The sequence below is a fragment of the Shewanella sp. SM68 genome (assembly GCF_025653925.1).
GTDB classification, from domain to species: Bacteria; Pseudomonadota; Gammaproteobacteria; order Enterobacterales; family Shewanellaceae; genus Shewanella; species Shewanella oncorhynchi.
The window spans coordinates 57,672-115,342 of sequence record NZ_JAKKRU010000010.1; the positions used below are offsets into that span (position 1 = coordinate 57,672).

Annotated in this window: 48 protein-coding genes, 8 tRNA genes and 1 pseudogene (2 of these 57 cut by a window edge); 37 read left to right on the forward strand and 20 right to left on the reverse strand. The window is 46.0% G+C overall.

What is annotated here, in order from left to right:
* The 5 genes from ribBA to L5M40_RS16105 form a co-directional block, all read left to right on the forward strand.
* On the forward strand, nucleotides 1–430 hold the 3' end of the coding sequence (gene ribBA / locus L5M40_RS16085; RefSeq protein ID WP_263177371.1) for a bifunctional 3,4-dihydroxy-2-butanone-4-phosphate synthase/GTP cyclohydrolase II. 674 nt of this gene lie to the left of the window's left edge; the window shows 430 of its 1,104 coding nt (coding positions 675–1,104); its start codon lies beyond the left edge, outside the window; it ends in the stop codon at nucleotides 428–430.
* Nucleotides 431–560: 130 nt separating this feature from the next.
* Nucleotides 561–1,040, forward strand: a complete 480-nt coding sequence (ribE, locus tag L5M40_RS16090; RefSeq protein ID WP_006082639.1) for a 6,7-dimethyl-8-ribityllumazine synthase — start codon at nucleotides 561–563, stop codon at nucleotides 1,038–1,040.
* Between the two features lie 11 nt (nucleotides 1,041–1,051).
* Entirely contained in the window at nucleotides 1,052–1,456 is a 405-nt protein-coding gene (nusB, locus tag L5M40_RS16095) for a transcription antitermination factor NusB (protein WP_006082638.1), read from the forward strand.
* 78 nt (nucleotides 1,457–1,534) lie between these two features.
* Entirely contained in the window at nucleotides 1,535–2,491 is a 957-nt protein-coding gene (thiL, locus tag L5M40_RS16100; RefSeq protein ID WP_037392620.1) for a thiamine-phosphate kinase, read from the forward strand.
* A 15-nt stretch (nucleotides 2,492–2,506) separates the two neighbouring features.
* Nucleotides 2,507–3,001: a phosphatidylglycerophosphatase A gene (locus L5M40_RS16105; protein ID WP_028761385.1), complete on the forward strand. Its 495-nt coding sequence runs from the start codon at nucleotides 2,507–2,509 to the stop codon at nucleotides 2,999–3,001.
* A 152-nt stretch (nucleotides 3,002–3,153) separates the two neighbouring features.
* Here L5M40_RS16105 and recN read toward each other — a convergent pair whose 3' ends face one another.
* Together recN and L5M40_RS16115 are read right to left on the reverse strand one after the other, a co-directional pair.
* On the reverse strand, nucleotides 3,154–4,812 hold the full coding sequence (gene recN / locus L5M40_RS16110) for a DNA repair protein RecN (protein WP_263177370.1): 1,659 nt from the start codon (nucleotides 4,810–4,812) through the stop codon (nucleotides 3,154–3,156).
* A gap of 128 nt (nucleotides 4,813–4,940) precedes the next feature.
* Nucleotides 4,941–5,903, reverse strand: a complete 963-nt coding sequence (locus L5M40_RS16115; RefSeq protein ID WP_263177369.1) for an AEC family transporter — start codon at nucleotides 5,901–5,903, stop codon at nucleotides 4,941–4,943.
* A gap of 290 nt (nucleotides 5,904–6,193) precedes the next feature.
* Between L5M40_RS16115 and lldR the strand changes: the two genes are divergently transcribed.
* Nucleotides 6,194–7,093, forward strand: a complete 900-nt coding sequence (gene lldR / locus L5M40_RS16120) for a LysR family transcriptional regulator LldR (RefSeq protein WP_105251752.1) — start codon at nucleotides 6,194–6,196, stop codon at nucleotides 7,091–7,093.
* A 21-nt stretch (nucleotides 7,094–7,114) separates the two neighbouring features.
* Here the strand turns inward: lldR and L5M40_RS16125 are convergent, their stop codons facing one another.
* The 3 genes from L5M40_RS16125 to barA form a co-directional block, all read right to left on the reverse strand.
* A complete protein-coding gene (locus L5M40_RS16125; RefSeq protein ID WP_006082632.1) occupies nucleotides 7,115–7,348 on the reverse strand; it encodes a DUF3319 domain-containing protein in 234 nt (77 codons plus the stop codon).
* A gap of 156 nt (nucleotides 7,349–7,504) precedes the next feature.
* The gene (locus L5M40_RS16130; RefSeq protein ID WP_263177368.1) at nucleotides 7,505–8,104 is read right to left on the reverse strand and encodes a YjaG family protein; all 600 of its coding nucleotides are present in this window, start codon (nucleotides 8,102–8,104) and stop codon (nucleotides 7,505–7,507) included.
* Complete coding sequence (gene barA / locus L5M40_RS16135) at nucleotides 8,079–10,880, reverse strand: two-component sensor histidine kinase BarA (RefSeq protein WP_263177367.1); 2,802 nt, start codon at nucleotides 10,878–10,880, stop codon at nucleotides 8,079–8,081. The genes L5M40_RS16130 and barA overlap by 26 nt, the downstream gene beginning before the upstream one ends.
* Nucleotides 10,881–10,980: 100 nt before the next feature.
* Here barA and rlmD point away from each other — a divergent pair, with 100 nt between their 5' ends.
* Nucleotides 10,981–12,333, forward strand: a complete 1,353-nt coding sequence (gene rlmD / locus L5M40_RS16140; RefSeq protein ID WP_263177366.1) for a 23S rRNA (uracil(1939)-C(5))-methyltransferase RlmD — start codon at nucleotides 10,981–10,983, stop codon at nucleotides 12,331–12,333.
* Between the two features lie 152 nt (nucleotides 12,334–12,485).
* Nucleotides 12,486–14,693, forward strand: coding sequence for a GTP diphosphokinase (relA, locus tag L5M40_RS16145; RefSeq protein WP_028761378.1), 2,208 nt, complete (start codon nucleotides 12,486–12,488; stop codon nucleotides 14,691–14,693).
* A 379-nt stretch (nucleotides 14,694–15,072) separates the two neighbouring features.
* Here the strand turns inward: relA and L5M40_RS16150 are convergent, their stop codons facing one another.
* Entirely contained in the window at nucleotides 15,073–15,612 is a 540-nt protein-coding gene (locus L5M40_RS16150) for a hypothetical protein (protein WP_173244881.1), read from the reverse strand.
* 124 nt (nucleotides 15,613–15,736) lie between these two features.
* Here L5M40_RS16150 and L5M40_RS16155 point away from each other — a divergent pair.
* Nucleotides 15,737–16,904: pseudogene (locus L5M40_RS16155) on the forward strand (IS110 family transposase).
* A 416-nt stretch (nucleotides 16,905–17,320) separates the two neighbouring features.
* Here L5M40_RS16155 and L5M40_RS16160 read toward each other — a convergent pair.
* From L5M40_RS16160 to L5M40_RS16170, 3 genes are all read right to left on the reverse strand, one after another.
* On the reverse strand, nucleotides 17,321–17,923 hold the full coding sequence (locus L5M40_RS16160; RefSeq protein ID WP_263256931.1) for a hypothetical protein: 603 nt from the start codon (nucleotides 17,921–17,923) through the stop codon (nucleotides 17,321–17,323).
* A gap of 147 nt (nucleotides 17,924–18,070) precedes the next feature.
* On the reverse strand, nucleotides 18,071–18,466 hold the full coding sequence (locus L5M40_RS16165; RefSeq protein WP_263256932.1) for a hypothetical protein: 396 nt from the start codon (nucleotides 18,464–18,466) through the stop codon (nucleotides 18,071–18,073).
* Between the two features lie 102 nt (nucleotides 18,467–18,568).
* Nucleotides 18,569–19,333 (reverse strand): hypothetical protein, encoded by a 765-nt coding sequence (locus L5M40_RS16170; protein ID WP_263177292.1) that lies wholly within the window; start codon nucleotides 19,331–19,333, stop codon nucleotides 18,569–18,571.
* 861 nt (nucleotides 19,334–20,194) lie between these two features.
* Between L5M40_RS16170 and L5M40_RS16175 the strand changes: the two genes are divergently transcribed.
* Nucleotides 20,195–21,169 (forward strand): DUF1852 domain-containing protein, encoded by a 975-nt coding sequence (locus L5M40_RS16175; RefSeq protein ID WP_263177293.1) that lies wholly within the window; start codon nucleotides 20,195–20,197, stop codon nucleotides 21,167–21,169.
* A 55-nt stretch (nucleotides 21,170–21,224) separates the two neighbouring features.
* Nucleotides 21,225–22,289 carry a methionine synthase gene (locus tag L5M40_RS16180; RefSeq protein ID WP_263256933.1) on the forward strand — a complete coding sequence of 355 codons (1,065 nt, stop codon included), beginning with the start codon at nucleotides 21,225–21,227 and terminating at the stop codon, nucleotides 22,287–22,289.
* Between the two features lie 179 nt (nucleotides 22,290–22,468).
* Here the strand turns inward: L5M40_RS16180 and L5M40_RS16185 are convergent, their stop codons facing one another.
* A complete protein-coding gene (locus tag L5M40_RS16185) occupies nucleotides 22,469–24,175 on the reverse strand; it encodes an amidase (protein WP_263177306.1) in 1,707 nt (568 codons plus the stop codon).
* A gap of 73 nt (nucleotides 24,176–24,248) precedes the next feature.
* Nucleotides 24,249–25,361: an agmatine deiminase gene (gene aguA / locus L5M40_RS16190; RefSeq protein ID WP_263177295.1), complete on the reverse strand. Its 1,113-nt coding sequence runs from the start codon at nucleotides 25,359–25,361 to the stop codon at nucleotides 24,249–24,251.
* Nucleotides 25,362–25,869: 508 nt separating this feature from the next.
* Between aguA and mazG the strand changes: the two genes are divergently transcribed.
* The 11 genes from mazG to rpoS all read left to right on the forward strand — a co-directional run bounded on the left by mazG (nucleotide 25,870) and on the right by rpoS (nucleotide 36,389).
* Nucleotides 25,870–26,811 carry a nucleoside triphosphate pyrophosphohydrolase gene (gene mazG, locus L5M40_RS16195; RefSeq protein WP_263177296.1) on the forward strand — a complete coding sequence of 314 codons (942 nt, stop codon included), beginning with the start codon at nucleotides 25,870–25,872 and terminating at the stop codon, nucleotides 26,809–26,811.
* Nucleotides 26,812–26,927: 116 nt separating this feature from the next.
* Complete coding sequence (locus L5M40_RS16200) at nucleotides 26,928–28,565, forward strand: CTP synthase (RefSeq protein ID WP_012587102.1); 1,638 nt, start codon at nucleotides 26,928–26,930, stop codon at nucleotides 28,563–28,565.
* 230 nt (nucleotides 28,566–28,795) lie between these two features.
* On the forward strand, nucleotides 28,796–30,091 hold the full coding sequence (eno, locus tag L5M40_RS16205) for a phosphopyruvate hydratase (RefSeq protein ID WP_105251763.1): 1,296 nt from the start codon (nucleotides 28,796–28,798) through the stop codon (nucleotides 30,089–30,091).
* Nucleotides 30,092–30,190: 99 nt separating this feature from the next.
* The gene (gene ftsB, locus L5M40_RS16210; protein WP_105253074.1) at nucleotides 30,191–30,490 is read left to right on the forward strand and encodes a cell division protein FtsB; all 300 of its coding nucleotides are present in this window, start codon (nucleotides 30,191–30,193) and stop codon (nucleotides 30,488–30,490) included.
* Between the two features lie 12 nt (nucleotides 30,491–30,502).
* Entirely contained in the window at nucleotides 30,503–31,294 is a 792-nt protein-coding gene (gene ispD / locus L5M40_RS16215) for a 2-C-methyl-D-erythritol 4-phosphate cytidylyltransferase (RefSeq protein ID WP_028761367.1), read from the forward strand.
* Nucleotides 31,295–31,331: 37 nt separating this feature from the next.
* On the forward strand, nucleotides 31,332–31,817 hold the full coding sequence (ispF, locus tag L5M40_RS16220) for a 2-C-methyl-D-erythritol 2,4-cyclodiphosphate synthase (protein ID WP_168822943.1): 486 nt from the start codon (nucleotides 31,332–31,334) through the stop codon (nucleotides 31,815–31,817).
* A gap of 20 nt (nucleotides 31,818–31,837) precedes the next feature.
* Nucleotides 31,838–32,953, forward strand: coding sequence for a tRNA pseudouridine(13) synthase TruD (truD, locus tag L5M40_RS16225; protein WP_219254092.1), 1,116 nt, complete (start codon nucleotides 31,838–31,840; stop codon nucleotides 32,951–32,953).
* Nucleotides 32,950–33,699 (forward strand): 5'/3'-nucleotidase SurE, encoded by a 750-nt coding sequence (gene surE / locus L5M40_RS16230; RefSeq protein WP_105251808.1) that lies wholly within the window; start codon nucleotides 32,950–32,952, stop codon nucleotides 33,697–33,699. The genes truD and surE overlap by 4 nt, the downstream gene beginning before the upstream one ends.
* Nucleotides 33,696–34,331, forward strand: a complete 636-nt coding sequence (locus L5M40_RS16235) for a protein-L-isoaspartate(D-aspartate) O-methyltransferase (protein WP_028761363.1) — start codon at nucleotides 33,696–33,698, stop codon at nucleotides 34,329–34,331. Before surE ends, L5M40_RS16235 begins: the two co-directional genes overlap by 4 nt.
* A gap of 100 nt (nucleotides 34,332–34,431) precedes the next feature.
* A complete protein-coding gene (locus L5M40_RS16240) occupies nucleotides 34,432–35,328 on the forward strand; it encodes a peptidoglycan DD-metalloendopeptidase family protein (protein WP_263177298.1) in 897 nt (298 codons plus the stop codon).
* Nucleotides 35,329–35,408: 80 nt separating this feature from the next.
* Nucleotides 35,409–36,389, forward strand: coding sequence for an RNA polymerase sigma factor RpoS (gene rpoS / locus L5M40_RS16245; protein ID WP_028761361.1), 981 nt, complete (start codon nucleotides 35,409–35,411; stop codon nucleotides 36,387–36,389).
* A gap of 132 nt (nucleotides 36,390–36,521) precedes the next feature.
* Here rpoS and mutS read toward each other — a convergent pair whose 3' ends face one another.
* Complete coding sequence (mutS, locus tag L5M40_RS16250; RefSeq protein ID WP_263256934.1) at nucleotides 36,522–39,092, reverse strand: DNA mismatch repair protein MutS; 2,571 nt, start codon at nucleotides 39,090–39,092, stop codon at nucleotides 36,522–36,524.
* 402 nt (nucleotides 39,093–39,494) lie between these two features.
* On the opposite strand from mutS, the gene recA reads away from it, so the two are divergent.
* The 13 genes from recA (at nucleotide 39,495) to L5M40_RS16315 (ending at nucleotide 46,825) form a co-directional block, all read left to right on the forward strand.
* Entirely contained in the window at nucleotides 39,495–40,562 is a 1,068-nt protein-coding gene (recA, locus tag L5M40_RS16255; protein WP_105251812.1) for a recombinase RecA, read from the forward strand.
* A gap of 17 nt (nucleotides 40,563–40,579) precedes the next feature.
* Entirely contained in the window at nucleotides 40,580–41,050 is a 471-nt protein-coding gene (locus L5M40_RS16260) for a regulatory protein RecX (RefSeq protein WP_394474718.1), read from the forward strand.
* Between the two features lie 319 nt (nucleotides 41,051–41,369).
* Nucleotides 41,370–43,994 (forward strand): alanine--tRNA ligase, encoded by a 2,625-nt coding sequence (alaS, locus tag L5M40_RS16265; RefSeq protein ID WP_263177302.1) that lies wholly within the window; start codon nucleotides 41,370–41,372, stop codon nucleotides 43,992–43,994.
* A gap of 9 nt (nucleotides 43,995–44,003) precedes the next feature.
* Entirely contained in the window at nucleotides 44,004–45,260 is a 1,257-nt protein-coding gene (locus L5M40_RS16270) for an aspartate kinase (RefSeq protein ID WP_006082603.1), read from the forward strand.
* A 118-nt stretch (nucleotides 45,261–45,378) separates the two neighbouring features.
* Nucleotides 45,379–45,576: a carbon storage regulator CsrA gene (csrA, locus tag L5M40_RS16275; RefSeq protein ID WP_006082602.1), complete on the forward strand. Its 198-nt coding sequence runs from the start codon at nucleotides 45,379–45,381 to the stop codon at nucleotides 45,574–45,576.
* 205 nt (nucleotides 45,577–45,781) lie between these two features.
* Nucleotides 45,782–45,873 (forward strand) — tRNA-Ser (locus L5M40_RS16280).
* 22 nt (nucleotides 45,874–45,895) lie between these two features.
* Nucleotides 45,896–45,972: transfer RNA gene (locus tag L5M40_RS16285), tRNA-Arg, on the forward strand.
* A gap of 44 nt (nucleotides 45,973–46,016) precedes the next feature.
* A tRNA-Arg gene (locus L5M40_RS16290) sits at nucleotides 46,017–46,093 on the forward strand.
* A gap of 86 nt (nucleotides 46,094–46,179) precedes the next feature.
* A tRNA-Arg gene (locus tag L5M40_RS16295) sits at nucleotides 46,180–46,256 on the forward strand.
* A gap of 49 nt (nucleotides 46,257–46,305) precedes the next feature.
* A tRNA-Arg gene (locus tag L5M40_RS16300) sits at nucleotides 46,306–46,382 on the forward strand.
* A gap of 49 nt (nucleotides 46,383–46,431) precedes the next feature.
* A tRNA-Arg gene (locus tag L5M40_RS16305) sits at nucleotides 46,432–46,508 on the forward strand.
* A gap of 45 nt (nucleotides 46,509–46,553) precedes the next feature.
* A tRNA-Ser gene (locus L5M40_RS16310) sits at nucleotides 46,554–46,645 on the forward strand.
* 103 nt (nucleotides 46,646–46,748) lie between these two features.
* Nucleotides 46,749–46,825 (forward strand) — tRNA-Arg (locus L5M40_RS16315).
* Between the two features lie 604 nt (nucleotides 46,826–47,429).
* On the opposite strand, the gene L5M40_RS16320 is transcribed toward L5M40_RS16315, so the two are convergent.
* From L5M40_RS16320 to pepA, 3 genes are all read right to left on the reverse strand, one after another.
* Nucleotides 47,430–50,306 (reverse strand): valine--tRNA ligase, encoded by a 2,877-nt coding sequence (locus L5M40_RS16320; RefSeq protein WP_263256935.1) that lies wholly within the window; start codon nucleotides 50,304–50,306, stop codon nucleotides 47,430–47,432.
* Between the two features lie 20 nt (nucleotides 50,307–50,326).
* Nucleotides 50,327–50,830 (reverse strand): DNA polymerase III subunit chi, encoded by a 504-nt coding sequence (locus L5M40_RS16325; RefSeq protein ID WP_263173223.1) that lies wholly within the window; start codon nucleotides 50,828–50,830, stop codon nucleotides 50,327–50,329.
* A 343-nt stretch (nucleotides 50,831–51,173) separates the two neighbouring features.
* Complete coding sequence (gene pepA / locus L5M40_RS16330; protein WP_263173220.1) at nucleotides 51,174–52,682, reverse strand: leucyl aminopeptidase; 1,509 nt, start codon at nucleotides 52,680–52,682, stop codon at nucleotides 51,174–51,176.
* Between the two features lie 243 nt (nucleotides 52,683–52,925).
* On the opposite strand from pepA, the gene lptF reads away from it, so the two are divergent.
* Entirely contained in the window at nucleotides 52,926–54,038 is a 1,113-nt protein-coding gene (lptF, locus tag L5M40_RS16335) for an LPS export ABC transporter permease LptF (protein WP_113939369.1), read from the forward strand.
* Nucleotides 54,035–55,093, forward strand: a complete 1,059-nt coding sequence (lptG, locus tag L5M40_RS16340; protein ID WP_105251819.1) for an LPS export ABC transporter permease LptG — start codon at nucleotides 54,035–54,037, stop codon at nucleotides 55,091–55,093. The genes lptF and lptG overlap by 4 nt, the downstream gene beginning before the upstream one ends.
* 120 nt (nucleotides 55,094–55,213) lie before the next feature.
* Here the strand turns inward: lptG and L5M40_RS16345 are convergent, their stop codons facing one another.
* From L5M40_RS16345 to L5M40_RS16365, 5 genes are all read right to left on the reverse strand, one after another.
* Nucleotides 55,214–55,723 carry an RDD family protein gene (locus L5M40_RS16345; protein ID WP_263173219.1) on the reverse strand — a complete coding sequence of 170 codons (510 nt, stop codon included), beginning with the start codon at nucleotides 55,721–55,723 and terminating at the stop codon, nucleotides 55,214–55,216.
* 59 nt (nucleotides 55,724–55,782) lie between these two features.
* Complete coding sequence (locus L5M40_RS16350; RefSeq protein ID WP_006082593.1) at nucleotides 55,783–56,040, reverse strand: DUF2960 domain-containing protein; 258 nt, start codon at nucleotides 56,038–56,040, stop codon at nucleotides 55,783–55,785.
* 29 nt (nucleotides 56,041–56,069) lie between these two features.
* The gene (locus tag L5M40_RS16355; RefSeq protein ID WP_006082592.1) at nucleotides 56,070–56,420 is read right to left on the reverse strand and encodes a DMT family protein; all 351 of its coding nucleotides are present in this window, start codon (nucleotides 56,418–56,420) and stop codon (nucleotides 56,070–56,072) included.
* Nucleotides 56,417–56,914, reverse strand: a complete 498-nt coding sequence (locus L5M40_RS16360; protein WP_113939489.1) for a GNAT family N-acetyltransferase — start codon at nucleotides 56,912–56,914, stop codon at nucleotides 56,417–56,419. The genes L5M40_RS16355 and L5M40_RS16360 overlap by 4 nt, the downstream gene beginning before the upstream one ends.
* A gap of 443 nt (nucleotides 56,915–57,357) precedes the next feature.
* Nucleotides 57,358–57,671, reverse strand: the final stretch of a protein-coding gene (locus L5M40_RS16365; protein WP_263256936.1) for a carboxypeptidase M32. Its footprint extends 1,192 nt past the window's final position; the window shows 314 of its 1,506 coding nt (coding positions 1,193–1,506); its start codon lies off the right edge, out of view; it ends in the stop codon at nucleotides 57,358–57,360.

Sequence of the window (57,671 nt, forward strand, 5' to 3'; positions counted from 1 at the left end):
CTTCAGAGACACTATCGACAATCAACTGCACTTTGCCTTAGTCAAAGGTGAGGTGAAAGAAGATTGTTTGGTGCGTGTGCATTTGCAAAATACCTTCAACGATTTACTCCACTCAGAGCGCGATCAGCAACGCAGCTGGCCACTCGAAAAGGCGATGGAGCGTATTTCTGCAGAAGGTGGTGTATTGGTTTTACTCGGGAATCAAGAACATCCCTGTGAAATTCTCTCTAAGGTGAAAGCCTTTGAAGCTGAAGATCAAGGCCAAGCGCCTGCTTCTGCAAAATGGCAGGGGACGTCGCGCCGTGTGGGTGTGGGTTCGCAAATTCTCGCCAGCCTTGGTGTGACTAAGATGCGCCTGCTCAGCTCGCCTAAACGCTACCACTCACTTTCAGGCTTTGGCCTTGAAGTGTCTGAGTATGTGGCGGACTGAAACCCAAAGTTACACTGAAGTAAAATTAACAATTTCTGATAATTTGCATAGGGCTCTGGGCAATTGGCTGTGATATCATGTCGCCACTTTTCGCCCCGAGCTGGGTGCTTTAGCTAAATTAGGTAAGATAATGAACGTAGTTCAAGGTAATATCGAAGCGAAAAATGCCAAAGTTGCGATTGTAATTTCGCGTTTCAACAGCTTTTTAGTTGAGAGCTTGCTTGAAGGTGCACTTGACACGCTGAAACGTTTTGGCCAAGTCAGCGACGACAATATCACTGTTGTCCGTGTACCAGGTGCGGTTGAGTTGCCGCTAGCTGCGCGTCGCGTAGCTGCCAGTGGTAAATTCGACGGTATTATCGCATTAGGTGCGGTGATCCGTGGTGGTACTCCTCATTTTGATTTTGTTGCAGGCGAATGTAATAAAGGTCTAGCTCAAGTTGCTTTAGAATTTGATCTGCCTGTTGCTTTCGGTGTTTTGACCACTGATACCATTGAACAAGCGATTGAACGTTCAGGTACCAAAGCGGGTAACAAAGGCGGCGAAGCTGCTCTAAGCCTGCTTGAAATGGTCAATGTTCTGCAAGAACTTGAACAACAGTTGTTATAGTAGGAAAAATAATGAAGCCTTCTGAGCGCCGCAAGGCCCGCCGTTTAGCCGTTCAAGCCATCTATTCATGGCAACTAAGCGGGAATAATATTGCCGATGTCGAGCATGAGTTTTTAACTGAACAAAGTCTCGACGGTGTTGATGTAGCTTATTTTCGTGAGCTATTTTCAGGCGTTGCAACGAAGAAAACCCAATTGGATGAGCTGATCATCCCGCATCTGGAACGCCCGATTGATGAAGTGTCTCCAGTAGAGAAAGCCATAGTTCGTTTAGCGACCTATGAGCTGACTTTCCGTAAAGATGTGCCATACAAGGTCGCGATTAATGAAGCGATTGAGTTGGCAAAAGCTTTCGGTGCGGACGAGAGTCATAAGTTTGTGAACGGACTGCTCGACAAACTGGTTGCACGCAAGTAATAAAGACAAACGGTATCTTAGGATACCGTTTTTCATTGCTAACAAAGGTGGCCGATGTAAGTCGTGCCAAACTGTACAGTGAAAGAATTCCAATTAATTGAATGTTATTTTAGCAACCGCGGCCCCACTCGCCGTGATGTGAAGCTTGGCATCGGTGACGATTGCGCTTTAGTGCAACCTGCAGAAAACAAGTCGATCGCTATCTCCTGTGACACCTTAGTTGAAAATGTCCATTTCTTCCCCGACATGCCTCCCGCTGCCTTAGGTTACAAAGCTTTAGCGGTAAATTTATCTGATCTGGCAGCCATGGGCGCTGAACCCGCGTGGATGACGCTTGCCTTAACGCTACCCGAAGTCGATGAGACTTGGCTAAGTGGCTTTAGTGAAGGTTTATTTGAAGCGGCCGATTACTATGGCATCGCCTTAATTGGCGGCGATACGACTCGTGGTCCACGGGCTATTAACATCACAGTGCACGGCCAAGTCCCACAGGGTAAAGCACTCACGCGTCATGGTGCTAAAGCGGGTGATTGGATTTATGTCACGGGCACGCTCGGAGATTCGGCCTTAGGTCTGGATATTATTCGAGGCGCGCAACAGGCCAGAGCCGAGCATAAAGAATTCCTGATTAATCGCCATTATCGTCCAACACCAAGAGTTTTAGCGGGCCAAGCTTTGCGTTCGCTTGCCTCTAGTGCAATCGATCTTTCCGACGGGTTTATCTCGGATATCGGTCATGTGCTTAAGGCTTCGGCAGTTGGTGCTGTGGTGGACGTTAATTGCATCCCGCTTTCACGCGCGATGCAAGATACCGTCAGCGAGGAGCATGCCTTAGGTTATGCGCTTACAGGGGGCGAAGATTATGAACTGCTGTTCACCGTTCCTGAAGCGCAAAAAGGCGCGCTTGAGACGGCATTAAGCCATGCAGGAGCAAAGTTTGTTCGCGTTGGACAAATTTGTGCAGGCAGTAAGCTCAAGTTGCAACTCAATGGTGAGCCGTTTACACCGCCGTATCACGGTTTCGAGCACTTTTAAGCGAAGAGCATGTTAATGAAATGGTTGTCAAAGGATCAGGTGCTAACGCGCCTGTCATTAAAAAATCCTGTCCACTTTTTGGCACTCGGTTTTGGTAGCGGACTCGCCGCTAAAGCACCCGGTACTTTCGGTACCTTAGCAGCCATTCCCCTCTACTTATTGATGGCGCCATTACCGCTCACTTGGTATATCGGCTTAACCTTATTGAGCGCATTTGCGGGATTTTATATCTGCGGTAAAGCCGCTCAAGATATGGGGGTACACGATCACGGTGCGATTGTGTGGGATGAAGTGGTTGGGCTACTGATCACTATGATAGCGGCACCAGCAGGTTGGGGTTGGTTGTTAGTCGGCTTTGGTCTATTTCGCTTTTTCGACATCATCAAACCTTGGCCTATTCGATGGCTCGATGCCAAAGTTCATGGTGGTTTTGGCATTATGATTGACGATGTGTTAGCGGGCGTGTTTTCGTTTATTTGTCTGCAAGGGCTAGTCTGGTGTTTTAGCTAACATTATCGCTAACCTAACATGATAGTTAACCCGGCATGTTAGTTAGCATGGTCAACACTAACCCTTAGTTTTTGATATAGCCCCTTAGCTTGTGATATAGAGTGTGTAGATTCAAGCGTTTAGCGACCTCATTCGTTATCTGATCCATATTACTATTGCAGCAGTTCCCTTGCGTTCGCGAGGGTATTGCTAGTGATAGTATCGCCACCTAACAGTCTTGCAAGCTCTTGAATGCGTTGCTCACGATCGAGCGACTTCATTGTGGTCTCAGTACTGCCCGCCTTATTAAACTTATCGACGAACATGTGTTGATGACCATTGCCCGCAACTTGAGGTAAGTGAGTCACGCACAGTACTTGGGTCGATTCCCCTAAGCTGCGTAACATGCGGCCTACTACTGCGGCGGTGGGACCGGAAATCCCGACATCCACCTCATCGAAAATCAATGTCGGCGTGGCAACTTTCTTCGCGGTAATGACTTGGATCCCTAAGCCTATCCGTGAAAGTTCACCGCCAGATGCGACTTTCGAAATCGGTTGTAAAGGTTGGCCAGGGTTAGTGGTGACCATAAATTCGATATTATCACTGCCGTTGGCTGACATTTGCTCTGGGTGGAAATTGACTTCGATAGTAAATTTACCCTTTGGCATATTCAGTTCGTGGATTGACTGAGTCACCAGTTTGTCGAGTTCTTTAGCATAGCGGGCTCGGCTTTGGCTGAGCTTTTGCGCATTGCTAAGATAAGCGGCTCTACTTGCCTCGACTTGAAGCTGAATTTCTTCAAGTTTACTTTCATCACTGTCTAAGGTGCTTAGCTCAGCCTTTAATGCTAAATGATGCTCGGCCAGTTTATTCGGGCTAACATGATGCTTACGCGCCAGTTGCATGGCTTTTGATAGCCGTTCTTCTAAATAGGCAAAGTGGGTTGGATCGAGTTCAAGCTTACTCAAATAGTGCTGTAATTCGCCTGCACTTTCTTGCACTTGGATTAAGGCATCATTGAGCATAGTGTTGATATTGCTTAATGCGGGATCGTAGCTTTGCAGATCTTCGGCGAGGGAAACGACTCGGTTGAGTAGCGACTCTATATTGTTCTCTTCGCCCTCAGTGAGTATATCTAAGCTCGCCTGACAGGTATCAATCAACTCAGTGCCATTAGCCAGACGTTTGTGCTCTTGCTCAATCTCATCGAACTCATCAACTTTAAGATCAAACTCATCGAGTTCTTCTACTTGATATTGCACTAATTGCTTACGGGCAATACGTTCATGCTGGGAGGCTTCGAGTTGTTTTAGATCAGCCTCAATTTGCTTGCAGCGTTGAAAGCTAGCGGCAACCGTATCGATAAGCAATCTGTGGTTGGCATAACTGTCGAGCAGGGTGAGTTGATGTTCACTTTTTAACATTGCATGGTGCGCATGTTGACCGTGAATACCAATAAGCAACTGACCCAGTAATTTTAGCTGCGTCAGCGGCACTGGATTACCATTGATGTAGGCGCGTGAACGGCCATCGCTACTAATAGTCCGACGTAGGATGCACTCATCATCGAGTTCAAGATCGTTATCTTCTAACCAACGTTTTGCCAGTGGAATATCATCCAAGGAAAAGCGGGCGCTGACCTCGGTTTTATTGGCTCCGGGACGAACACTGCTGGCATCGGCGCGATTGCCTAGGCATAGGCCTAGCGCATCGATGGCAATCGATTTACCCGCACCGGTTTCACCTGTGATGCTGGTCATACCGGGGCGAAAATCCAGTTCTAAAAAACGGACGATAGCGAAGTTATTAATGCTGAGTTGGCAAAGCATAGTGAATTCCTGTCGAAAAACATACCAAACCACTGTATTGATAAACAGTATATACTGATTTTATATACAGTAAAGTGGCTTGGGTGAAAAATCGGCATTATCGACAGTAAATATTTTTAATTAACTGATTATGCATAGGTTCTTACTAAGCTTTCTAAGATAGGCAAACTGAAGAAAGTGACTAAGGTGCCAAATAGAATACCCTGAGCACTGGTTGAAGCCTGAGTGTTATAACGCTGGGCGAGTAAGTACACGCTAGCCGCGGTGGGCAGTGCGCTCAAGATCACGCCCATGATCAGGTAGTCACCACTTACTCCAAAACGGTTAAGCATAAAGTAGACGAGTGCCGGTTGGATAGCCAGCTTGAAGAGGTTGATAAGGCTCAGTTCGATAAAATTCTTGGTGCTAAATACGCTGCTATCTTTCTGGTAGCGCATCGCTTTGGCGAGTACCATGCCGATAGCAAATAGGGCGCAGGGGCTTGAGGTATTGCCTATTTGCTGGATCATTAGCGCCAGCCCTGACGGCAGTTTTATCTCTAGCGCCGAAATGCCGACGCCAATTAAGCTACCAATAACGATAGGGTTTTTACCTACCGCCATTGCCATTATGATTAAGGCGTGGTGTTGTCTTTGGGTGTTAGTGGCCAGTTCCATCGAGACTAAGGCGACGGCAAACATCAGCACGGATAATAAGCTGGCAATCGCGGCGGCGACTAAGGCACTTTGCTGCTGCGGAAAGAGGATGATGAGCAGTGGAATACCAATAAATGCCGTATTGCCAAAGGTGGCATTGAGGGCTCGAATGGCGGCAACCGCATGCTGTTTAGGGTTAGCGATCAGCGATAGCCCAAGGCAGACAAGATAAGTGATCACCATAGCTGTGCTGTAGCCCGCAATAAATCCCCATTGCAAAATCTCGCCAATCGGCTGCTGGGCGAGTGCGATAAGCATGATTGCAGGGAACGCAATATAGTAGACATATTGGTTCAGCACTTGATCCGTATCGACGGGCAAGAGTTTTAGTTTTTGCACTAGTGTACCGAGCAACATGATCCCGAAGACGGCAAACAGAGGGGTTAAAATGGTCATTTCCCTCACTCATCCTTACGATTAAATTTGAATAAACTCGCCCACCGTCGTCATTTTACTGTCGCTATGATTCTTGGTGGCCAGAGTTACAGCACTTGCTTCTTTTTATGTCACTTTAGAGCCAGAGTTAGCACCAGCGCAGTAAAACTCGCCACAAAATAACATACCATTTCAATCTAAGGCTATTGCGCTATGGTCGTATAAGTGAATAATTCAATGTTTAAAACACAATCACTTAGTGAATTTAGCGTTTTAACGTCAATACCCAATATGTGAAATTAGGATATGCAATGAGTGATGATTTAGGCGCTGAACTACAACTTGTCTATCTTTTTGTGCATTTAGTCAATGCGGGCAGTTTTTCGCAGGCGGCGAAGGAGCTCGATATGCCCATCGCCACTGTGAGCCGCAAGTTAGCGAAGTTGGAAGAGAAGCTCGATAAACAGCTCTTTATGCGCAGTACCCGCAAGTTACGATTGACGGAGGAAGGGCTGGCACTCTTTCAACGCTACCAGAGTGTGGTTGCTCAATTTGATGAACTAAGTGGTTTAGGCAGTGATAAACCCGAGGGAACCCTGCGCATCGCCGCACCGATTTCGATTATTTCCATTGTGTTTATTCAGGCATTGAATGAGTTTGGCCGTTTGTATCCAGATATCCGTTTGCACATTTCCCAGAGCAATGAGTTAGTCGATTTGATCGACAAAGGCATAGATGTGGCGATTGTTGGCGGTGCTCAGCCTGATTCTTCTTGGGTGTCGAGTACCTTAGGCGAGCTCGACTATTGCCTGTTTGCCACACCAGAATATTTGGCTCAGGCACCTAAACTTGAGCATCCCGATGATCTTGAAGCCCATCAACTGATAAAAGTCTGGCCGCTGTTTAATTGGCATTTAAAGCATCCAAGCGGCGAGTCTTTTTATTTTAATGGCCCGACTAAGCTCACCCTCACGGATTTACACGGAGCGATTCAGGCGACCTTAGGCCATGGCGGGATCTTGTATGGTCCTGAACTATTTGTAAAACAGCAGATTAAAGAGGGAAAACTTAAAGTATTACTGCCTGAATGGATTGGCGAACAGAGGCGAATTTCGATTTTATATCATCAGCGCAGCCAGCAGCCGCTAAAGGTAAGAGTCTTTATTGAGTTTATGCAGTCAAAGGCGCCAGAGTTATTTTCTATGCGTTGATTTAACGAGGAGAACTGATTTTTAGCGTCTTTTAGGTTTTACGGTGTTTTTGCTCATGGTGTTTTGAGTTTGTTTTGCATCTTGCAGGCTGGAGCGTGTCGCGGGCAGTATGCCGAGTTCTAAGAAGTATCCCACTAAACGCCGCAGTTCAAATAAAGAACCGATACGCTGTTGATCTTTGATGGTCAGTTTCCAACTGTCGGTTCGTCCTTCGCTATTGGTTAAGACAAATCCTTGATAAACAATCTTTTTCATTGGAATAACTCAATATTGGCTGATGGAACTTGCTAGCCTTGGTCTTACTCGTTTTGTGGCTTGCATGAAAGTGATTGCAGTCGAGACTAGAGGCTTATTGTTTAGAAACATTGTTTAGAAATAAGGGTGCTTGAGTAACCCCAAGCACCTCATCAGTTAAGCGACGCTGATACCGATATTTGATACGCCAGCTTCGATAATATCTTTGCGTAAACCCTTGACCAGTTCTGCAGTGATCTTCGGATTTTCTTCAATAATTTCCAGCAGAGAATTTTGTAATTCTTTCTCTTCTTCCATGACTTCATGGGCGAAAACGAAATCATCTAATGCTTCATCCACCAAATCGACATCGCTGATCGCTTCGATGTAGTTAGCCACTGTGCTGGATGACAATTTGCTGATATTGACTATGTCTTCTTCAATTTTGCCTTGAATCGCACCCAGTAAGGTCGATATGGCGACCACTGCATCCATAGCAGGGTAGACGCCATAGGCTTCAAAATCAGCAGGATCTGGGGTGTTATCTTCCAAGCGTTGCAGATGCATATCGACATTGAATTTGAGCTTGGAGTCGTACTGGGATTGCCACAATAGTTCTAATGCGGTACTCAACACAGTAGGATCGCCAAACTCACAGACTTCGGAAAACAGTTGATAGTTGGGCAACATACGTTGGCAAAGTGCTGTGGCAAAGAGTTGTTTTTGTGGCAGTGTTAACGCCTTAAGACGTTTAAAGAAGCCCGTTTTTTTGGTCATCTGTTATTTCCGCTGATAGCTGTGATATCACTTGATTTGCCGCAGATTCTACCTTAGTTAACTCATCAAGTAACTCTAGTATTTCGGGTTCGAGATCTTCAACCGATGTTTCACGTTTTAGTGCCGATTCAATTTCTTGGCATAACCTTTGTGTGGTGGGCACGCCGCAGTAGCAGCTCGCACCATGCAGCTTATGGATAGTACTGAGCATGACAGGGTGATCGTTTTGACTTAGCGCCGTTTGAATCGTCGCCACGGTTTGCGGCAATGAGTCGAGCAACATTCTGAGCATATCTAAGGCGAGATCGGCCTTGTGATTGGCTTGGGTTAAGCATAAATCCCAGTTCAGCGTATGCAGGTCAAAATGGGTGAACTTAGGTCGAGTGATCCAGCGATGAATAATGTCTTTGAGCGCCGCTTCATCAATAGGTTTAGGTAAATATCCGTCCATACCACTGCCTAAAATCAGTTCGCGTTCTTCGGCAATGGCATGGGCTGTCACGGCAATTATCGGCGTGTTGCGGTTCATCGAGCCTTGGCGAATTTGCTTCGTGGCGCTAATGCCATCTGTGCCAGGCATTTGGATATCCATAAAAATCAAGTCGAAGGTGCGAGTCTTCGCCTGTTTAACTGCCTCATCACCACTGTTGACGGCAACCACAGTCGTCACTAATTCGCTGAGTAAAGTATCAATCAGTTTTAAGTTGGCAAAGTTATCATCTACCGCTAGCACGGTTAAGGATTGGCGCGCTACCGGCGTGGATATTGTCGCAGGGGCTATGATGTCGTACTCCATCGGTGGATAGAGTAAGTTGCGCGCAAGCTGATGCTCACTGACTGGCAGAGACAAGACCACATCGGCATTCGGGCGAATAAATTGGGTTAAGGCATCCTGTTCTTGGCAATCGTATAGCACTATAAGGCAATCTGTTTTGGTCTTCGCTAAGTTTAGTGTACTCACCAGTTGTTTTGAATCGCTAAACCCATGGCAACTCAAGAGAACATAGTCGTATGGCGCTTCAGCCGTGGTGAGCGTAGTCAACAAGCTTGGGATATGCTGATGATGGGTGACTTTTGTATCCCATTGATTCAATTGGCGGCTTAATACTGCATGAGTCAGTACTCGCGGTTCGTAAAACAGTATAGTTTTGTCTTTGAGTTTTTCGAGCGGCAGTGAGTCACCGATTTGGAATTGACCTAAGCCGAGCGGCAAACTGAACCAGAAGTTTGAGCCTTTTTCTGGTGATGAAGTAAAGCCGATTTGGCCGCCCATTTGATTCACTAAACGTTTAGTGATCACTAAACCTAAGCCGGTGCCACCAAAGCGGCGCGAAATCGACGAGTCTGCTTGGCCAAAGGCTTGGAATAAAAAGTCCTGTTGGCTTTCATCGATACCAATACCTGTGTCGACCACATCACAGCGCAGTACCACTTGTTCATCCGACTGGCTCTGCAGTTCGATTTTGACCATGACACTGCCAGAGTCAGTGAATTTTATCGCGTTACCAACCAAGTTATTTATGATTTGGCATACGCGCATGGCATCGCCATTGACATTGTCGGGCACGTTGGGGGCGATATCGACGACGAGTTCTAGGCCTTTGGCCTGAGCGCTGCCCGAGATCAAGGTAATCGTATCGCTTATGGTTTCCCTAAGGCCGAAGGGCATGTTTTCTAACACCATTTTACCGGCTTCGAGTTTAGAAAAATCGAGAATGTCGTTGATGATACCCAGCAGGTTAGTGGCGCTGCGTTCTATGGTCTTGATGTAATCGACTTGGCTCGAATGCAATGGTGTTTTGACTAATTGCCGCGCAAAACCGATAACGCCATTGAGCGGCGTACGTAACTCGTGGGACATATTCGCTAAGAATTCAGATTTAATCCGGCTGGCTTCTAGGGCGCGTTTTTTAGCTAAATCCAGCTCGACGTTTTGGATTTCAATCTGCTCTAAGGTTTCCCGCAGATCCGACGTTGCTTGGTCGATATTTTGCTGCATCTCATCATGGTATTCCGACAACGAACCTGCCATGGCATTGATACCGCGTTTGAGTAAGTCCAGCTCCCCAATCAAGTTGCCATCTAAGCGGGCGTCTAATTTACCTTCACGGATTTTAGCGACGACGCGCACCATTTCAGTAATGGGCTGAGTGACGTTTTTCACTAGCCGGAAAGTAAATAGCAGGTTTAACTGCACGCCGATCAACACGATAATAAAGGCGGCGACTGCGGCTCTATGTTGCTCTAACAAGGCGCGTTCTTTATTGATTATTATCGAGATATAACCTAAAAGATGACCATCATCTGTCTGGATATCGTAATTAGCGGGAGCAGCACTGGGGCCTGTGGCAAAAATGGGCGTCCGTAAAATAAGGCTGTCGTCCACATGTTCAATTTCGGTTTTATGCAGCGTGTTGAGGGCTTCTTTGTAGCGCATAATCTCAAAGTCTTTGTGATAGTGGGAGGTCACAAAGAGTTGATTATTGGCATCGAAAATCGCGATGGATTTTACTAAGGTGGATTTGTTGAGCTGCGCCGCCGCGAGTAAGCGTTTGGTCGCTTCGCGATCATTCGCCACTAAGCCGATTTCACTGGCAATCGACAGCGGCTCGATAATATTGCTGCCCTGTTCGACGAGCGTATCTTCAAGCTCATAAAAACGATTTATGGTAAAGTAGCTGCCCAGAAGGATACCGACCAAGATTGTTGGCGCGAGTGCCAGCACAAGAACCCAAGAACGTAGGCTGTATTTGGTCATGTTGTTGACAGGGTTCATAGCAGCGGCGGTGTTTCCTGTGACAGAGACTAAGATAATTTTATAAGACTGCCAGAAAGAGGGCGGTCTTTGCCAGTATTTTATTGATTTAGAGGCCGAAATGGCGCAATTTTTTAAAGCAAAACCAAATAGTTCCAAACAGTTGTCGGCTAAGTTATCGCTGAGCGTAGAACAGCTCGATCACTTAGGCGCAGGTATAGCACAACATCAAGGTAAAGTCGTGTTTATCCCTGGCGCTTTGCCCGATGAAACCGTGACGGTACAGCTCACCGAGCAAAAGAAAAATTATGCCCGTGCCAAGTTGATTAAAGTCGATTCATCAAGTCCTGAGCGCGTTGAGCCTGAGTGTCCACACTACCATACCTGCGGCGGCTGCGACTTACAGCATATGTCATTATCGGGTCAGCGTGAGCATAAAGAAGCCGCGTTGCTGGATATTATGGCTAAGTTTGCTGGCACTGAAGGCGGTGCTTTATCGCCTGCACTCACGGGGGAAGGTTGGCATTATCGTCGCCGCGCCCGTCTTGCAACTTTATTTGATAAAAATACCAAGCACTTAAGTTTAGGCTTTCGCGCCGCCAGTAGCAGCAATGTGGTGCCTATCAGCCAGTGTCTGGTGTTAGCTAAACCGTTATCGGACTTGATTGTCCCTTTTGCTAAGTTGCTGAACCAATTGTCGGCTAAAGCCAGCTTAGGTCATCTTGAGTTAATTGCCGCCGATAATGGTCATTTCGCCGTGCTGCGTATCACTAAGGCGTTAAACGATAAAGATCTCGCTAAGCTGTCAGCCTTTGCCGAGCAGCATCAGATCCATATTTGTCTGCAGGACAACGAAGGCCAATTCCAAGGCGTCGGCGCTGAGTTAGTGTTACCTGTTTATCAGCTGTTAGATGACAAAGCTAAGTCGGATGCGGTGAGTTTAAGTTTCACCCCAGGTAACTTTGTGCAAGTGAACGGACAGATTAACAAGGCCATGGTCGCTCAAGCGATGGATTGGTTAGCGCCAGCGCCAGATGAGCGCATTTTGGATTTGTTCTGCGGCATGGGTAATTTCAGTTTGCCCTTAGCGAAAATGGGCGCGGATGTGATTGGCGTCGAAGGGGTTGCCGAGATGGTGACTCAGGCACGGGTGAACGCTAAAGCTAACAATCTGGATAAACTGACCTTTTACCACGGCGACTTGAGTGCGGATTTATCCCTTGAGCCTTGGATGGGCAAGATTGATAAATTACTGCTCGATCCCGCCCGTGCGGGGGCATTTGAAAGCTTGCAATGGCTAAAGAAGATGAAGCCCCGCAAAGTCGTGTATGTTTCTTGTAATCCTGCGAGCTTAGCCCGCGATAGCGCTGTACTGTTAGAGCGCGGTTACCGATTACAGCAATTGGGACTTATCGATATGTTCCCACAAACACACCATATCGAAGCCATGGCACTGTTTGAATTAACCAAGTAATTTGCGCTGGCAAAGTAAGCAAAGCGTTTGAATAACGTAAAAAATGTGATTATTACGTCGGTTGGGTTTGACAAGTTCGCGCCAATGCTGAAGATAGGAGAGCTGAAGTGGTGCCCACTTTCTCTCTGAGCACGGATAAGGAAATAAATTAGATGGTCTCTGTTCGCGAAGCGCACTTTAATGATCCCGATTTTCACTTAGAAGATTGGGTAGCTCGCTATGTTGGTCATGCCGATGAAGCGCAGATGCTGCTCTCTTTGATAGGGCAGATTGACGCCTTACCAGCCAAGAGTCCTGCGGCGAAGAGAGAACTGCTCGAACGTGCTCGAGAGATGATTGAAATCCTCGCACCGCTAAACATGGACATTGAAACCCTGCAGGCGGCAATTTTGTTTGTGGTGCTCGATGCTGGGTTACTGACCGAAGAAGCCATCCAAGAGAAATTTGGTGAACCGCTGGCGCGTTTAGTGGCGAGTGTCGTGACCATGAACGCCATCGGTGCCTTGAAAATCAATCCTAATAGTCGTTCAACCGAGCCGCAAATCGATAATATCCGCCGCATGTTATTGGCTATGGTTGAAGATGTGCGCGCCGTGGTGATCAAGCTTGCCGAGCGTGTGTGTTTGCTACGGGCGGTGAAAAATGCCGACGAAGAAACTCGCGTGCTGCTGGCCCGCGAAATTGCCGATATTTATGCGCCGCTGGCTAACCGTTTAGGGATTGGACAATTGAAGTGGGAGCTGGAAGATATTTCTTTTCGCTATCTGCATCCTGATACCTATAAAGACATTGCTAAGCAATTAGATGGCAAACGACTGGATCGTGAAGTCTTTATCGATAAGTTTGTCAGCCAGTTGCAACAAAGATTAGATGAAGATCAAATTCGCGCTAAGGTCTACGGCCGGCCGAAACATATCTACAGTATTTGGCGCAAGATGAAGGGCAAGCACCTCAAATTTGATGAGTTGTTTGATGTGCGCGCCGTGCGTATCGTGACTGAGCGTTTGCAGGATTGTTATGGTGCATTAGGTGTTGTGCATACGCTTTGGCACCATATTCCACGGGAATTTGACGACTATGTCGCTAACCCTAAGCCTAACGGATATCAATCGATTCATACCGTGGTGGTGGGGCCTGAGGGCAAAACCGTTGAAATTCAAATTCGTACCCAAGACATGCATGAAGATGCAGAGCTGGGTGTGGCCGCGCACTGGAAATACAAAGAAGGCAATCATTCCGGTAAGCAAAGCGGCTACGAAGAAAAAATTAACTGGCTGCGTAAAATTCTGCAATGGCAGGAAGACGTGGTCGAAAGTGGCAACTTGGTCGAAGAAGTCCGCAGCCAAGTGTTTGAAGATAGAGTCTATGTGTTCACCCCAAGCGGTGAAGTCGTCGACTTGCCACTGGGCTCAACCGTGCTCGACTTTGCCTATTACATTCACTCCCAAGTAGGGCATAAATGTATTGGCGCTAAGGTCGATGGCCGTATTGTGCCGTTCACCTATCAGGTTGAAACGGGCGAGCGTATCGAGATCATCACCTCGAAACAGCCCAATCCTAAGCGTGACTGGCTTAACCCTAATTTAGGTTATATCCGTACTTCGCGGGCGCGTTCGAAAATCCAGCATTGGTTTAAGCAGCAGGACAGAGACAAGAATATTGTCGCCGGCAAAGAAATGCTTGAATCCGAACTCGCGCGGGTGAGCCTTAAAATTAAAGACGCGGCCATCGCGGTCGAGCGCTTTAATATGGCGAGCATGGATGACTTACTGGCGGCCATTGGCGGCGGTGATGTGCGTCTGCATCAAGTGGTTAACCATATTCAAAGCCGTCTGCGACTCGATGAAGTGTCAGAAGAAGATGCCGTTGAAGAATTAGTTAAGAAAGGTCAACATAAGCCGACCTCCAGTGGCCGTGGTCAGGTTGAAGTCAACGGTGTGGGTAACTTGCTTAACCATATCGCCCGTTGTTGCCAGCCCGTTCCCGGTGATGAGATTTTAGGTTTTATCACTAAGGGCCGCGGTATTTCTGTACATCGCGCCGATTGTGAGCAAGTTAAAGAGTTAATGCGGGTTCACCCAGAGCGTGGCGTCGATGTGGTCTGGGGCGAAAATTACTCCGGCGGTTATCGGATGCGTTTACGGGTATTAGCCCACGATCGCAGTGGTTTATTGCGCGACTTAACCTCAGTGCTGGCTGCTGAAAAATCCAATGTACTGGCCATGAGTTCGTCATCGGACACTAAAAATCAGACAGCCGCGATTGAGTTGGAACTGGAGCTTTATAACCTCGATGGTTTATCGCGGGTGTTATCTAAACTGACCCAAGTCGATAGCGTGATTGAGGCAAGACGACTTTAAGGCTAGCAACGCCTATCGAAGCGAGCGATATCTAGAAGCAAGAGATAAAGGATTGGGGCGGTAGGGAGTGTTCATCGTTCTGAGCCATGGTTTGCCATGGCATTTGCTCCCCGACGCGCAGCTAGTCCATCCGTGGATGCTCGACCGCCCCGTCCATGGGGCGGACGGTCGTCTCGCAAATCACCATGGCTCACCTTTCAAGTATTAGCGTAACCCGTAGGTTCAAAAACTAAGTCATAAGTATTCTGTTAAATTGTTCAACCTGATTAGACTTGAGCGAAGTCATTCGATTGAACATAAGAAACTTTTGGACATTTCCGAGTTAAAGCCTTAACTCTAACTCGTCAGTTTCGGATGAAAATTTCTATGGATTAACGCCCTAATCTGCCGACGCGCCAACGGTCGGCTGCATTAGCTTGTTATGCCTACCTTTGATGAGCAAGCTCACGACAAACCAGATGAACGAAGCAATCAGTGAGGCGACCACTCCAAATCCAAAGCCGATCCATCTCTCACGCCAGACATTTGAATTAGCTCGTTCTTCTTGAGCCTTGAAAAGTGCTTCGACTACTGCCCTATCTGTTTCTACCAACGGTTGCAGCTTTTCCTTTTCTGATTTTAGGCTAGAGATTGTATCTTCAGTCTCTTGTAGAGTTTTCTTTTGATTATCTACAAATGCAAGCAACTGCTTTACATTTAATTCCATTTCATCAAGCTGCTTAATCTGATTCTGATAATCTAAGCTTTCAAGGCGTTTACTTTCTCTCTTTTCACGATCAATTTTGTCGAGATAAGTGATGCCACCAGCCATAGTACCTATCAAAATACTAGTAGCAATACCCGTTAGAAATGGTTTTATCCTAAATAGTCTTACCCATTCCTTCGCTAAGATTTCTATGGCTGAGCTAATTTCTAGCATGATGTTCCTTTAGGCATAGACATAATGACTCCCCACAAAGATGCTGATCTCCAATCAATCGTGGATTAGCTTAAAGCCAGAGCCATAATAGTTTTGTCAAAGAAACTAAAAATTGGAGATCAGCATGATAAAACATAACATACTTTTCATTGGCTTAGATACTCATAAAGAATTCGTCGAAGTCGCCTATATCGAAGACCATTATGGTGCACAATCGGTACATTATGGCCGCGTTTCTAGTGCAAAAGCATTCATCACTAAATTAGCAAAACAATTTCAATCCAAGTATCCAGATGCAACACTGCACTTTGTCTACGAAGCAGGCCCTTGTGGCTATTGGATCTATCGTCTCCTCACTAGCTTAGGCCACTGTTGCTACGTTATCGCTCCCTCTCTCATTCCCAAAAAGCCTGGTGAAAAAGTCAAAACTGATAAACGTGATGCGCTTAAACTCGCTAAGCTACTTAAATCTGAAGATCTCGCACCCATCTATGTGCCTGTGCCTGAGCCTGAGCCAGAAGACGAAGCCATTCGTGACCTTTCCCGTGCAAGGGAAACTGCCATGAAGGATTTAAAGGATGCCAAATACCAACTTAAAGCGTTACTCCTTCGAAATAATATCAACTACAAAGGTACGGCCAATTGGTCACTACAGTATTTACGTTGGCTAACTGAACTGATATTACCCCATCCCAGTCAGCAGATTGTCTTGCAGGAATATCTACAGACTGTCACGGAACGGATTGCAAGGCTAAAACGATTAGACAATGAACTTGAGCATCATGTGAGAAATTGGCGCTATTATCCCGTTGTCAAAGCCATTCAAGCGCTAAGAGGTGTGCGGCTCTTGGTTGCAACGGGTGTAAATTGCAGAATTAGGCGACTTAACACGCTTTGATCATCCCAGAAAATTAATGAGTTATTTAGGACTCGTCCCCGCTGAACACTCTAGTGGCGGCAAACGTCATCTCGGAGCAATAACCAAGTGCGGCAATACTCGGGCTAGGCGATTACTCGTGGAGGGAGCGCACACCTATCGCTATCCCGCCAATATCTCTACAGACCTTCAGCTAAGACAAGAAGGTTTGCCGAAGCAAGTTGTTGATATGGCATGACAAGCACAACTTCGGCTTTGCCGTCGATATCAACAGCTAATGCAAAAAGGTAAACACTATAATGTGGTTGTGACAGCCATAGCGAGAGAAATGATTGCTTATATTTGGGCGATTGCGAGGGAAATTGTATTAGTGCAGATCAATCCCAAGTTGCGTTTAGCGAGGGTGCCTGCATGAGTTTAATTTTTGAGTTAATGCAGCTGGTGAGGCAGCGGATGTGGCACAACCACCGACGGCGTTAGGATGGCAATACGGCTAACCCTGTATTGAACCACGTACATAGACTGAAGACAGGTGCCACGGCGGATAAAGTAAGGTAGGCGCTGCTTGTCGAAAGATAAGTAATCCACGGATATCAGCATGACAACCGACGAAGTTACTTGCTTCATCTACTGCGTTAACTCAATACTTTTGAGTAACGTAAAAATAAGGCTTAAATAATTAGGCCGATATTTGTGTGCTCTACTTGACGCAGGGAGTCATACCAACTCCCTGTTAAGGGGGGATCAACGCAATACAAAAGCCGCCGCATACCACCTTAAACACCAAAACCAACGCATAGTATAAATACCACGCGTTGCGAATCCCTCTTGTTAAGCGCTTCCATCTTCAATACTATGGAATTTACTCGCTAGTTCATCAATATAGTTGCTGGACGATTCTTTGAACTCTTCAAGGGTTGCGGCACTAAAAGCTAGCTCCTGACCTACTACGTAGGAAGGAAATTTCTCTACTAACTTATCTGAAACCTTGCTGTCATTATGTTTTATGCAGTTGTTGATTAGTCGTAACTCGTCAATCTTGGAATAAGCTTTCAGCGTTGTTATATCAAACGTGCATTTCTTTTCAACGTATTTGATATTACCTAACTTATTTTCATTTACATCTTCTACATATTTAACAAATAAGTGCTTACGCTTAATTTCTATCAACTTATACAATGCGGTAACCAACATCTCTGATAAAGTTTGTGCAACAACATCAGCTTCAGCATAATCGTCAGCTATCGATTCTTTATACATTTCAAAATCATGTTCACTTTCAAATTGATCAACTGTTAGATCACCATAATGAATTTGTATGTTTCGTTTTCGCTTTTCAACAGCAGGAATCACGAGATTTTGAACTGAGTTAAGTGAATCGAGATCCAATTCTCTTTCATACTTTCTTGCTAACTTTTTCCAACTTAAAGCCATGTTTTCTCCTAAATTCAAAATGGACGCTTAACGCCCGCCTAAGGGGCTGGCAACGCATAACACTGAACTCAAACACACCAACCGAAACCACCGCGGCTCAATGGGACTGGAAACGCCACGCGTTGACAGTCCCTCTTGAGGTGTTTGTTAGCTGCGTTTTTGAACATTGCCACCTTTAGTTTCGATAACAAAATTAACTGAGCGCTCAATCTCAAAGGGACTTTCAACGTTTTTAATAATTAGCTTTTCTGATATTGAAACGTGGATATGCATTTCACGTCCCTGTTCTTTAGCTCTAGCCTTAGCGCTAAATATTTTATCGAATACTTTTGATATGTAGTAAACACTCAAGCCTGCAACGACATTGGCACCGATAGAAATTAGAACTTCCGTCACTGCGGGGGCGGAAAAACCCTCAGATACATTTAGAGAGAGATCGTGTTCTCTAAATTCGCTGGATTCGGACTGGTAAACATCATCGAAAAACTCTTTACCTGGACCCATGACTAAAATTTTTAGTGAGTTCTGGTCATAATCGTTCATTTTTTCTCCTGAGCAGCTAACGCCTCAATAATGGGCAACCTTGTGGCGAAGCCACGCTTAAGGTTGTCCAGCCGAAGGCGACTTTGATTGACATGTTATGAGTCAACGCCACGGATGGCTGTCATTTTGAAAAAGGACTTCTTCAATAGAGAAGTTATCTTTAAGAAGTTCCCTTAATGAATTCTTTGCAGTTCGTAACAGCGTTCTGTGCTTGTCGATGTGTAATTTTAAGCGTTGAGCTGAGTCCATATCGTCAAACGATATAGTTATAGTGCGAACTTGCTCGTGAAAGTCATCAAGAGCTGAGCTTGGCCAGTAGTATGTATCACCTTTAGCCAAAGCCAATTTTGTTTCATTGTACTTTTTATCTAAATCAACATTTAGCATTTCATCAGATGGTGTTTTTACTTTAATAGTAGCCACTTCATTGGAACGATCCCATTCGATTGAATTGGACATAAATGACAAGAAATCAAATTTGGAGACATATAAGGAATTGCAGCAACTGGCCAGAGTGGGGTCTATTATTTCCAGACCAGCATGTAACTCCTCGCCCAATTCAATAAACATATTAGAAGCTTGCTCTACTTTGTAGCCATTGTTATTTAGAGCGTGCACCATCGCCTGTGCATCTCCTCCATTTTCAAAGTCCTTGAGGGTTCCATAAAACTCTTCGGTTACGTCATCCAATGCTTGGACACAATAATAGAGTTTTGTGAGCGATCTACATGCTTTTTTTCTTTTATCGAACGGAAGATCTATTAGCTTTCCAACGGTTTTATTAACTATGAGAGTAACGATCTTCCCTACAATCCCTTCAGCGGTAATCAATACGGTCTCCTCCTGACTCATTTTATTAGTGCGCATGCGCGTTTACCTCATTAGACCAGTAAAAACGCGCACAGCTAACTATCTGTATGCAAATAACTTATCAGCTTTTTATCAAATACACCATCCGGAAAAACGCGCAAACTAATGAATGTCAAAACACTCAAAAGCATCTAAATTTAAATACGACTGTATACCCATACATTGTTAGTCGCTTTACGGTAGGGCCAAACATTAGCTAAATAGATAAGATTTTGTAGGGCAACTCATTCGTCAGTTTTCAATTCACTCAATGAATGCTAGCCAGCTTTGGGGCAATAGCTTTTTAGCTAAACGAGCAGCGAGAGGGTTAGTTAAGATTGGCATTGTTGCACCAGTGACCGTTGGCGACATCGATGTCGCCGTCGAGCCCTCGGGGATGCTTCTTTTAAAAAAAATAGGCGGCGAGTCACTGGGGAAACAGTGGCAATTCATGCAGCACAACTGACGACAAAGTTATCTTGCTTTGGGGGAAATGTGTGCAACTGGCAATATTACGAACTCTCTCTTGGGGAAACTAACTCGAAAACATATTGCTGCTCCTGCTTTTCTGCTTTCCCTATCCCTAGTTCAGGTTAATCCACAACTCATGCTAATTGATCATGAATATGGCTCATGTTGTAGGTGAAATTAAACCGTTTTTGTTCATGTGTCGAACCACGTATAAATGACTCCAAGCGAAATATTAGACAAGCTTGAAGTTGCGCCCTAGCTAAGCCATCAGGACTTAAGTCATCGGCACTTAAGTTAAATAGAACCTCAGACAGAACACAAATAATGTCTATCAGAGTCGGGTCGAGAAGCTAGAAGCGCAGGGCATAAACTCAGGTTTGAAATCAGACAATGGGATACTGGATCACTATGAATAAGCATTTTACATTTACGATTAACAGCATTTGTCTTGATGAAAATTATCATCCCTCAGACAAGACGCGTATCACGACCAACTTTGCTAATTTGGCCAGAGGAAGTCATCGCCAAGCGAACTTACGCAACGCGTTAAAGATGATTGATAACAGTTTTAATGCCTTAGCGCATTGGGATAACCCTAAAGGCGATCGTTATACTGTCGAACTTGACATTATCTCCGTTAATTTGGATATTGACGGCAGCGGTCAAACCTTCCCATCGATTGAAGTTTTGAAAACCAATATTGTTGATCATAAAACCAATAAACGTATTGAAGGTATTGTCGGCAACAACTTTTCATCTTATGTACGCGATTATGACTTTAGCGTGTTACTGGCAGAACATAATAAGGGCCAAGCCAAATTTAGTATTCCAGATGATTTTGGTGGTCTGCATGGCAAGCTATTTCAGTCTTTTGTTAATTCTGATGCTTACAAACAGAATTTTAATAAGCCACCGGTTATCTGCCTCAGTGTGTCGGATAATAAAACCTACCATAGAATTGAGAATCAGCATCCCGTATTAGGGGTTGAATATCAGCCAAATGAATCGTCTTTAACTGAGCAATATTTCAAAAAAATGGGCTTACAGGTGCGCTATTTTATGCCGCCAAATAGTGTGGCGCCTTTAGCTTTTTATTTCTTTGGTGATTTACTGAATGATTACACCCATCTTGAGTTGATAAGCACCATCAGCACTATGGGAACTTTTCAAAAAATCTATCGCCCTGAGATTTATAATGCCAATGCTGTTGCAGGAAAATGCTATCAACCTAATTTGAAAAATCTGGATCATTCACTGACTCAAATTGTTTATGACCGAGCAGAACGTAGCCAATTGGCGAATGAGCAAGGCAAATTTGCAGCGGAGCACTTTATCAAACCCTATCAAACGTTTTTTGAACAATGGTCTGCTAATTACCTTTAGTCGCTCTGCGCCTAATTGTCACGCTCATTAATTAATCCAATACGGCATCATTATTATGACAACACGACTTAAAAAAACATCGCTTAACCAGACACTGTTACCGACTTCAACTGCGGGCAGTTTGCCTAAACCTTTATGGCTTGCAGAGCCTGAAACACTTTGGTCTCCATGGAAGTTGCAAGGAGAGGAATTAATTACCGGTAAACACGATGCACTGCGTTTGTCATTACAGGATCAACAGCTAGCAGGGATTGATATTGTCAGTGATGGCGAGCAAACGCGGCAACATTTTGTCACTACCTTTATTGAGCACCTCAATGGCGTTGATTTTTCAAAACGTAAAATCGTTAAAATTCGTGATCGCTATGATGCGAGCGTGCCTACGGTTGTCGGCCCAGTGAGCCGCCAAAAGTCGGTGTTTGTTGAAGATGCTAAATTTTTACGCAAGCAAACCACGCAACCGATTAAATGGGCGCTGCCTAGCCCAATGACCATGATAGATACGCTTTATGATGACCATTATAAAAGTCGCGAAAAGCTTGCTTGGGAATTTGCCAAAATTCTTAATGAGGAAGCCAAAGAATTAGAAGCGGCGGGTGTTGATATTATCCAATTTGATGAGCCTGCCTTTAATGTGTTTTTTGATGAGGTAAACGATTGGGGCATTGCCTGTTTAGAAAGAGCCATTGAAGGGCTAAAATGCGAAACGGCGGTGCATATTTGTTATGGTTACGGCATTAAAGCCAATACAGATTGGAAAAAAACCTTGGGCTCAGAGTGGCGCCAATATGAAGAAGTGTTTCCTAAGCTGCAAAAGTCTAATATCGATATTATCTCGCTAGAATGTCACAACTCCCATGTGCCAATGGAGCTACTTGAACTCATTCGCGGTAAGAAAGTCATGGTTGGCGCTATTGATGTCGCCACCGACGCGATTGAAACCGCTGAGGAAGTGGCTGACACCCTACGAAAAGCCCTTAAATTTGTCGATGCCGACAAGCTCTATCCTTGTACCAACTGCGGCATGACACCTTTATCCCATCAAGTCGCAAGAGGCAAACTCAACGCCTTAAGTGCAGGCGCAGAGATCGTCAGAAAAGAACTCTTAGCATTAAGATAAGACGCGTTAAGTGTTGCAGCCTGTTTTACAGCAGTATGTTTTATAGCAGTATGAGTCCAGCTTTGTTGAAAAGGTATCGATGTCGGTATTAAAAAACGGGATTGGCATCTTGATGACAATCCCGTTTTCATTTTTAAGCTCATGCATTTAGTGCTTGGGCTTATGCATTGTCTTAGCGCTTATTGGCCAAGCTTTGGCGTGCGTGGCAGTATCATGCGCCTGTCACCTGTTGACTCAAATGCACCTGCAAATTTAAGCAGGTTATTATCGTCATAGGCGCGACCTGCGAAGGTCAAACCCACTGGCATGCCAATATCGGCCATCACGCCCATAGGCACAGTCACAGTCGGCACGCCTAAATGGCGAATCGCAAGGTTTCCGTTAGCGACCCAAACTCCGTTGCTCCAAGCGATATCGGCTGAAGCCGGATTCACATGGGCATCGGCAGGGCCCACATCTGCCACGGTTGGGAACAGCACGGCATCAAGCTTTAGCCCGTCCATCCAGTCTTCGAGATCTAGCTTACGCGTCTTCTCTAAGCCACGCAGACCATCGGGAATACTGTCGATCTGGTCATAGGATTTAAGACCACGCTTAGCCATGTTGACGTACTCTTCCATGCCTGCCGCTAAGTCACCTTCACGGTTAGGCAAGGTGCCTAAATCGTGTGGGAAAATCAGATAGCCGTTAACATCTTCAAGCTTGTTGAGTTTAGGGTCATTGTTAGCACGCAGGAATTCATCGAATGCCCAACCTGAGAGTTCCCATAATTCATCATGGAGGAACTGAGGCGTGACGATACCGCGGTTAAACACGGTCGGCGCACCTGGGCGGTCACCTTCGCAATTTGATACCAACGGGAAATCGACTTCAATCACTTCCGCGCCAGCGGCTTCTAAGGCTTTACGAGCCGCTTCCCATAGATCGATAACCGATTGGCGGGTATGAATACGTTGACCCGTTGGCCCCCCGATACCTGGGTTTTCGCTGGTGCCCGCCAATTCATCTTTATTGATGTACATGCGCGGCACGCCAAAACGCTTACCCTTAAGTGTGTCTGCGCTAGCCGCCAGCGCCAGATAAGATTCTGGGCGAACTGTCGATGCTTTAGGGATTTGTACCCAAGGTTGCAGACGCCAGAGATCGCCACGGGTGATAGGATCGTCGGCCACAATCACATCCAGCACTTCAAGCATATCCGCCATAGTGCGGGTATAAGGCACGACGACATCCATGGTCGGCGTTAACGGCCAGTTACCGCGCACGGAAATCACGCCGCGAGACGGAGTGTAAGCACACAAACCGTTATTAGACGCAGGACCTCGACCGCTTGACCACGTTTCTTCGGCAAGACCGAAAGCCGAATAACTTGCCGCCGTGCCCGTGCCCGCCCCATTAGAAGAGCCCGAAGCGAAGGGCGCTGTGAGGTAGTTAGCATTGTATGGGCTTTCAGCGCGGCCATAGTGACCACGCTGCATACCGCCATTGGCCATAGGTGGCATATTGGTTTTGCCTAAGCAAATGGCACCCGCGGCGCGTAGGCGCTCAACGGCGAAGGCATCGTATTGTGCCACTAAATCCTTAAAGGCTGGACTGCCAGACGCCGCTGTCAGTCCCTTCACCAAATAGCTATCCTTAGCGGTGTAAGGAATACCCTCAAGTGGGCTCAGTATTTCACCACGGGCGCGGCGCGCATCTGACGCCTCAGCTTCTTTGAGCGCATCGGGATTGTGTACCACTAACGCATTGAGCTTAGTCTTTGTCGCAGGGCCGTCATACGCCTCAACCCGCGCGAGATACGACTTCACTAACTCCACTGCGGTGGTGCGGCCAGATTCGAGCGCAGCACGCAGCTCGGCAATGGAAACTTCAGTGACTTCAAACATCTTGCGCCCTCCCGCAGAAAGCCAATTGTGGTGTAATAACAGTGACATCAATCGTCATGCTGTTCTCCTTGGGTTACTTTCCAGCAGGGATTTGCTGAGTAATACAATGGATATTGCCGCCACCTAATAAAATCTCACGGGCTGGCACACCCACAATTTCATGCTCTGGGAAGATTCCCTGCAGTTTTTCGGCTGCGATATCATCGGTTGCAGGGTCAAGCAGTGGGAACACGATGCGATTATTGGTGATTAAAAAGTTCACATAAGAACCGGCTAAACGCTCACCCGCCGTGCGTGGCACGCCAGTGCCTTCGGCCACACCTTTTGATTCTTCTTCGGTGCAATACAGCGGCCCCGGTTGTGGCAACAGATGGATTTTTAACTTACGGCCTTTGGCATCTACGGTATTTTGCAAGACCTCTAGCGCCGCTTTTGAGCGTGGATACTGGGGATCAGTCTCATCATCGGTCCAGTGCAGAATGACTTCACCAGGACGGGCAAAACAGCACATATTGTCGATATGGCCATCGGTCTCATCCATATACACGCCATCTTGCAACCAGATAAACTGCTTAACATTCAAATAGTCACGCAGTAAGTCTTCAATCTGTTCTTTTGTCAGTTCAGGGTTACGGTTGGCATTGAGTAAACATTCTGCACTCGTCATACAGGTGCCTTCACCATCGACATGGATGGAGCCACCTTCGAGGATCAGCGGCGCGCTGTAACGGGCAAAACCATGCTGCGCAAGCATCTGCTGCGCGACTTGCTCGTCCTTATCCCATGGGAAGTACAAACCACCGTTATGGCCGCCCCAAGCATTAAAACCCCAGTCAACACCACGGCATTCGCCATTGTCATTCACAACTACGGTTGGCCCAGTGTCACGAGCCCAGCAATCGTTACTGTCCATTTCAACCAAAGTGACATGGGATGGCATCACCGCTTTAGCTTCGGCTAAAAACGTCTTAGGAACACCCATATAAACAGGGGTTGCCGCACCAATGGCATCGGCCACCTTAGCAAAGGTCGCCTGAGCATAAGCACCAGCTGCACGCCAGTTATCAGGACGATAGGGCCAAATCATCCACACCGCTTGCTGCGCAGCCCATTCGCCAGGCATATAAAAACCATCTTGGGATGGCTTAGTCGTTAGCTGCGTGGCATCCACTGTCACGTTTGTCATGAGTTTTGTCTCCAGTAATGCTTAAAAACGATAAGGGTGTGCGTCCTAACATCGGACGACAGAATCGAAATATACCTAACATCAATCAAATGAATAAATTGAAGGACCGCATTTATCATGTGCATAGTTTGGCCGCAATTGTCAGGTCTTCACTCGGTGAGTTTTAGCTTCATTGAAATATTGCTGCGTATCTTATCATTTAAGATGGCTTGCGCTAAATACTTGTATGCAGGACATAGATGAGAATTTGTTGAGGAGGAAGCTTGTCAATTTATTGCTCACGAGATGAGTGAATTACGAAATGGAGCGAATACTCTTTAGTTAAAATAAGTCTTAGTTGAAATACGTCACTAAAATCTGATCTCAGCATCAAAATAGCACTTTTATTTTACCTAGCTTATCATCATCGCTTTATTGTAGCCTTTTGCTAAAAAACACTGCGGAGGCGTATTTTTTGTTCTTTCTCAATATTCGCCCGTTGCAGTATTTATCTTTAAAGGATATCAGCATGACTTCCCACACGGCGCCATTAACCTCATTTTCTACTACTGAAACTTCTCTCACTGAACCTTCTCTCACTGAAACTTCTACAATGGAACCTTCTACAACGGAACTGTCTATAACAGATGTTGAGCCGCTGCTTAACATTATGGAAAAACTGCGTGATCCGCACACGGGTTGCCCGTGGGATAAAGCACAAACCTTTCAAACCATAGTGCCTTTTACTTTAGAGGAAGCCTATGAAGTTGCCGATACCATAGAGCGTTTAGCCTGGGATGAGTTGCCCGATGAACTTGGGGATTTATTATTTCAAATCGTATTTTATTGTCAGCTCGGTAAAGAGCAAGGCAAGTTTGATTTTTCGAGCGTGATTGAGAAAATCAGCGACAAGTTAACCCGTCGGCATCCCCATGTGTTTGGTGAGCAAAATCCGCAAATAGGCGATAGCGCCCAAGCGATGAAAGCCAATTGGGAAGCAATTAAAGCGATTGAGCGTGAACAAAAGGCCCTGCAAGTGGCGGGTGAAACCCAAGCAGATACTGTGGTTTCTGCGTTAGACAATATTCCGCGTACCCAACCTGCGTTGTCGCGCTCAATCAAAATTCAGCAAAGGGTGGCGCGAGTCGGGTTTGATTGGGCCGAGCTTGAGCCCGTGGTCGCTAAAATCCATGAAGAAATCGATGAAGTCTTGCATGAAGTGAATCAACCCGAGCAAGACCAAGCTAAAGTGCAGTCCGAAATGGGCGACTTGCTGTTTGCCGTGGTGAATCTAGCTCGACATCTTAAGGTCGATCCAGAACAAGCGTTGCGCCAAGCTAACCTTAAATTTGAACGCCGTTTTCGCGGCGTTGAGCAGTTAGCCAGTGACAGCGGTAAAAGCATGGAAGAGCACACATTAATGGAGCTCGATGCCTATTGGGACCAAGTAAAAGCGACAGAGACGAGATAAACGGCAAATTATCCCGATTGGTGTTTGTCGAATCGCGCCGCCTTTGGTATACTACTGCCCCGTCCTAGTGCTTTCTTACAAGCACGTATTTTCAAACTCATTTTCTCAGGTTCAGCATGACTACAAGGTATATCTTCGTTACTGGTGGCGTTGTTTCATCACTAGGTAAAGGCATTGCAGCAGCATCATTAGCTGCAATTTTAGAGGCCCGCGGTCTCAATGTAACCATCATGAAACTGGACCCTTACATTAACGTTGATCCGGGTACCATGAGCCCAACCCAACATGGCGAAGTATTTGTTACTGAAGACGGTGCAGAAACAGATCTCGACTTGGGTCACTATGAGCGTTTCATTCGTACTAAGATGAATCGTCGTAACAACTTCACTACCGGTCGTATTTACGAAGAAGTATTGCGTAAAGAACGTCGTGGCGATTATTTGGGCGCAACCATTCAGGTTATCCCACACATCACTAATGCGATTAAAGAAAAAGTATTAGCCGGTGGCGAAGGCCATGATGTGGCTATCGTCGAAATCGGCGGTACTGTGGGTGATATCGAATCCTTGCCATTCCTAGAGTCTATCCGTCAGCTCGGCGTTGAGCTTGGCCGCGATCGTACTCTGTTCATGCATTTAACCTTAGTGCCTTTCTTAGGTGCGGCTGGCGAAGTGAAAACTAAGCCAACTCAACACTCAGTAAAAGAGCTGCGTTCTATCGGTATTGCACCTGATGTGCTGGTTTGCCGTGGTGATCGTGCTATTCCTGCGAATGAAAAAGCCAAAATTTCGCTGTTCTGTAACGTCGAAGAGCGTGCGGTTATTTCATTAAAAGATGTTGATAGTATTTATAAAATCCCAGCTTTGTTACGTTCACAAGGTTTGGATGACTTAGTGGTTAAGCGTTTCGGTTTAGAATGCCGTGAAGCGGATCTGTCTGAGTGGGAAAATGTTATTTATCAAGAAGCTAATCCAAACGGCGAAGTCGTTATTGGTATGGTGGGTAAATACATTGAACTGCCAGATGCCTATAAGTCAGTCAACGAAGCATTAAAACACGCTGGCCTTAAAAACCGCGTATCTGTGACCATCAAGTACATTGATTCACAAACCGTAGAAGCTAAAGGCGAAGAAGTCTTACAAGGCTTAGACGGTATCTTAGTACCAGGCGGCTTCGGCGAGCGTGGTGTTGAAGGTAAGATACTGGCGGCAAAATTTGCCCGTGAAAACAATCTACCGTATTTCGGTATTTGTTTAGGTATGCAAGTTGCCCTGATTGAATTTGCGCGTAATGTTGCAGGTATGGCTGATGCACATTCAACTGAATTTAATAAAGAAACACCGTTCCCAGTGGTGGGTTTGATCACTGAATGGATTGACGAAGAAGGTAATGTTGAGCAGCGCCATGAGGCGTCTGACTTAGGTGGCACTATGCGTTTAGGCGCTCAATTGTGTCATTTACTCGAGGGTTCAAAAGCGGCTCAAGCCTACAAAGGCAACAGCTGTGTAGAACGTCACCGTCACCGTTACGAAGTGAACAACAAATACAGAGAGCGTTTAGAGCAAGCTGGCATGATCTTCAGCGGTCTGTCTTCTGATCGCAAACTGGTGGAAATGATCGAATTAAAAGATCACCCATGGTTTGTTGCAGGTCAATTCCATCCTGAATTCACCTCAACGCCGCGCGATGGTCACCCATTGTTCGAAGGGTTTATTGCTGCGGCAAGTGCGCATCAAAAACGTGATCTGAAGTAAGAATATTTGAGGCCGGACCCGCGACAGTGGGGCCGGCCTTTTGCTACACTCGTCGCGACTTGAAACATAAGAATTTAATACTTCTGGGTGTAAACAGCATGCGTATCCGTTGCATCTGTATGGACGCAAACCGTAAATGGAATTTTGTTATTTTCTGCGGTATGTGACTTCCATTTATTCCCATAGGTATTGGTTTTTTCTTTTATCTTTAAACTTAAATCGAGGGTGTTATGGCTAAGATTATTAACGTGATTGGTCGCGAGATTATGGATTCTCGTGGTAACCCAACTGTTGAAGCCGAAGTGCATTTAGAAGGTGGTTTTGTGGGTATGGCCGCGGCGCCTTCTGGTGCATCAACCGGTAGCCGCGAAGCGTTAGAATTACGTGATGGCGATAAGAGCCGTTATTTAGGCAAAGGCGTATTAACAGCTGTTGCTAACGTAAACGGTGTCATCCGCGCTGCATTATTAGGCAAAGATGCGACTGCACAAGCTGAGCTTGATCAAATCATGATCGACTTAGATGGCACAGAAAACAAAGACAAGTTAGGCGCAAACGCGATTCTGGCTGTGTCTTTAGCGGCTGCTAAAGCAGCAGCAGCATCTAAAGGTATTCCTTTATACGCGCATATAGCTGAATTAAACGGTACACCAGGCCAATATTCTATGCCTGTGCCTATGATGAACATCTTAAACGGTGGCGAGCACGCGGATAACAACGTTGATATCCAAGAATTCATGGTGCAACCTGTTGGCGCGAAAACCTTCCGTGAAGCACTGCGCATGGGCGCTGAAATCTTCCATACGCTGAAAAAAGTATTGCACGACAAAGGTCTAAGCACTTCTGTGGGTGACGAAGGTGGTTTTGCACCTAACTTAGCGTCAAACGCTGATGCGTTAGCCATTATCAAAGAAGCGGTTGAACTGGCTGGCTACAAGTTAGGTACTGATGTCACGTTAGCGCTGGATTGCGCTGCATCTGAATTCTACAAAGACGGCAAATACGATTTAGCGGGCGAAGGCAAAGTCTTCGACTCGAACGGTTTCTCTGATTTCTTAAAATCATTGGCTGACCAATACCCAATCGTGTCTATCGAAGATGGCTTAGACGAATCAGATTGGGATGGTTGGGCTTACCAAACTCAAATCATGGGCGACAAGATCCAATTAGTGGGCGACGATTTATTCGTTACTAACACTAAAATCTTAACCCGTGGTATTGAAAACGGTATTGCTAACTCAATCCTTATCAAGTTTAACCAAATTGGTTCATTGACTGAGACTTTAGCGGCTATTCGTATGGCGAAAGAAGCGGGTTATACCGCCGTGATTTCACATCGTAGTGGTGAGACTGAAGATTCAACCATTGCTGACTTAGCCGTGGGTACTGCTGCTGGTCAAATCAAAACCGGTTCACTGTGTCGTTCTGACCGTGTAGCTAAGTACAACCAATTGCTGCGCATCGAAGAGCAATTAGGTGAAAAAGCCCCATACCGTGGTTTGAAAGAGATCAAAGGTCAGGCGTAATTTAATATTTGATGTAAAAAGGCCACCACTTGGTGGCCTTTTTTGTTGTACTATCTGCTGTATATTTTTTTAATCCAAGATACTGACGCTAATTCCTCCATGAAATTTTTTGTCATTGCACTCATAGTGCTACTCGGTGTACTGCAATTCCGTCTTTGGTCGGGAGGTAATAGTCTTCCTGAATATTTCGTTCTGCAAAAACAAATTGCCGCCCAGCAAGAAGGTAACGCCAAACTCAATGAGCGTAACCAAGTGCTGAAGGAAGAAATCATCGATCTGAAAAGTGGTACAGAAGCCATCGAAGAGCGCGCACGCAACGAACTTGGCATGGTTAAAGAAGGCGAGACCTTCTATCGCGTCGTGGGTGGTGAGCGCTCGGTATCGAGTCCATCTCAGTAATATGGAGTTAGGATGACAGAGCTAGGACATTTAGATCTTGGATTAAATGAACAATCCAATCCCGATAGTCAATCTGATCTGGTAACACAAATTGAATTGCAGCGCCAAGCTGAGCATGTCACTCAAGCTGTGGTTGCCATCGTTCCCGCCGCAGGCATAGGTAGCCGTATGGGCGCCGACAGACCTAAGCAATATCTTGAGGTGTGCGGCCAGAGTATTCTTGCTCATACCTTAGATAAGCTCTTGTCCCATCCGCACATTTCTCAAGTGATCGTTGCCTTACATTCGAACGATACTATCTTCGATACCTTGCCACAGGCCGTGCACCCTAAATTGATTACAGTAATAGGTGGCGGTGAGCGCGCTGATTCTGTGTTGGCGGCGCTGCAAATTGCGCCCGAGCACAGTTGGGCCTTAGTGCATGATGCGGCAAGACCTTGTTTAACCGCGACGGATATCGACAAGTTACTCGCATCTAGAGTGCAATTCCCCCAAGGTGCTATTTTGGCAATGCCTGTACGCGATACCATGAAGCGCGCGAATAAACAGGGTGAAATCAGTGCCACTGTGTGCCGCGATAATTTATGGCATGCATTGACGCCGCAGTTATTTCCAGCGCAGCAATTAAAAAATTACCTCAATGCGGCTCTGGCTGCAGGTGCGGTAGTCACAGATGAGGCTTCGGCGATGGAATGGGCGGGGATATCACCCGGACTCGTTTCGGGCCGTGCTGATAATATAAAAGTAACGCATCCCGACGATTTAGGGCTAGCCGAACTGTTTTTGATGCGTGCCGTTAAATAGTCATAATCAAAGTAAAATAATACGTTAGGAATATTAAATGAAAATCCGTATCGGCCATGGTTTCGATGTGCATAAATTTGGTGCGGCGCGGCCACTTATCCTTTGTGGCGTGGAAGTACCCTATGAAACAGGCCTAGTCGCACATTCAGATGGTGATGTGGTACTGCATGCGATTTCCGATGCCATCCTCGGTGCTTTAGCGCTCGGTGACATAGGCAAACATTTCCCCGATACCGATGCCGCCTATAAGGGTGCCGATAGCCGCGTATTGCTGCGTCATTGCTATGCTTTAGCGAGAGCGAAAGGCTTTGTGCTCGGCAATCTTGACGTCACTATCATAGCCCAAGCTCCTAAAATGGCACCGCACATAGAGGCAATGCGCCAGATATTAGCCGCCGATTTAACCGCGGAACTTGACGATATTAATGTCAAAGCGACCACGACTGAACAGCTTGGATTTACCGGGCGTAAAGAAGGTATTGCGGTAGAAGCCGTGGTACTTATGGCCCGCAAACACGATTAACTTAAGAGTAAAAAAGTCCCATGAGCGAATTACATTATCTGTATGGTAAGCCTTTAGGTACAGCAGATCTAAGAACCCAAAATAGCGATTTTATCGTGAAAGAGATTTTGCCTTTTAGCCCGACGGGTGAAGGTGAACATCATATGCTGCATGTACGCAAAGAAGGGCTAAATACAGTACAAGTCGCTGAAATGATCGCTAAGTTTGCTAAGGTGCATCCAAAGGAAGTGACCTACGCTGGGCAAAAAGATAAAAATGCCATCACAGAACAATGGTTCGGTGTGCGTATTCCTGGTAAAGAAACGCCTGCTTGGAAGGATCTCAATAGCGAGCGTTTGACCATATTATCGAGCAGCCGCCACAGCAAGAAACTGCGAATTGGTGCCTTAGTCGGTAACCGCTTTATTCTTACCCTGAGAAATGTCACCCAAGTGGAAGACATTATCAGTCGTATCGAAAAGGTCGCTCAAGTGGGCGTGCCCAATTACTTTGGTGAGCAGCGCTTTGGTCACGATGGCAAAAACTTAGTGTTTGGTCGCCAAATGATGGCGGGTAAAAAAGTGAAAGACAGAAATAAGCGCAGCATGTATTTGTCTGCCGTGCGCTCAAATCTGTTTAACACTGTGGTGTCATATCGTTTAGCCAACCATGGCACTAAGCCTTTAGCGGGTGATTGTGTGATGTTAGCGGGCAGCAAAAGCTTCTTTGTTACGCCTGAATGGGATCTCATCGTATTGAAGCGTCTGATTGAAAAAGACATTCAACTTTCTGCACCATTGTGGGGGCGCGGCATGATGTTACCCCAAGGTGAAGCTGCTGCGGTAGAAACCTTAGCCATGAGTGAGTTAGCTGACGATTGCTATGGTTTAGAGCACGCCGGATTAGAGCAAGAACGCCGTCCGTTACTGCTTGAGCCCCAAGGCCTTAAATATGAACAAACCGCTGATGGCTTAGTGCTGGAGTTTGTGTTGCCTGCGGGCAGTTTTGCAACATCATTATTGAGAGAGTTGGTTAATTATCAAGATGTTAAAGAGCAGCAATGGCAAGCGACATTGGTGCAGGAGCCTGCGCCTGAGGTAACTAACGCTAACGTAGTGGCTAACACTGATACTGTTAAGACTGAAGCAGAGTCATGATTCGTATCCTTGTTAGCAATGACGATGGGATTAATGCTCCAGGTATCAAAGCCTTATCTGAGGCTTTGGCTGAAATTGCGACTGTACTGACTGTTGGGCCGGATCGAAATTGCTCTGGTGCGAGCAACTCATTAACCTTGACTAATCCATTAAGAATTAATAGGTTAGATAATGGCTATATTTCCGTTCATGGTACACCGACAGATTGCGTCCATTTGGCTATCCGAGAATTATGTGATGGCGAACCTGATATGGTGGTGTCTGGCATCAATGCGGGGGCAAATATGGGTGATGACACCTTATATTCGGGGACGGTTGCCGCCGCGATGGAAGGACGCTTTTTAGGTTTTCCTGCAATCGCGATTTCGCTTAATGGCCGTAAATTCGAACATTATCAATCGGCGGCTGTTTATGCTCGGCGGATAGTTCAAGGTTTGTTGGCCCAGCCTTTGGCAAAAGATCAGATCTTAAATGTGAATGTGCCTGACTTGCCACTTGATCAAATTAAAGGGATCAAAGTGACTCGCCTCGGTGCTCGTCATAAGGCCGAAGGCATAGTGCGAACGCAAGATCCTGCCGGACGTGAAATCTTCTGGCTTGGTCCACCGGGACAAGAGCAGGATGCCACAGAGGGTACTGATTTTCATGCTATCGCCAATGGCTATGTTTCAATTACGCCCTTGACGGTTGACTTAACCGCCTACGGACAACTAACGGCATTGCAAAATTGGGTAGATAAAATATGACTCGAGTTGCCTTAACATCGGCGGTGAATTTAGCTAAAAAGCTTCAAGATGCGGGGATCCGTAATCAAGCCGTGTTAAAGGCGATATCGCATACGCCGCGAGAAATGTTTCTCGATAATGCGCTAGCCCATAAAGCTTATGAAAATACGGCTTTGCCAATTGGACAAGGGCAAACCATTTCGCAGCCTTATATCGTTGCCCGTATGAGCGAACTCTTACTGCACAAGATGCCACAGCGAGTGTTAGAAGTGGGGACGGGATCGGGCTATCAGGCAGCCATTTTGGCTCAATTGGTGCCTCAGCTTTGTACTATCGAACGGATCAAAGGTTTACAAATTCAAGCAAGACAGCGTTTAAAACGATTAGATTTGCATAATGTGTCGTTTAAATATGGTGATGGTTGGTTGGGATGGGCTAATCGCAGTCCGTTCGATGCCATTATGGTGACTGCGGCGGCGGCGACTATACCAGAAGCTTTATTGTCTCAGTTGGCTGATGGAGGGGTGTTAGTCTTACCTGTGGGAGAGGATACTCAACAATTGATGCGTATTACGCGCACTGCTGACCGCTTTAGTTCTGAAACCATTGAAACGGTTAAATTTGTACCTTTAATTAATGGAGAGTTAGCTTAACCTTTTGTTGTGCTACTGTGTTAAGCGAAGTGCTTTTTTTGCACAGAAGGCGTCATTTTCTCATCATAAACAGTAATACAACCTTACCAAGGAGTTTTTATTGTTGAATGCGGGTTTACTCTTAAACCTTTGCTTTATATTTCTGCTTGTAGGCTGTAGCTTTCAGGCCAGCAGACCCGCACCCGTCGAAAATATTTCCCATAGCTACTCTAAAAATAGCAAAGGCCACATTAAATCGAATTCATATAAAGTTAAAAAAGGTGACACTCTCTACTCTATTTCTTGGGCTGCAGGGAAAGACTTTTCTGAAATAGCTAAACTTAATCAATTAGATAACCCTTATACAATTTACCCTGGACAGATTTTATATTTAACTAATGCTAAATCTAGTAACCAATCAAAATCTACGACTTTAGATGGAAATATAACGGGTAATTCAGATGCTAACTCAAGTAAAAGTGATAAAAAACAATTAGATGATAAGGTTTATCAGTCTAATGCTAAGTCAAGTAACGATCTGAAAAAAACACTTGATCAGAAAGCTAAGCCCGCGTACCTTGTAACAAGTTCCCAACAAAAAGTTAACCAGCTAATGGTTCCACCCACCTCAACACTGCCAGCCAGTGTGAGTCAGTGGCAGTGGCCAGTAAGAGGGAAGTTAATCGGAACTTATTCTGCCAATGAGCAGGGAAATAAAGGTATTAAGATCGCGGGAAATCGGGGAGATATCATCAAAGCTGCTGCAGATGGGCGGGTGGTATACGCAGGAAGTGCTCTTAGGGGTTACGGTAATTTAGTGATTATTAAACATAGTGACGATTACCTTAGTGCTTATGCTCATACGGACAAGATCTTAGTCAAAGAAAAGCAACATGTCCTCGCAGGGCAGACTGTTGCAAAAATGGGCAATACAGGTGCCAATCGGGTAATGTTACATTTTGAAATTCGTTACCATGGACAGTCTGTAAACCCACTTACTTATTTACCTAAACAATGATTGTTTGGGGCCTTGTTGGCAAATGGAGGATAGGAAATTGCACTAATTCAGCAGTTTAATTAGGTTTGGGAGATTTGATCATGAGCCGCATAAATAGCACTGCCGCAGAAGCACTAGTAGATTTTTCCGTAGAAACCGTAGACTTTGATCTTGAAAAAGAAGAAGTTGCCACCGATCTAGTCCAAGAGCTAGGAATAGAACAACAGGTCCAAGATGACCTGCAAAAAAATCTTGATGCTACTCAACTTTATCTAGGTGAGATTGGTTTTTCCCCACTTCTTAGCGCAGAAGAAGAAGTTTACTTTTCCCGTAAGGCCTTAAAAGGTTGTGCAAAATCCCGTAATCGCATGATCGAAAGTAATTTACGTCTCGTCGTAAAAATTGCACGTCGTTACAATAACCGCGGCTTAGCACTGCTCGATCTTATCGAAGAGGGTAATTTAGGTTTAATTCGTGCCGTAGAAAAGTTTGACCCAGAAAGAGGTTTTCGTTTTTCAACCTATGCGACTTGGTGGATCAGACAGACGATTGAACGCGCTATCATGAATCAAACTCGTACTATTCGTTTGCCGATTCATGTTGTTAAAGAACTCAACGTATACTTGCGCACAGCCCGCGAATTAGCACAAAAACTGGATCATGAACCTACAGCGGAAGAAATTGCTGAAAAACTGCAAGTTTCTAGCTCTGATGTGAGCCGCATGCTTAAGCTGAATGAAAAAATTACCTCTGTTGATACGCCTTTGGGGGGCGATAACGAGAAAGCATTATTAGATGTATTGGCCGATGATGATAGTGTTGGCCCTGACTATAAAGTGCAAGATGAAGACATCTCTAACTCGGTGGTGAAATGGCTTAACGAGTTGAACACAAAACAAAGAGAAGTATTAGCCCGTCGTTTTGGTTTGTTAGGTTATGAACCTTCTACGCTTGAAGATGTAGGGGCTGAAATTGGTTTAACCCGTGAACGTGTTCGTCAAATCCAAGTGGAAGCATTAAAACGCTTACGTGATTTATTGGGTTCTCAAGGTTTATCTGTTGAAGCTTTATTTAGAAACTAATATCTGTCTTCTGGTGCCTTTCAGAGAAGCTATCCAGAAAATGTACTTAGTGTGAGATCACGTCATAAAGTAAAACGCCCACTATAGAGTGGGCGTTGTTATTTTTAGGCTTTTATTTAGATCACCTGATGTCTAGCTCAAGCGTTTCAGTTCATAGAGCAAATCAAGCGCCTGTTTTGGCGTTAAGTTATCGGGATTAATGCTACTTAATTTAGTCAAAGCTGGATTTTCAACCGGTTCAGGTAAAGCGAGTAAGCTTTGAATGGGCGTCCTCGTTCCTTCTGGTTGATGATCGCGACTCTCCAATTGCTGCAATTTATGTTTCGCTGCTTTAATCACTTTGTTTGGCACGCCGGCAAGCGCCGCAACTTGTAAGCCGTAGCTTTTACTGGCGGCGCCTTCTTGTACTGCATGCATAAAGGCGATGGTATCATCGTGCTCTATGGCATCAAGGTGCACATTGTAAACACCTGCCATTAAGTCAGGTAATTGAGTTAGCTCAAAATAATGGGTGGCGAATAGGGTCATAGCCCCTACTTGCTGGGCTAAATATTCCGCCGCCGACCAAGCTAGTGATAAACCATCATAGGTGGATGTTCCACGGCCGATTTCATCCATTAACACTAAACTACTGGCAGTGGCATTGTGCAGGATGTTGGCAGTTTCAGTCATTTCTACCATAAAGGTTGAGCGGCCAGAGGCCAGATCGTCTGATGCGCCAATACGGGTAAAGATGCGATCAATCGGGCCAATCAGGGCGCGATCTGCTGGAACAAAACAACCAATATGGGCCATCAGTGTAATCAAGGCGACTTGGCGCATATAGGTTGATTTACCGCCCATGTTAGGTCCAGTCACAATCAACATACGTCGTTGATTATGTAAGATTACTGGGTTAGCGATAAACGGCGTTTGGCTAACACGCTCCACCACTGGATGGCGACCAGCCTCTATCTGTACGCCGATATCTTGGCTCAGCTCTGGACAAGTGTAGCCCAAGGTTTCGGCACGCTCGGCAAAGTTACTCAGTACATCAAGCTCAGCCGCAGCTCTAGCAAAAGCCTGTAATTCATGTAATTTCGGCAGAATAAGATCGAATAACTGTTCCCATAACTGCTTTTCGAGTGCCAGGGCTTTACCTTGGCTCGAGAGGACTTTTTCTTCGTATTCCTTAAGTTCAGGCGTGATATAACGCTCCATATTCTTAAGTGTTTGGCGTCGTTGATAATTGAGCGGTACTTGTGAGGATTGCAGACGGCTCACTTCGATGTAATAGCCGTGTACGCGGTTATAGCCGACTTTAAGTGTATTGATGCCAGTACGTTCTTTTTCTCTGGCTTCAAGTTGTACTAAGTAATCACTCGCTCCTTCGCTCAGACCGCGCCATTCATCCAGTTCGCTGTTGTAGCCTTCACGGATCACCCCGCCATCGCGGATAAGCATAGGTGGATTATCGACTATCGCGCACTCAAGCAGGGCTTGCTCAGCGGGGAACTCACCTAAGTGTTGCCGTAATTGAGTCGTGTGCGGCGCGCTCAGTGTGCTTAAACTCTGTTGTAATTCAGGCAATAAGCCCAGAGCTTGACGTAAACGGGCAAAGTCTCTTGGGCGAGCGGTACGCAGCGCGAGTCTTGCCATGATACGTTCGATATCGCCAAGTGCCTTTAACTGCTCATGCAAATCTTCGTGGGCAGCGGTATCGAGGAGTTCAGTCACCGCCTGTTGGCGCGCCTTGATTTGCTTAGGATCTCGCAGAGGCTGATGGATCCAGCGTTGTAACATACGGCTGCCCATAGGCGTTGCCGTATTATCCAATACTGCCGCTAAGGTATTATCGCGGCCACCGGCAAGGTTTTGAGTGAGTTCTAGATTTCGGCGAGTTGCCGCATCGAGTACTATGCTATCGGTTTGATTGAAGCGGATAATAGCATTAATATGGGGCAGTGCCGTGCGCTGTGTGTCTTTGACATATTGCATCAAGCAACCCGCAGCCTGCAGTGATAAACGTGCATCTGCGATGCCAAAACCATGTAAGTCTTTAGTGCCAAACTGAGCTAGCAGTAACTTGATACTCGTATCGTAATCAAATTCCCATTCAGGGCGACGACGTTTACCTTTAAAACCGTTAAGTAGATCTAGTTCGCCAAAGTCTTCACTGTAGAGAATTTCAACGGGATTAGTGCGTTGCAATTCCGCTTCTAATGACTCTCGCGTGTCGAGCTCTGCAATCACAAAACGTCCGGATGAAACATCTAATGTGGCATAACCAAAACCAACTTTACCTTGATAAACCGCGGCTAACAGATTGTCTTGGCGTTCTTGTAGCAACGCTTCGTCGGTTAAGGTGCCTGGTGTGACAATTCGCACCACTTTACGTTCTACGGGCCCTTTAGATGTCGCGGGATCGCCAATCTGTTCGCAAATCGCAACTGATTGACCAATTTGAACTAATTTTGCAAGATAGCCTTCCACAGCATGGTAAGGAAGTCCCGCCATCGGAATAGGATCGCCACCACTTTTACCGCGCGCAGTGAGTGAAATGCCTAACAGCTCAGAAGCGCGTTTAGCATCGTCATAAAACAACTCGTAGAAGTCACCCATGCGATAAAACAGCAACATATCGTGATGTTCTGCTTTCATCGTCAAGTACTGACGCATCATAGGAGTATGTTTTTCTAAATCATCGGTATCAATTACATTCATTAAATCGTTATCGTCCGTTGTGACTGCCTAAAGGCGATACAGTTTGTGTGGTTAAGGGTGATTAAGCGCTATGGAAGCGGAAGACTGCTGTACAATTTTCAGCTAAAAAGACCACGCAAAATTTGTTGCGCCAATCTTAGCAATAATTTAGCGAAAATTGAGCCCTTAACGATGGATATTGATCAAAGGGAGCTATTATCTGATTTGATATTCGCTAAAACCTTGGCCATATTAAAAATCCTATCAGCTAAAAATAATTCAGTCACAGGTCTTGATACTGTATGATTGTACAGTATACTAGTCAGCAGAATTAAGACAAAAAGCGCGGCTTTTTGAATTACCCGTTTGTAAATTGAATATCACTTTTGACAGCTTAATGCTTGTCTTGATGAGGGAACAGGAATGAAGGTCGATCCAAATAAAGAGAAAGCACTTGCTGCGGTATTGATCCAAATTGAGAAACAATTTGGTAAAGGCTCCATCATGAAGCTGGGCGAAGATCGCTCTATGGATGTTGAGACCATTTCTACCGGTTCTCTGTCTCTGGACGTTGCTTTAGGTGCTGGCGGTTTGCCAATGGGTCGTATCGTTGAGATCTATGGTCCTGAATCATCAGGTAAAACAACACTGACTTTAGAAGTGATTGCGGCAGCGCAACGTGAAGGCAAAACCTGTGCCTTTATCGATGCAGAGCATGCACTAGACCCTATTTATGCTAAAAAATTGGGCGTAGATATTGATAACCTGCTGTGTTCGCAACCGGATACCGGCGAGCAAGCGCTTGAGATTTGTGATGCTTTAACTCGCTCAGGTGCTGTTGACGTTATCGTAGTCGACTCAGTGGCGGCATTAACGCCTAAAGCTGAAATCGAAGGCGAAATTGGTGATTCTCACATGGGCCTAGCGGCGCGTATGATGAGCCAAGCTATGCGTAAACTTGCGGGTAACTTAAAGCAATCTAACACCTTACTTATCTTCATCAACCAAATTCGGATGAAGATTGGTGTGATGTTCGGTAACCCAGAAACGACAACCGGTGGTAATGCGCTGAAGTTTTATGCTTCTGTTCGCCTAGATATTCGCCGCACTGGTGCCATTAAAGACGGCGATGAAGTGGTCGGTAACGAAACTCGCGTTAAAGTGGTGAAAAATAAGGTTGCAGCGCCGTTTAAACAGGCTGAGTTCCAAATCCTTTATGGCCAAGGTATTAACCGTACTGGTGAGTTAGTAGACTTAGGCGTAGCCCATAAGTTGATTGAAAAAGCGGGCGCTTGGTACAGCTATAAAGGTGACAAAATCGGCCAAGGTCGTGCTAATGCTGGCAAATATCTGACTGAAAACCCAGCTATTGCTGCTGAAATTGACAAGACGCTACGTGAGTTGCTTTTGAGCAATCCTAGTGCCTTGGCTGCCAAAGCTGATGATAGTACTGAGGACAATATTGATTTAGAGACAGGCGAAGTATTCTGAGTCAGTCAGCCCATCAAATTGCGGTCGCGCTGTTAGCGCGCCGCGATTATTCCCGTTTACAAATCCGCGATAAATTGCTCGAAAAAGGTTTCGAACTTAACGATATCGAACCTGTACTCAATGCTTGCGAATCCTCCGGTTTTATTAATGATGCTCGTTATGCTGAACTGTTAGTGCGTAGCCACATCAGTCGAGGCCACGGTACAATACGCATCCGCCAAGCAATCGCACAGAAAGGCTTATCTAAAGACTGTATTGAAGCCGCTTTGGTTAATTGTGATTGTGACTGGTTTGAGCTAGCAAAAGATAAAGCCACCAAAAAATACGGTGTTCCTCGCGTAACAGAAGTGAAGGGCTCTAAAGCTCGGGATCTCATTGCGAAGGAAAAAGCCAAACGAGTGCGTTTTTTAATGGGCCAAGGCTTTAGCTACGATCAAATCACTTACGCACTAGATTCAGATCCCAATGATCTCGATGAAAATTATTAAATTTGGAGCTAAGACTGTAAAAGCTCATCTAAATATCATCAATGAGTCTTGTCCATTTCGTACTCCACATTAGACTCACTTGCTTAAATATTGTCCGTGCCGCGATAAACTTACGCCGTCTTTATTTGTGCTTTATCTTGTCGTTTTGCTTCTAGTGACGCTGGTGTGGGCGATTCACGCTAAAATATTAAATTCCTGATGTGTATATCACCAATCAAGACTGGTCGTCCTTCCTTAGTCTGCTTATAATGCTGGGCAAATAGAAATACGGCTAGCCTAAGGCGTAGCTGGTAATGCTTACCCAATTCAGGATGATTTCATGTATCAAACTACAGCAGAGCTCAGAAGCGCTTTCCTCGAATTTTTCCGCAGCAATGGTCATCAAGTTGTGGACAGTAGTTCATTAGTGCCAGGCAACGATCCCACACTTTTATTTACCAATGCAGGCATGAACCAGTTCAAAGACGTGTTTCTTGGCATGGACAAACGCAATTATACGCGTGCGACCACTGCTCAACGTTGTGTACGCGCTGGTGGTAAACATAACGATTTGGATAACGTTGGCTACACAGCACGTCATCACACCTTTTTCGAAATGCTAGGTAACTTCAGTTTTGGAGATTATTTCAAAGAAGAAGCGATTCGTTTGGGTTGGACTTTTTTAACTGAAACGTTAAAGCTGCCTAAGGAACGTCTGTGCGTCACTATTTATCAGACAGATGATGAAGCCTTTGAAATCTGGAATAAAAAAATTGGTGTCGCTGCCGAGAACATCATACGTATCGGTGACAATAAAGGTGCCGCCTTTGCGTCAGATAACTTCTGGCAAATGGGTGATACCGGTCCTTGTGGTCCATGTACTGAGATTTTTTATGATCATGGTGATCATATTTGGGGCGGACGTCCTGGCAGTCCGGAAGAAGATGGCGATCGTTTCATCGAAATCTGGAACATCGTTTTCATGCAGTACAACCGTCAAGCATCGGGTGAAATGTTACCTTTGCCTAAGCCCTCGGTTGATACAGGCATGGGAATTGAGCGTATTGCTGCGATTATGCAGGGCGTACATTCTAACTACGAAATCGATATTTTCCGTACTTTGATTGCTAAAGCCGCAGAGGTCATTGGTGTTAGTGACTTATCTGAAAAGTCGCTGCGAGTCATTGCCGATCATATCCGTTCATGTGCATTTTTAATTGCCGATGGCGTTATGCCGTCGAACGAAGGCCGTGGTTATGTGCTGCGCCGTATTATTCGCCGCGCAGTTCGCCATGGTAACAAGTTAGGTGCGACCGAAGCTTTCTTCTACAAGCTGGTTCCGTCATTGGTTGCGGTGATGGGCGATGCAGCAAAAGGGTTAGCTGAGACTCAAGCGATTGTTGAAAAGGCACTGAAAGCGGAAGAAGAGCAATTTGCCCGTACGCTTGAACGTGGTTTAGGTATTTTAGATACGGCCTTAAACGAGTTGAAAGGTGACACCTTAGACGGCGAAACCGTATTTAAGCTGTATGACACCTATGGCTTCCCAATGGATTTGACCGCTGACGTCTGCCGTGAGCGCAATATAATTGTCGATGAAGCAGGTTTTGAAGTCGCCATGGCTGAACAACGTAGCCGCGCACAAGCTGCCGGTAACTTTGGTGCAGATTATAACGCTGCGCTGAAAATTGATGCTGAAACTGCATTCAGTGGTTACACCGAATTAGCGGGTCAAGCTAAGGTCACCGCGATTTATCAAAATGGTGAGTCAGTGACGGCGATCAAAGCGGGTGATGAAGCCGTTGTCGTGCTCGATGTAACACCTTTCTACGCTGAATCTGGCGGTCAAGTAGGCGATAAAGGCCAATTGGTTGCGAATGGTATTGAGTTTACGGTAAACGATACGCAAAAGTATGGTCAAGCAACGGGCCATCAAGGTGTTTTGGCTACAGGTAGCTTGAGCGTTGGCCAAGTTATTGAAGCGAAAGTGGATAAAAAACTGCGTCACCGTACACAGTTAAACCATTCTGTTACGCATTTACTGCATGCCGCACTGCGTCAAGTGCTCGGTACTCATGTCTCGCAAAAAGGTTCTTTGGTTGATCCTGAGCGTTTACGTTTTGACTTCTCCCATTTCGAAGGCGTAAAAGCTGCTGAATTAAAAGAAGTTGAAGAATTAGTTAACACTCAAATTCGTCGTAACCATGAGCTGAAAACCGCTGAAATGTGCATAGATGAAGCTAAAGAGAAAGGCGCTATGGCACTCTTTGGTGAGAAATATGATTCACAAGTCCGTGTTGTGACTATGGGCGATTTCTCTATCGAATTGTGTGGCGGTACACATGTCGGTCGCACTGGCGATATCGGCTTGTTCAAAATCACCTCTGAAGCGGGTATTGCTGCGGGTGTACGTCGCATCGAAGCCGTGACTGGCGCTGCTGCTATGGCTTATGTGGCGCAGCAACAAGCTGAACTGGAAGAAGCCGCTGCCTTATTGAAAGGCGATGCCAACTCAGTGGTGGCTAAGTTAAAAGCGCAGCTCGATAAGATGAAGCAACTCGAAAAAGAAATGGCGCAGCTGAAAGATAAGCTAGCGGCCGCAGCGAGTGCAGACTTAGTGGGCGATGCCGTTGTAGTTAATGGCGTTAACGTACTGATCAAAAAATTAGACGGCGTTGAGGCAAGTTCATTACGTGGCTTGCAAGATGAATTAAAACAGAAATTGAAATCGGCCATTATCGTTCTTGGTACCGCGCAGGAAGGGAAAGTTAACCTGATCGCGGGTGTGAGTAACGATCTGATCGGTAAAGTCAAAGCGGGTGAGCTAGTCGCTATGGTCGCTGCACAAGTGGGCGGTAAAGGCGGTGGTCGTCCTGATATGGCTCAAGCGGGCGGTAGCCAGCCAGAAAATCTGGATGCGGCATTGGCTCAAGTATTACCTTGGATTACTGAGCGTCTAGCTTAAGAGGTTGCTGTGCCCCAAAAACGAAAGCTTAGTGGTAGCAAGCTTTTTGTGAAAAAGTTCGGCGGCACTTCGGTGGGTTCTATTGAACGTATCGAAGCGGTCGCTGAGCAGATTACAAAGTCAGCTCACAATGGTGAGCAACAAGTCTTAGTTTTATCCGCGATGGCGGGTGAGACTAATCGCCTGTTTGCACTTGCAGCACAAATTAATCCGCGCGCCTCGGCGCGCGAGTTAGACATGCTAGTCTCGACGGGTGAGCAAGTGAGTATTGCTTTGATGTCGATGGCGCTACAACGTCGCGGCATAAAAGCAAAATCCCTTACGGGCGATCAAGTGCAAATTCATACAAATAGTCAATTTGGCCGCGCCAGCATTGAGCGAGTTGATACTGAATATTTGCAGTCTTTGCTTGCCGATGGTGTTGTGCCGATCGTTGCAGGGTTTCAGGGCATAGATCCTCAAGGCGAAGTGACCACCTTAGGACGCGGTGGTTCAGATACCACTGCAGTAGCCTTAGCGGCAGCGTTAGAAGCCGATGAATGCCAGATTTTTACCGATGTGGCTGGGGTATTTACCACAGATCCTAATATTGATAGCAGTGCACGTCGCCTCGATGTGATTGGGTTTGATGTGATGCTCGAAATGGCAAAGCTCGGCGCTAAAGTATTGCATCCCGATTCTGTTGAATACGCCGAGCGTTTTCGCGTACCGCTGCGAGTATTGTCGAGCTTTGAAGCTGGGCAGGGGACGTTAATCCAATTTGGCGACGAGTCGGAATTAACGATTGCCTCATTAGTGCAAGGTATCGCGATTAATAAGGCGCTGGCAACGCTAACGATTGAAGGGCTGTTTACCACCAGTGAACGTTATCAAGCGCTGTTAGGCTGCTTAACGCGATTGGAAATCGATGTGGAATTTATTTCTCCATTGAGGATCCATGAGGATGATCCTTCGGGTCGAGTCAGTTTTATGCTCGCTGAAGCTAAGGTTGATACTCTGCTTAATGAGCTCGAAGGCTTAAGCGAAAGCCTTGCTCTCGGACCATTGATTATCGAACGGCAACGTGCAAAAGTATCTTTAGTTGGCAAAGGTTTACAGGCAAAAATGGGATTATTGACTAAGATGTTAGAAGTCTTGGGTAATGAAACTATTCATGCTAAGTTACTCACGACGTCAGAGAGTAAATTATCAACCGTTATCGATGAAAGGGACTTACACAAGGCGGTTCGGGCGTTACATCACGCTTTCGAGCTAAATAAGGTGTAATTAAATAACCGTTTGAGTATTGAATACTATTAATTTGTACTAAGCTGACCTTATAATAAGCCCATCTACCGGATGAGTGCCGTGTGTAAGCTGAATTAAGAAATAAAGGAGCTATCGAATGCTGATTTTGACTCGTCGTGTTGGCGAAACACTGATGATTGGTGATGAAGTCACAGTTACAGTGCTAGGGGTAAAAGGCAATCAAGTGCGTATTGGTGTGAATGCACCAAAAGAGGTTTCTGTTCATCGCGAAGAAATCTACCAACGCATTCAATCTGAAAAATCAGGTACACCATCGGAAGGTGGTAACTTTTAGTACCTTGTTTTGGCAAGCGTACTACGGCAGCAGAAGAGTCAGTTTTTTAACTGGCTTTTTTATTTTTCAGACCGAAAGATTGGCGTAAATCAATACATTGGCTTGATATAACAGCAATGTGATTAAAAACAGTTCAAATGGAATCTGTTTCGGAAAAAGGGTTTGACTTATTTTCGTCAAACAGTAATATGTGCGCCAAGAAAACGGAGAGGTGGCCGAGTGGCCGAAGGCGCTCCCCTGCTAAGGGAGTATGGGCTTTAACTCCCATCGAGGGTTCGAATCCCTCCTTCTCCGCCATTTCTTACTGATAGAAAACAGTGCGCGTGTAGCTCAGCTGGATAGAGTACCTGGCTACGAACCAGGCGGTCGGAGGTTCGACTCCTTCCACGCGCACCATTTTTTATTAGTGTTTGATGTAAAAGTAAATTTAGATACAAGTCGCGCGTGTAGCTCAGCTGGATAGAGTACCTGGCTACGAACCAGGCGGTCGGAGGTTCGACTCCTTCCACGCGCACCATCTCTGCATTAGTTAATCTTTAACTCATCAGTTTTGAATTTCATAAGAAATTTTGTAGATAATTGCTTATAGCAAAGAGTTAAAATGCGCGTGTAGCTCAGCTGGATAGAGTACCTGGCTACGAACCAGGCGGTCGGAGGTTCGACTCCTTCCACGCGCACCAATTTAAATTAATATGATTTAAATCGTATTAATGTTTTACCGTTTAACATGCGCGTGTAGCTCAGCTGGATAGAGTACCTGGCTACGAACCAGGCGGTCGGAGGTTCGACTCCTTCCACGCGCACCAATTTAAATTAATATGATTTAGGTCGTATTAGTGTTTTACCGTTTAACATGCGCGTGTAGCTCAGCTGGATAGAGTACCTGGCTACGAACCAGGCGGTCGGAGGTTCGACTCCTTCCACGCGCACCAATATAGTTAACGAGATACGTCTTGTTGATTTAAAGCGTTAAACGCGGAGAGGTGGCCGAGTGGCCGAAGGCGCTCCCCTGCTAAGGGAGTATGGGCTTTAACTCCCATCGAGGGTTCGAATCCCTCCTTCTCCGCCATTCTATTCTCTTAGTCGAGGGGAATAGAATAAATTTGCGAGATAAAAGTGCTTATCCTAGACTCAATCATGATTGGATCTATTAGAAGTACAAAAACGAGTTTGCGCGTGTAGCTCAGCTGGATAGAGTACCTGGCTACGAACCAGGCGGTCGGAGGTTCGACTCCTTCCACGCGCACCATATAGATAAGCCCTGCAAGCAATTGCAGGGCTTTTTTATTTTTTAATCTGTAATGGTTTAACTCATTATATTTTTACCCGCTTAGGTTTAACCTTAACTTTGCATCATCATCTTTTGCCTTACCTTAGATATCTTCGGTGTCGCTATCTTTAGCCATTTCGCTTTAAACACTTCTCTTTCTTAGGTTCAACTCACTGAAGAATCTGCTTTTGCCTGTGTTGAGAGTCTATGACGACATTGGATATCTATGTCAGCACTCCATGTCAGCTCTCTCAGTGCTGTCTCTGGAGGTATTAGTTGTTCTTTAGTCTACGTGTGGTGTTTACGTATGTCGGCAGTGATGGGCTACGTGTGAGTTCATGAGCGATAGACCACGGGGAATGATGAGGATGAATGGTGTGGTGGTTTCAATACAGTGTAGTAGGTTAAATGACAGTGTTTAGAGTTGACTCGGGTTAAAGGCGGCATCTGGCTCAAGAACGTAGATTAAGGCTCATAATTGCTCATAGATTGCAGCGATATAGATACAAGGAGGGCAGCCAAGTGGCTGCCCTTCATTCAGTTAGAACCAATCATAACAAGTGAATCAGAGTAAATGAGAAGCTTAAGCTTCTAACTTAGCGAACTCAGATTTTTGTTCATTGAGTTTGTCCATATCTCGCTTGAGATCGGCCATCTTGGCGCGCTCTTTGTCGATAACGTCGGCAGGGGCTTTTGCCACGAAGCCTTGGTTCGACAATTTTCCTTCGATGCGAGCTATCTCTTGGCCGAGCTTTTCAAGCTGTTTGTCGATACGGGCCATTTCGGCGGCGACATCGATTAAGCCTGCCATAGGGATCAGCAGCTCCATTTCGCCAATCAAACCTGTGGTCGACATAGGCGCAGTTTCGCCATCGGCTAAAATGGTCATGCTTTCTAAGCGGGCAAGCGTAGTGAAGAAGGTTTGGTTCGCTTCTACACGGGCTTTATCCTGCGCGCTAACACCACGAAGTAGGGCATTTAGCGGTTTAGATGGGGCAATGTTCAGTTCGGCGCGAATGTTACGCACCGCTACGATCACTTGCTTAACCCATTCTAAATCGGCCATTGCTGCGCTATCGACTTTAGCGGCATCAAATGTTGGGAATGGCGCAAGCATAATGGTATCACCTGCGACACCGGCTAACGGTTTAACGCGCTGCCAAATGGTTTCAGTGATATACGGCATCATAGGGTGCATCAGGCGTTGCATCGCTTCAAGCACTGTCACTAAGGTGTGACGGGTGCCGCGCATTTGCGTTTCGCTGCCGTTTTGCAATACCGGTTTGGTTAACTCTAAGTACCAGTCACAGAACTGGTTCCAAGTGAACTCATACAGGGTATTGGCCGCTAAGTCGAAACGATAGTTCGTCATGTGATCGTCAAAGGTCTTAACGGTTTGATTGAACAAGCCAATAATCCAGCGATCGGCTAACGACAGCTCCATCTCGCCACCTTTGTACTCTGGTGAGCCAGGGCCGCAATCTTGATCTTCTGTGTTCATCAGCACGTAGCGTGAGGCGTTCCATAACTTGTTACAGAAGCTACGGTAACCGTCTAAGCGCTTCATATCCCAGTTGATGTCACGACCCGTTGATGCCATTGCCGCAAGCGTAAAGCGCAGTGCATCAGTGCCGTGGGCTTCTATACCGTCAGCAAACTCTTTGCGAGTGCTCTTTTCAATTTTGGCGGCCAGTTGTGGCTGCATCATATTACCGGTACGTTTTTCAACGAGATCTTCAAGGCCGATACCGTCTATCATGTCTAATGGATCGAGTACGTTGCCCTTAGATTTTGACATCTTGTTACCCGCTTCATCGCGGATAAGACCGGTTACGTAGACGGTTTTGAACGGGACTTGTGGTTTACCGTCTTCATCTTTGATGAAGTGCATGGTCATCATGATCATACGGGCAACCCAGAAGAAGATGATGTCAAAACCTGTCACCAACACGTCGGTTGGGTGGAAGGTTTTTAAATCTTCTAAATTGTCAGGCCAACCTAAGGTCGAGAAAGTCCACAGGGCTGAGCTGAACCAAGTGTCCAGTACGTCTTCGTCTTGGCGTAATGTCATTGAGTCGGCAATATTGTGCTTAGCACGTACCTCGGCTTCGTTGCGGCCGACATAGACTTTGCCGTTTTCGTCGTACCAAGCTGGGATGCGGTGACCCCACCACAATTGACGCGAAATACACCAGTCTTGAATGTCGCGCATCCACGAGAAGTACATGTTCTCGTATTGCTGCGGCACAAATTTAATGCTGCCATTTTCAACGGCTTCGATAGCGGTTTTCGCCATTGGCGCAACAGCTACATACCATTGGTCGGTCAGCATCGGCTCGATAACCACACCGGAGCGATCACCGTAAGGCACTTTCAAGGCGTGAGGCGCGATTTTTTCGAGCAGCCCTAAAGTGTCAAATTCAGCGACGATAGCATCGCGGGCTTTAAAACGATCAAGTCCGGCAAAGCGTTCAGGCAGGCTGCCATCGAGCGTTTTGTTAAAGGTACCGTCAGAGTTCACCACTTCGGCGCTCACGCGAATGGCGGCATCTAAGGTCAGCACGTTGAACATGGGTAGGTTGTGACGTTTACCGACTTCATAGTCGTTAAAGTCATGGGCCGGGGTGATCTTCACGCAACCTGTACCAAAGGCCATGTCGACGTAATCGTCGGCCACGATAGGAATGCGGCGGTTAACAATCGGCAACAGAATAAACTTACCGACCAGCGCTTGATAGCGTTCATCATCGGGATGCACTGCAACCGCACTGTCGCCGAGCATGGTTTCTGGGCGCGTGGTAGCGACTTCTAAATAGTCTTTACCATCGGCGGTCAGTTCACCGTCGGCCAGTGGATAACGCAGATGCCACATGTGGCCCTGTTTTTCTTTGCTTTCCACTTCTAAATCAGAGATAGCTGTGTGCAGCTTTGGATCCCAGTTGACCAAACGCTTACCGCGATAAATCAACTCGTCTTCGTACAGACGTACAAATACTTCTTGCACGGCCTTGGACAAGCCTTCGTCCATAGTGAAACGCTCGCGGTCCCAATCAACAGAAGCGCCCATACGACGTAGCTGCTTAGTGATAGTGCCGCCCGATTGCGCTTTCCATTCCCACACTTTATCCATAAAGGCATCGCGACCTAGGTCATGACGATTTTTGCCTTCTTCGGCTTCAAGCTTACGCTCAACCAACATTTGGGTGGCGATACCCGCATGGTCAGTACCGACTTGCCATAGGGTATTTTTGCCTTTCATCCGTTGGTAACGGGTCAAAGTATCCATAATGGTGTCTTGGAAGGCGTGGCCCATGTGCAAGCTGCCCGTCACGTTTGGTGGCGGGATCATGATGCAATAATTGCCTTGGGATTCATCGCCGTGTGGCTTGAAGTAACCTTGCTCTTCCCAATTTTGGTAAAGCGTTTGCTCGATGGACTGCGGATCGTATGTTTTTTCCATGGGAACGTGTCTGTCTCAAACTAATTAAGTGGATGTGTTGCTAAGTCTTGGGTCTGTAAATTGACCCCTAAGCCGCGATACTGTCGATAACGTTCGCGAGCGACCGCTTTATGCTGATCGTCATTGGCAACAAAATCGATAATGTGGCCAAAGTTTACCGCAAATGGGGGCGCTTGGTCTGCAAGATTAATCAGAACTTGGCGACTTTTGTTGGCGCCGAGGCGATCAAAACCAATTTCAACCGGTGATCCCGTCATCGGGCCCTCACCTTTGAGGTTATGGGGCACAAAAGCACTGGGCTCAAACTGCCATAAAAGTTCATCAATTGCATGGGCTTGCTGTTTATCTTGGCAATGGATATAGACCCATTGTTGCTTCACAAAAGCCTGTTGCGCCAGTTGGCATGCCAGAATATGCATCTCGGAAAGCGCAGGGTTCGCATTCGCAGTTTCAACAGGTGAATCAGCCTTGGCCTTGGCAGGCGATGCCACTGGCGGCATAAGATAAAACAGCACTTGAGTCATGATTTCAATGCCTTGCTTCACTTGTTTTAGTGGCGAACGAAAGCAGCAGTTTACACTAAAAGTCAGTATGGGTTAATGCTTAGGGCAAACCTTACTGTGAGGTTTTATCTATCATTGTCTGGCGGGGCTTAATGGGATACTTTCAAACCGTTGGAGATGCAGAGGGTAGAGCTATAACTCTTTGAAAAATGATTCTAAAACCATTAGTTGTTCAGTTTTTTTATTTTCTTAATTTATTCAGGAAATCGATTTTCTGATTAAATTAAGGAAATAAAAAAGGCGAAGATTTTTATCTTCGCCTTTCATTTATCGAGCCTTTAACAAACTAAGGCCCGATAGTTGGTTATTCGCCGAGTTCAACGCCAGCACGATTGATCAGGAACTGAGTCAATAGTGGCACTGGACGGCCCGTAGAACCTTTGTTAGCACCGCTATTCCAAGCTGTGCCTGCAACGTCTAAGTGAGCCCAGTTGTACTTTTTAGCAAAGCGAGAAAGGAAACATGCTGCTGTGATAGCACCTGCTGGACGGCCACCTAAGTTGGTCATGTCAGCAAACGGGCTGTCGAGCATATCTTGATACTCATCCCACAATGGCATGCGCCATGCGCGGTCACCACTTTGCTCACCGGCACTTAATAGCTCGTGTGCTAGAGGGTTATGCGATGAGAACAGACCCGATGCGTGTTTACCAAGGGCAATCACACACGCACCAGTCAGGGTTGCAGTATCGATAACCAATTCAGGATCGAAACGCTCAACATAGGTTAATACGTCACATAGGACTAAACGGCCTTCTGCATCGGTATTTAACACTTCAACGGTTTGACCTGACATAGTGGTCAGAATGTCACCTGGACGGTAAGCATTACCCGATGGCATGTTTTCACAGCCAGCCAGAATACCCACAACGTTGATAGGTAACTTCATATCACAGATGGCTTTCATGGTGCCGATAACACCCGCTGCGCCGCCCATGTCGTACTTCATTTCGTCCATGGCTTCGCCAGGCTTCAATGAAATACCACCCGAGTCGAAGGTTAACCCTTTACCAACTAGAACGATTGGTTTTTCTGTGCTATCGACAGCGCCCTTGTATTCCATCACAGTCATGATGGATTCATTGGTACTGGCGCGACCGACTGCAAGGTATGAGTTCATGCCCAGTTTGGCCATTTGCTCTTCACCAATAGTGGTGACATGCAGTGTGTCGTGTATTTCAGCCATTTGGCGAGCTTGTGAAGCTAAATAGGCTGGATTACAGATGTTCGGTGGCATGTTGGCTACATCGCGACATAAATGCATGCCAGCAGATACTGCCATACCATGCTCGATGGCGCGCTCACCTAAAGTTAATTCACGGCGAGTCGGGACATTGAACACTAATTTACGCAGTGGACGGCGAGTTTCACCTTTGCGGGTCTTCAGGGCATCAAAGCTATAAAGACTGCTATTAGTGGTTTCAACCGCTTGACGTACTTTCCAATACGTATCGCGTCCTTTCACGTGCAGTTCAGTTAAGAAGCAAACTGCTTCCATTGAACCTGTTTCGTTAAGGGTGTTGATTGTCTTAGTGATGATTTGTTTGTATTGGCGTTCGTCTAATTCTCGTTCTTTGCCACAACCCACTAATAATACACGTTCACTCAATACGTTAGGAACATGGTGCAGCAATAACATCTGGCCTGGTTTACCTTCCAGATCGCCGCGACGCAGTAGGTTACTGATATAACCTTCGCTAATTTTATCTAATTGCTCCGCGATACCCGACAGACGACGGGGTTCATAAACACCGACCACGATACAGGCTGAGCGTTGTTTTTCGGGGCTACCGCTCTTTACGCTAAACTCCATGAGCACTCCTAGATTCTTAAAGACAAATTTTTATATTTATTGGATAATGTCTGCTTGTCCCGAAAAGGGCCTAAGTTATTACTCCAAAGGTGATTTATTCTCGGCGCTTGAGCCACGCATTTCGTGACGTTAAGTTTACCTAGAACCCCTGAAGCTGGTCAGAAAACTATCAAAAGTAAACAGTTTACATGAAAGTTAGTCTGTTACCAGCAAAAAGATAAGTTTAGAGACCGGATCCTGCCTGTGATTGTATTTAAATACCTTATTCGAGAAGTTTTAAAGGCACAAATTGCGGTACTTTTAGTGCTGTTAACTATTTTTATTAGCCAGCATTTCGTGCGTATACTGGCCGATGCCTCCGACGGCGATTTTCCCGCCTCTTTAATCATGACTCTGATTGGGCTTAACTTGCCTTATCTGGTGATCTTAGTGCTGCCGTTAAGTTTGTTCTTGGGTATTTTACTGGCCCACGGCCGTATGTATTCCGAAAATGAAATGGTCATTCTCCACGGTGTTGGGGTCAGTGAGTGGTATGTCACCCGCGTGACGCTGATCCTCGCCGTGATCAATATGCTGTTTACTGGCTATTTATCCCTTTATGTTGCCCCTTGGGCAGAAGAACAGCAAAACCAAGTGCTCGAAAAAGCCCAGTCTGAAGCGGGTCTTGCCGCCTTAATCCAAGGGCGTTTTCAGGCGAGTCCCAATGGTCGCGCGGTATTATTTGTTGAGCGTATTGGTAAAGATAACGAGTTAGATAAAGTGTTTGTAGCCCAGTTGCCAGATCCTGATGATGAAACTGGCGTGACCAATGTCGTGGTGGCTAAAGGTGGACGAGTACAGGAAGATAGTTCAGGTGCTCAACAATTGAACTTGAATGACGGCGTGCGTTATCAAGGCAGCCCGAAGGCGAAGGACTACCAAATGATCGAATTTGGTGGTTATAAAATGCAAATTAAAGAGCAGCAAGTTGATGAGCGTCGCCGTAAATTATCTGCACTGCCCGTTGATGAACTCGTGAAAATTGAAGGTGCTGAAGCCGCGGCTGAATTCCACTGGCGTCTTGCTATCCCGCTCGCGATTCCAATTATGACACTGATTGCTGTACCGTTAGCGCGGGTGAATGTGCGCCAAGGTAAGTTTGCTAAGATGTTCCCGGCAGTTCTTTTGTACCTTGGCTATTTTGGACTGATGGTCGCGGGACGTAAGGCATTGCAAGATGGGATTATTCCACTGTATTTAGGTATGTGGTGGATCCATGTTTCTGCGCTCTTGATGGGGTTATTCTTGCTTGGCAAAGATAGGCCTATTTTCAGTCGTATATCGTCCTTGTTTGCCAATAAGAAGGTGGCAGCATGAAGATATTAGACCTTTATATCGCCAGAATATTGTTAAGCACTTCAGCGCTTTGTTTGCTGGTGTTGACTGGTTTGTCGGGCATCATCAAATGGGTTGATCAGCTGCGTTTAGTTGGCCGTGGCACCTACAGCATGATGGATGCTGGCATCTATGTTTTATTTTTAGTGCCACGGGATATTGAAATGTTTTTCCCTATGGCCGTCTTGCTAGGCGCTTTGATTGGTATGGGAATGTTGGCATCGAATTCCGAACTTGTTGTGATGCAAGCTTCTGGCATGTCACGTTTGCAGATCACTATGTCGGCGATGAAAACTGCTGTGCCTTTGATGTTATTGGTGATGGTTTTAGGGGAGTGGGGCGCACCGATTGCTGAGCAAAAAGCCAATGAGTTGCAAGCTGTTAAACTCTCTGGTGGGAGTTTAATTAAGTCCCATCGTGGAATTTGGGCAAAGGATGGTGATTTGTTCGTTAATATTGGTGAAGTTGAAAACATCAATAAACTCAGCAATATCACGCTTTATAAATTCAATAGCGAACTTAAGCTCACCAACGTAGTTCACGCAGACCGAGCGGTCTTTTCCCAAGATCGCTGGCGTTTATTTGACGTTAAACGTACTGATTTAAGCTATGAAAAAGTCGTGCTTGAGTATCTTGAAGAAGACCAATGGCAATCGAGTTTAACGCCAGATAAGCTCAGCGTAGTGTCGATTAAACCCGAGGCGTTATCTATACGGGGTCTGGTCGGTTATCTTGATTACCTTAAAACTAACAGTCAAGATCCCAGCCGTTATGAGCTTGCTTTATGGCGCAAGGTGATGCAGCCCGTGACGGTCGCAGTGATGATGTTAGTGGCACTGTCGTTTGTATTTGGTCCGCTGCGGACTGTGACTATGGGCGCGCGCGTATTACTTGGGGTCGTAGCAGGTTTTAGCTTTTATATCAGTAATGAGATTTTTGGCCCCATGAGTATAGTGTATGAGCTACCTGCTTATGTGGGGGCTGTTGCGCCAAGCTTGTTGTTTACTGGCGTTGCCTTCTACTTTATCCGGCGATGATACGCAGCTTATTACTCCTTACTCCGGATTTCGTCAATTAAGAATAGTCCATAAAAATAGCCCATAAAAAACGACGCTTTTGCGTCGTTTTTTGTATTTCGGATTTACTTAAGAATAAACTTATGCCCCATGCCAGTTACGCATTTGGTTGGCTTCTTTAGACAGCACGACCACTTCTGAGCGAGTCATCATATCCTGCAGTGCGCGCTTATCATCATTGATTAAAATCCATAAATTGCCAATGCCGAGCAGTGACCAAATGATGCGAGCGTAGGCAGTGATCAGGCTTAAGTTTTGGCCATTAGGATGTTGAATTTTAAGCCGCCAAGCGCGCATCCCTAAGGTTTGACCGCCCTTACTCCAGAATAATGCGTAGAAAGTGCCGACACACAAGGCAAGCCAAAGTTGATAAATTCCCTGATAAGCTGGCGTGCCATTGAGTGCATCTGAGACATGCTCAAAGCCATTCATGCCAGCCAGTCCTGAAGCGGTGAGGCCGTAGAAAATCCCAAAGCCCATTGCGCCAGCAACCATATAGACGGCCACGGCTAACATCGAATCGTAAACTGCAGCGCCTAGGCGGCGGAAGAATCCTGCGCGGGGGAAGTTAGCATGTTCGGTATTGAGCATTACAGTGTCCTGTTATTGAAGTGCTTAAAGCTAATACAAAAAACAATTAATACATTAGCCTAGGCTTCAGGTTCTTCATCTCTGACAAAGTGGATATTGCTAAAACCAAAGCGGGCAAACTCTACTTTCCTGAATTCTTTTTCAGCCTTGGCACCTTTACGAGATGTCATGGCGACTTGTTGTTCCATAGCCAAAAATTTGGTCAGATCTATGCCCTCGGCTTCGGCCACAGCTTCATATAAATCATGGTGTTTGTCGTAGCTAAAGGCGATAGTTTTAGTCTTACCTTTGAAGGTATAAGTGACTTGACGGGCCATGGGGGAGCTCTCCTGAAATAAGTCTGAAATTAATTAAATTCACTTCTAAAAATAAAATAAACAGCACCTAAGATGCACAGTCCTGCCCACAGATAATCGAGCTTCAATGGTTCTTTCATATAGAAATAGGCAAAGGGGACAAACAAACTTAAGGTGATGACTTCTTGTAAAATTTTTAACTGGCCGACATTCATTACTGTGTAGCCGATACGGTTAGCTGGCACTTGCAGCAAGTATTCAAATAGGGCGATACCCCAGCTCACTAAGGCCGCAATAATCCAAGGTTTTGAGCCTAGCGTTTTCAAATGCCCGTACCAAGCAAAGGTCATAAAAATATTACTTAAGCAAAGTAAACCGATAGTGGTTAGGGTTGGATTCATTTTTCATCTCTATGATTAAATTTATAAATCATATACATAGCATCGTCAGTATAGCTGCCAAGGCATTTATCGATTGCTTTAGGTTTAAAACCCATTTTAAGCCAATAGCTGTCGGCACCTTGTACGGCTACGAGGGATAAGGAATTGAGATTATAGCGATCAGCCAGTAGTGTTAGGCGGGTCAGCGCCTTCGCTCCAGCGCCTAAACCTTGGGCTTTGGCCGAAATCGCAATATCGTGTAGGTATAAGGTATCAGCCTTGGGTAAATGGGTGATGGGCTGATATAGCGCTGGCGGCATATTGGCGGTCCATGGGTGGGCCAAGCAATAACCGACAACCGATTTATCCACTTCGAACACAAAACAGGACTGAGGTGATACCTGCCATTTACTTTGCAGTACGTGCAGTGGCTCAGGATCCAGTTGTGAGTAACACTCGTCTTGGATCGCTAAAATGGCATCCCAATCCTCTGGGGTGATTGCACGCAGTAACATGGCCGACATTTATCCTGTTTCAAGAGTTCTGTTGAAGGAACTCCGTGGAAAGAGTCCTGATTCAAATAAGCTCGGCATTATAACCTCAAGCAGCGTTAAAATGCAGGCTCCAGAGGCAATATAAAGCGCTTTAAAACCCGTATAAACTGAGCTTTCAGCGCTTGTATACCCAAACAACCTGAAGATACAGGATTCAGCGGGAATTTAACGCACTTTAGGCAAGGCGGTTATTTGCTGACCTAGCGGGCTAAGTTAAAAATAACCAACGCAGCATAAAGTGCGTTAAAACCCGCCGGGACGGAGCGCCTAGGGCACTTCACTTCCGTGTTGCATCAATTCAAAAGGTGGCCGACATTCTGTCATTGATGCGCCTTGAATTGATGCACCCTAGGCGCTCTGAAACTCGACTCTTCAGGTAGCTTGGGTATAAGCATTAGCAGCGGTTAAATACCTAGATATCGTTGGCGCAGGTGACGCTCAAGATATTGACCATTTAGGGTTTCGCCCGTTGCTTGGCGTATCAGTTCATCGGTTGTGAGCAAAGATCCCTTAGACCAAATGTGTTCACTCAACCATTGGAATACAGAGTTCAACTTGCCTGCATCGATCAGGGTTTCAATTGGTCCTAAGGCTTTTTCCATCGCAAAACGGCATTGGGCGGCATACATGGCGCCTAAGGTATAGCTGGGAAAATACCCTAGTTCACCAACGGCCCAATGGATATCCTGCATGCAACCGTCTCGGTAGTTGCCATCGG

What these genes read in the sequence shown, in the direction of transcription:
- ribE (WP_006082639.1), top strand. Translation starts at nt 561, where the DNA reads ATGAACGTAGTTCAAGGTAATATCGAAGCGAAAAATGCCAAAGTTGCG.
- nusB (WP_006082638.1), top strand. Translation starts at nt 1,052, where the DNA reads ATGAAGCCTTCTGAGCGCCGCAAGGCCCGCCGTTTAGCCGTTCAAGCC.
- L5M40_RS16105 (WP_028761385.1), top strand. Translation starts at nt 2,507, where the DNA reads ATGAAATGGTTGTCAAAGGATCAGGTGCTAACGCGCCTGTCATTAAAA.
- recN (WP_263177370.1), bottom strand. Translation starts at nt 4,812, where the DNA reads ATGCTTTGCCAACTCAGCATTAATAACTTCGCTATCGTCCGTTTTTTA.
- L5M40_RS16115 (WP_263177369.1), bottom strand. Translation starts at nt 5,903, where the DNA reads ATGACCATTTTAACCCCTCTGTTTGCCGTCTTCGGGATCATGTTGCTC.
- lldR (WP_105251752.1), top strand. Translation starts at nt 6,194, where the DNA reads ATGAGTGATGATTTAGGCGCTGAACTACAACTTGTCTATCTTTTTGTG.
- L5M40_RS16125 (WP_006082632.1), bottom strand. Translation starts at nt 7,348, where the DNA reads ATGAAAAAGATTGTTTATCAAGGATTTGTCTTAACCAATAGCGAAGGA.
- L5M40_RS16130 (WP_263177368.1), bottom strand. Translation starts at nt 8,104, where the DNA reads ATGACCAAAAAAACGGGCTTCTTTAAACGTCTTAAGGCGTTAACACTG.
- barA (WP_263177367.1), bottom strand. Translation starts at nt 10,880, where the DNA reads ATGAACCCTGTCAACAACATGACCAAATACAGCCTACGTTCTTGGGTT.
- rlmD (WP_263177366.1), top strand. Translation starts at nt 10,981, where the DNA reads ATGGCGCAATTTTTTAAAGCAAAACCAAATAGTTCCAAACAGTTGTCG.
- relA (WP_028761378.1), top strand. Translation starts at nt 12,486, where the DNA reads ATGGTCTCTGTTCGCGAAGCGCACTTTAATGATCCCGATTTTCACTTA.
- L5M40_RS16150 (WP_173244881.1), bottom strand. Translation starts at nt 15,612, where the DNA reads ATGCTAGAAATTAGCTCAGCCATAGAAATCTTAGCGAAGGAATGGGTA.
- L5M40_RS16160 (WP_263256931.1), bottom strand. Translation starts at nt 17,923, where the DNA reads ATGGCTTTAAGTTGGAAAAAGTTAGCAAGAAAGTATGAAAGAGAATTG.
- L5M40_RS16165 (WP_263256932.1), bottom strand. Translation starts at nt 18,466, where the DNA reads ATGAACGATTATGACCAGAACTCACTAAAAATTTTAGTCATGGGTCCA.
- L5M40_RS16170 (WP_263177292.1), bottom strand. Translation starts at nt 19,333, where the DNA reads ATGCGCACTAATAAAATGAGTCAGGAGGAGACCGTATTGATTACCGCT.
- L5M40_RS16175 (WP_263177293.1), top strand. Translation starts at nt 20,195, where the DNA reads ATGAATAAGCATTTTACATTTACGATTAACAGCATTTGTCTTGATGAA.
- L5M40_RS16180 (WP_263256933.1), top strand. Translation starts at nt 21,225, where the DNA reads ATGACAACACGACTTAAAAAAACATCGCTTAACCAGACACTGTTACCG.
- L5M40_RS16185 (WP_263177306.1), bottom strand. Translation starts at nt 24,175, where the DNA reads ATGTTTGAAGTCACTGAAGTTTCCATTGCCGAGCTGCGTGCTGCGCTC.
- aguA (WP_263177295.1), bottom strand. Translation starts at nt 25,361, where the DNA reads ATGACAAACGTGACAGTGGATGCCACGCAGCTAACGACTAAGCCATCC.
- mazG (WP_263177296.1), top strand. Translation starts at nt 25,870, where the DNA reads ATGACTTCCCACACGGCGCCATTAACCTCATTTTCTACTACTGAAACT.
- L5M40_RS16200 (WP_012587102.1), top strand. Translation starts at nt 26,928, where the DNA reads ATGACTACAAGGTATATCTTCGTTACTGGTGGCGTTGTTTCATCACTA.
- eno (WP_105251763.1), top strand. Translation starts at nt 28,796, where the DNA reads ATGGCTAAGATTATTAACGTGATTGGTCGCGAGATTATGGATTCTCGT.
- ftsB (WP_105253074.1), top strand. Translation starts at nt 30,191, where the DNA reads ATGAAATTTTTTGTCATTGCACTCATAGTGCTACTCGGTGTACTGCAA.
- ispD (WP_028761367.1), top strand. Translation starts at nt 30,503, where the DNA reads ATGACAGAGCTAGGACATTTAGATCTTGGATTAAATGAACAATCCAAT.
- ispF (WP_168822943.1), top strand. Translation starts at nt 31,332, where the DNA reads ATGAAAATCCGTATCGGCCATGGTTTCGATGTGCATAAATTTGGTGCG.
- truD (WP_219254092.1), top strand. Translation starts at nt 31,838, where the DNA reads ATGAGCGAATTACATTATCTGTATGGTAAGCCTTTAGGTACAGCAGAT.
- surE (WP_105251808.1), top strand. Translation starts at nt 32,950, where the DNA reads ATGATTCGTATCCTTGTTAGCAATGACGATGGGATTAATGCTCCAGGT.
- L5M40_RS16235 (WP_028761363.1), top strand. Translation starts at nt 33,696, where the DNA reads ATGACTCGAGTTGCCTTAACATCGGCGGTGAATTTAGCTAAAAAGCTT.
- rpoS (WP_028761361.1), top strand. Translation starts at nt 35,409, where the DNA reads ATGAGCCGCATAAATAGCACTGCCGCAGAAGCACTAGTAGATTTTTCC.
- mutS (WP_263256934.1), bottom strand. Translation starts at nt 39,092, where the DNA reads ATGAATGTAATTGATACCGATGATTTAGAAAAACATACTCCTATGATG.
- recA (WP_105251812.1), top strand. Translation starts at nt 39,495, where the DNA reads ATGAAGGTCGATCCAAATAAAGAGAAAGCACTTGCTGCGGTATTGATC.
- alaS (WP_263177302.1), top strand. Translation starts at nt 41,370, where the DNA reads ATGTATCAAACTACAGCAGAGCTCAGAAGCGCTTTCCTCGAATTTTTC.
- csrA (WP_006082602.1), top strand. Translation starts at nt 45,379, where the DNA reads ATGCTGATTTTGACTCGTCGTGTTGGCGAAACACTGATGATTGGTGAT.
- L5M40_RS16320 (WP_263256935.1), bottom strand. Translation starts at nt 50,306, where the DNA reads ATGGAAAAAACATACGATCCGCAGTCCATCGAGCAAACGCTTTACCAA.
- L5M40_RS16325 (WP_263173223.1), bottom strand. Translation starts at nt 50,830, where the DNA reads ATGACTCAAGTGCTGTTTTATCTTATGCCGCCAGTGGCATCGCCTGCC.
- pepA (WP_263173220.1), bottom strand. Translation starts at nt 52,682, where the DNA reads ATGGAGTTTAGCGTAAAGAGCGGTAGCCCCGAAAAACAACGCTCAGCC.
- lptG (WP_105251819.1), top strand. Translation starts at nt 54,035, where the DNA reads ATGAAGATATTAGACCTTTATATCGCCAGAATATTGTTAAGCACTTCA.
- L5M40_RS16345 (WP_263173219.1), bottom strand. Translation starts at nt 55,723, where the DNA reads ATGCTCAATACCGAACATGCTAACTTCCCCCGCGCAGGATTCTTCCGC.
- L5M40_RS16350 (WP_006082593.1), bottom strand. Translation starts at nt 56,040, where the DNA reads ATGGCCCGTCAAGTCACTTATACCTTCAAAGGTAAGACTAAAACTATC.
- L5M40_RS16355 (WP_006082592.1), bottom strand. Translation starts at nt 56,420, where the DNA reads ATGAATCCAACCCTAACCACTATCGGTTTACTTTGCTTAAGTAATATT.
- L5M40_RS16360 (WP_113939489.1), bottom strand. Translation starts at nt 56,914, where the DNA reads ATGTTACTGCGTGCAATCACCCCAGAGGATTGGGATGCCATTTTAGCG.